51 protein-coding genes and 2 pseudogenes (1 of these 53 cut by a window edge) are annotated in these 56,779 nt (G+C 69.7%); 18 read left to right on the plus strand and 35 right to left on the minus strand.

Going from position 1 to position 56,779, the window contains the following annotated elements:
- Positions 1 to 371: 371 nt before the first annotated feature.
- From F3T56_RS13715 to F3T56_RS13725, 3 genes are all read left to right on the plus strand, one after another.
- Positions 372 to 1,214 (plus strand): DUF3152 domain-containing protein, encoded by an 843-nt coding sequence (locus F3T56_RS13715; RefSeq protein ID WP_149825455.1) that lies wholly within the window; start codon positions 372 to 374, stop codon positions 1,212 to 1,214.
- 70 nt (positions 1,215 to 1,284) lie between these two features.
- Positions 1,285 to 2,190, plus strand: a complete 906-nt coding sequence (locus F3T56_RS13720; protein ID WP_149825456.1) for an ATP-grasp domain-containing protein — start codon at positions 1,285 to 1,287, stop codon at positions 2,188 to 2,190.
- Between the two features lie 124 nt (positions 2,191 to 2,314).
- On the plus strand, positions 2,315 to 4,795 hold the full coding sequence (locus F3T56_RS13725) for a LuxR C-terminal-related transcriptional regulator (RefSeq protein WP_149825457.1): 2,481 nt from the start codon (positions 2,315 to 2,317) through the stop codon (positions 4,793 to 4,795).
- Here the strand turns inward: F3T56_RS13725 and F3T56_RS13730 are convergent.
- The 12 genes from F3T56_RS13730 to pgfA form a co-directional block, all read right to left on the minus strand.
- Positions 4,756 to 5,274, minus strand: a complete 519-nt coding sequence (locus F3T56_RS13730) for an ATP-binding protein (protein WP_149825458.1) — start codon at positions 5,272 to 5,274, stop codon at positions 4,756 to 4,758. The genes F3T56_RS13725 and F3T56_RS13730 overlap by 40 nt on opposite strands.
- Positions 5,271 to 6,137 (minus strand): MEDS domain-containing protein, encoded by an 867-nt coding sequence (locus F3T56_RS13735; RefSeq protein WP_246203608.1) that lies wholly within the window; start codon positions 6,135 to 6,137, stop codon positions 5,271 to 5,273. The genes F3T56_RS13730 and F3T56_RS13735 overlap by 4 nt, the downstream gene beginning before the upstream one ends.
- 357 nt (positions 6,138 to 6,494) lie before the next feature.
- On the minus strand, positions 6,495 to 7,115 hold the full coding sequence (locus F3T56_RS13740) for a hypothetical protein (RefSeq protein WP_425473570.1): 621 nt from the start codon (positions 7,113 to 7,115) through the stop codon (positions 6,495 to 6,497).
- Positions 7,081 to 7,902 carry an FkbM family methyltransferase gene (locus F3T56_RS13745; protein ID WP_149825461.1) on the minus strand — a complete coding sequence of 274 codons (822 nt, stop codon included), beginning with the start codon at positions 7,900 to 7,902 and terminating at the stop codon, positions 7,081 to 7,083. Before F3T56_RS13745 ends, F3T56_RS13740 begins: the two co-directional genes overlap by 35 nt.
- On the minus strand, positions 7,899 to 8,147 hold the full coding sequence (locus tag F3T56_RS13750) for a Trm112 family protein (protein ID WP_149825462.1): 249 nt from the start codon (positions 8,145 to 8,147) through the stop codon (positions 7,899 to 7,901). The genes F3T56_RS13745 and F3T56_RS13750 overlap by 4 nt, the downstream gene beginning before the upstream one ends.
- On the minus strand, positions 8,144 to 9,064 hold the full coding sequence (locus F3T56_RS13755; RefSeq protein WP_149825588.1) for a hypothetical protein: 921 nt from the start codon (positions 9,062 to 9,064) through the stop codon (positions 8,144 to 8,146). The genes F3T56_RS13750 and F3T56_RS13755 overlap by 4 nt, the downstream gene beginning before the upstream one ends.
- A 14-nt stretch (positions 9,065 to 9,078) precedes the next feature.
- Positions 9,079 to 9,828: a class I SAM-dependent methyltransferase gene (locus F3T56_RS13760; protein ID WP_149825463.1), complete on the minus strand. Its 750-nt coding sequence runs from the start codon at positions 9,826 to 9,828 to the stop codon at positions 9,079 to 9,081.
- On the minus strand, positions 9,828 to 11,375 hold the full coding sequence (locus F3T56_RS13765; protein WP_149825464.1) for a condensation protein: 1,548 nt from the start codon (positions 11,373 to 11,375) through the stop codon (positions 9,828 to 9,830). The genes F3T56_RS13760 and F3T56_RS13765 overlap by 1 nt, the downstream gene beginning before the upstream one ends.
- The gene (locus F3T56_RS13770; protein WP_149825590.1) at positions 11,372 to 15,757 is read right to left on the minus strand and encodes an alpha-(1->3)-arabinofuranosyltransferase domain-containing protein; all 4,386 of its coding nucleotides are present in this window, start codon (positions 15,755 to 15,757) and stop codon (positions 11,372 to 11,374) included. The genes F3T56_RS13765 and F3T56_RS13770 overlap by 4 nt, the downstream gene beginning before the upstream one ends.
- Positions 15,754 to 16,494 (minus strand): class I SAM-dependent methyltransferase, encoded by a 741-nt coding sequence (locus F3T56_RS13775; RefSeq protein WP_172638940.1) that lies wholly within the window; start codon positions 16,492 to 16,494, stop codon positions 15,754 to 15,756. The genes F3T56_RS13770 and F3T56_RS13775 overlap by 4 nt, the downstream gene beginning before the upstream one ends.
- A 104-nt stretch (positions 16,495 to 16,598) precedes the next feature.
- Positions 16,599 to 17,750, minus strand: coding sequence for a glycosyltransferase family 4 protein (locus F3T56_RS13785; RefSeq protein WP_149825465.1), 1,152 nt, complete (start codon positions 17,748 to 17,750; stop codon positions 16,599 to 16,601).
- Between the two features lie 230 nt (positions 17,751 to 17,980).
- Positions 17,981 to 18,958, minus strand: a complete 978-nt coding sequence (pgfA, locus tag F3T56_RS13790; protein WP_149825466.1) for a cell envelope lipid trafficking protein PgfA — start codon at positions 18,956 to 18,958, stop codon at positions 17,981 to 17,983.
- Between the two features lie 410 nt (positions 18,959 to 19,368).
- Here pgfA and F3T56_RS46140 point away from each other — a divergent pair, with 410 nt between their 5' ends.
- Both F3T56_RS46140 and F3T56_RS13800 read left to right on the plus strand, forming a co-directional pair.
- The gene (locus tag F3T56_RS46140; protein ID WP_172638931.1) at positions 19,369 to 19,521 is read left to right on the plus strand and encodes a hypothetical protein; all 153 of its coding nucleotides are present in this window, start codon (positions 19,369 to 19,371) and stop codon (positions 19,519 to 19,521) included.
- Between the two features lie 3 nt (positions 19,522 to 19,524).
- Entirely contained in the window at positions 19,525 to 20,766 is a 1,242-nt protein-coding gene (locus tag F3T56_RS13800) for a PucR-like N-terminal domain-containing protein (RefSeq protein ID WP_149825467.1), read from the plus strand.
- Between the two features lie 86 nt (positions 20,767 to 20,852).
- Here F3T56_RS13800 and F3T56_RS13805 read toward each other — a convergent pair whose 3' ends face one another.
- A complete protein-coding gene (locus tag F3T56_RS13805; protein WP_149825468.1) occupies positions 20,853 to 21,332 on the minus strand; it encodes an ATP-binding protein in 480 nt (159 codons plus the stop codon).
- A gap of 161 nt (positions 21,333 to 21,493) precedes the next feature.
- Here F3T56_RS13805 and F3T56_RS13810 point away from each other — a divergent pair, with 161 nt between their 5' ends.
- Both F3T56_RS13810 and F3T56_RS13815 read left to right on the plus strand, forming a co-directional pair.
- Entirely contained in the window at positions 21,494 to 22,390 is an 897-nt protein-coding gene (locus tag F3T56_RS13810) for a helix-turn-helix domain-containing protein (protein ID WP_342786924.1), read from the plus strand.
- Between the two features lie 11 nt (positions 22,391 to 22,401).
- Positions 22,402 to 22,602, plus strand: a complete 201-nt coding sequence (locus F3T56_RS13815) for a DUF397 domain-containing protein (protein WP_172638932.1) — start codon at positions 22,402 to 22,404, stop codon at positions 22,600 to 22,602.
- Positions 22,603 to 22,660: 58 nt separating this feature from the next.
- On the opposite strand, the gene F3T56_RS13820 is transcribed toward F3T56_RS13815, so the two are convergent.
- Positions 22,661 to 23,116: a hypothetical protein gene (locus F3T56_RS13820; RefSeq protein ID WP_149825470.1), complete on the minus strand. Its 456-nt coding sequence runs from the start codon at positions 23,114 to 23,116 to the stop codon at positions 22,661 to 22,663.
- A 193-nt stretch (positions 23,117 to 23,309) separates the two neighbouring features.
- Between F3T56_RS13820 and F3T56_RS13825 the strand changes: the two genes are divergently transcribed.
- The gene (locus F3T56_RS13825) at positions 23,310 to 23,936 is read left to right on the plus strand and encodes a peptidase inhibitor family I36 protein (RefSeq protein ID WP_172638933.1); all 627 of its coding nucleotides are present in this window, start codon (positions 23,310 to 23,312) and stop codon (positions 23,934 to 23,936) included.
- Positions 23,937 to 23,994: 58 nt separating this feature from the next.
- Here F3T56_RS13825 and F3T56_RS13830 read toward each other — a convergent pair whose 3' ends face one another.
- Genes F3T56_RS13830 through F3T56_RS13840 form a run of 3 tightly spaced genes read right to left on the minus strand, consistent with a single transcriptional unit; the run spans position 23,995 to position 25,954 of the window.
- Positions 23,995 to 24,315, minus strand: a complete 321-nt coding sequence (locus F3T56_RS13830; RefSeq protein ID WP_149825472.1) for a GntR family transcriptional regulator — start codon at positions 24,313 to 24,315, stop codon at positions 23,995 to 23,997.
- A complete protein-coding gene (locus tag F3T56_RS13835; protein ID WP_172638934.1) occupies positions 24,312 to 25,409 on the minus strand; it encodes a CU044_5270 family protein in 1,098 nt (365 codons plus the stop codon). The genes F3T56_RS13830 and F3T56_RS13835 overlap by 4 nt, the downstream gene beginning before the upstream one ends.
- A complete protein-coding gene (locus tag F3T56_RS13840) occupies positions 25,406 to 25,954 on the minus strand; it encodes an RNA polymerase sigma factor (protein ID WP_149825474.1) in 549 nt (182 codons plus the stop codon). Before F3T56_RS13840 ends, F3T56_RS13835 begins: the two co-directional genes overlap by 4 nt.
- A 139-nt stretch (positions 25,955 to 26,093) precedes the next feature.
- Here F3T56_RS13840 and F3T56_RS13845 point away from each other — a divergent pair.
- The 4 genes and pseudogenes from F3T56_RS13845 to F3T56_RS13860 form a co-directional block, all read left to right on the plus strand.
- Positions 26,094 to 26,450 (plus strand): annotated as a pseudogene (locus F3T56_RS13845) (NsdA family TPR-like regulatory protein); the annotation flags it as partial.
- A 10-nt stretch (positions 26,451 to 26,460) separates the two neighbouring features.
- A complete protein-coding gene (locus F3T56_RS13850; protein ID WP_149825475.1) occupies positions 26,461 to 27,033 on the plus strand; it encodes a GNAT family N-acetyltransferase in 573 nt (190 codons plus the stop codon).
- Positions 27,034 to 27,352: 319 nt separating this feature from the next.
- On the plus strand, positions 27,353 to 28,126 hold the full coding sequence (locus tag F3T56_RS13855) for an IclR family transcriptional regulator (RefSeq protein WP_149825476.1): 774 nt from the start codon (positions 27,353 to 27,355) through the stop codon (positions 28,124 to 28,126).
- Entirely contained in the window at positions 28,123 to 28,971 is an 849-nt protein-coding gene (locus F3T56_RS13860) for an SMP-30/gluconolactonase/LRE family protein (RefSeq protein WP_149825477.1), read from the plus strand. The genes F3T56_RS13855 and F3T56_RS13860 overlap by 4 nt, the downstream gene beginning before the upstream one ends.
- Positions 28,972 to 28,999: 28 nt before the next feature.
- Here the strand turns inward: F3T56_RS13860 and F3T56_RS13865 are convergent, their stop codons facing one another.
- The 5 genes from F3T56_RS13865 to F3T56_RS13885 form a co-directional block, all read right to left on the minus strand.
- Complete coding sequence (locus tag F3T56_RS13865; RefSeq protein ID WP_149825478.1) at positions 29,000 to 30,418, minus strand: NAD(P)/FAD-dependent oxidoreductase; 1,419 nt, start codon at positions 30,416 to 30,418, stop codon at positions 29,000 to 29,002.
- On the minus strand, positions 30,415 to 31,641 hold the full coding sequence (locus tag F3T56_RS13870) for an MAB_1171c family putative transporter (protein ID WP_149825479.1): 1,227 nt from the start codon (positions 31,639 to 31,641) through the stop codon (positions 30,415 to 30,417). Before F3T56_RS13870 ends, F3T56_RS13865 begins: the two co-directional genes overlap by 4 nt.
- An 8-nt stretch (positions 31,642 to 31,649) precedes the next feature.
- Entirely contained in the window at positions 31,650 to 32,171 is a 522-nt protein-coding gene (locus F3T56_RS13875) for a toxin-antitoxin system, toxin component (protein ID WP_149825480.1), read from the minus strand.
- Positions 32,172 to 32,260: 89 nt separating this feature from the next.
- Positions 32,261 to 32,887 carry a transcriptional regulator gene (locus F3T56_RS13880; protein ID WP_149825481.1) on the minus strand — a complete coding sequence of 209 codons (627 nt, stop codon included), beginning with the start codon at positions 32,885 to 32,887 and terminating at the stop codon, positions 32,261 to 32,263.
- Positions 32,796 to 34,808 carry a transposase gene (locus F3T56_RS13885; RefSeq protein ID WP_149825482.1) on the minus strand — a complete coding sequence of 671 codons (2,013 nt, stop codon included), beginning with the start codon at positions 34,806 to 34,808 and terminating at the stop codon, positions 32,796 to 32,798. The genes F3T56_RS13880 and F3T56_RS13885 overlap by 92 nt, the downstream gene beginning before the upstream one ends.
- 155 nt (positions 34,809 to 34,963) lie before the next feature.
- Here F3T56_RS13885 and arfA point away from each other — a divergent pair, with 155 nt between their 5' ends.
- Both arfA and F3T56_RS13895 read left to right on the plus strand, forming a co-directional pair.
- Entirely contained in the window at positions 34,964 to 36,481 is a 1,518-nt protein-coding gene (arfA, locus tag F3T56_RS13890; RefSeq protein ID WP_149825483.1) for an arabinosylfuranosidase ArfA, read from the plus strand.
- A 69-nt stretch (positions 36,482 to 36,550) separates the two neighbouring features.
- Entirely contained in the window at positions 36,551 to 37,009 is a 459-nt protein-coding gene (locus F3T56_RS13895) for an RrF2 family transcriptional regulator (RefSeq protein WP_149825484.1), read from the plus strand.
- On the opposite strand, the pseudogene F3T56_RS47745 reads toward F3T56_RS13895, so the two are convergent.
- Positions 37,008 to 37,112 (minus strand): annotated as a pseudogene (locus F3T56_RS47745) (RNA-guided endonuclease InsQ/TnpB family protein); the annotation flags it as partial. The gene F3T56_RS13895 and the pseudogene F3T56_RS47745 sit on opposite strands and share 2 nt — an antisense overlap.
- 426 nt (positions 37,113 to 37,538) lie before the next feature.
- Here F3T56_RS47745 and F3T56_RS13905 point away from each other — a divergent pair.
- Positions 37,539 to 38,447, plus strand: coding sequence for a sulfite exporter TauE/SafE family protein (locus tag F3T56_RS13905; RefSeq protein ID WP_149825485.1), 909 nt, complete (start codon positions 37,539 to 37,541; stop codon positions 38,445 to 38,447).
- Positions 38,448 to 38,521: 74 nt separating this feature from the next.
- On the opposite strand, the gene F3T56_RS13910 is transcribed toward F3T56_RS13905, so the two are convergent.
- The gene (locus F3T56_RS13910; protein WP_149825486.1) at positions 38,522 to 39,382 is read right to left on the minus strand and encodes an intradiol ring-cleavage dioxygenase; all 861 of its coding nucleotides are present in this window, start codon (positions 39,380 to 39,382) and stop codon (positions 38,522 to 38,524) included.
- Between the two features lie 211 nt (positions 39,383 to 39,593).
- On the opposite strand from F3T56_RS13910, the gene F3T56_RS13915 reads away from it, so the two are divergent.
- Entirely contained in the window at positions 39,594 to 40,628 is a 1,035-nt protein-coding gene (locus tag F3T56_RS13915) for a glycoside hydrolase family 5 protein (RefSeq protein ID WP_149825487.1), read from the plus strand.
- Positions 40,629 to 40,715: 87 nt separating this feature from the next.
- Here F3T56_RS13915 and F3T56_RS13920 read toward each other — a convergent pair whose 3' ends face one another.
- The 3 genes from F3T56_RS13920 to F3T56_RS13930 all read right to left on the minus strand — a co-directional run bounded on the left by F3T56_RS13920 (position 40,716) and on the right by F3T56_RS13930 (position 43,688).
- Positions 40,716 to 41,201 carry an ATP-binding protein gene (locus tag F3T56_RS13920; protein WP_149825488.1) on the minus strand — a complete coding sequence of 162 codons (486 nt, stop codon included), beginning with the start codon at positions 41,199 to 41,201 and terminating at the stop codon, positions 40,716 to 40,718.
- Between the two features lie 273 nt (positions 41,202 to 41,474).
- Positions 41,475 to 42,260, minus strand: coding sequence for an intradiol ring-cleavage dioxygenase (locus F3T56_RS13925; RefSeq protein WP_149825489.1), 786 nt, complete (start codon positions 42,258 to 42,260; stop codon positions 41,475 to 41,477).
- A 156-nt stretch (positions 42,261 to 42,416) separates the two neighbouring features.
- On the minus strand, positions 42,417 to 43,688 hold the full coding sequence (locus tag F3T56_RS13930) for an ABC transporter substrate-binding protein (RefSeq protein ID WP_246203610.1): 1,272 nt from the start codon (positions 43,686 to 43,688) through the stop codon (positions 42,417 to 42,419).
- Positions 43,689 to 44,101: 413 nt separating this feature from the next.
- Between F3T56_RS13930 and F3T56_RS13935 the strand changes: the two genes are divergently transcribed.
- Positions 44,102 to 44,980: a calcium-binding protein gene (locus F3T56_RS13935; protein ID WP_149825490.1), complete on the plus strand. Its 879-nt coding sequence runs from the start codon at positions 44,102 to 44,104 to the stop codon at positions 44,978 to 44,980.
- A gap of 69 nt (positions 44,981 to 45,049) precedes the next feature.
- Here F3T56_RS13935 and F3T56_RS13940 read toward each other — a convergent pair whose 3' ends face one another.
- The 8 genes from F3T56_RS13940 to F3T56_RS13975 form a co-directional block, all read right to left on the minus strand.
- On the minus strand, positions 45,050 to 46,603 hold the full coding sequence (locus tag F3T56_RS13940) for a pyridoxal phosphate-dependent aminotransferase (protein ID WP_149825491.1): 1,554 nt from the start codon (positions 46,601 to 46,603) through the stop codon (positions 45,050 to 45,052).
- 204 nt (positions 46,604 to 46,807) lie between these two features.
- Positions 46,808 to 47,854: an aldose epimerase family protein gene (locus F3T56_RS13945; RefSeq protein ID WP_149825492.1), complete on the minus strand. Its 1,047-nt coding sequence runs from the start codon at positions 47,852 to 47,854 to the stop codon at positions 46,808 to 46,810.
- Positions 47,855 to 47,942: 88 nt separating this feature from the next.
- Positions 47,943 to 49,187, minus strand: a complete 1,245-nt coding sequence (mmsB, locus tag F3T56_RS13950; RefSeq protein WP_149825493.1) for a multiple monosaccharide ABC transporter permease — start codon at positions 49,185 to 49,187, stop codon at positions 47,943 to 47,945.
- Positions 49,184 to 50,734 (minus strand): multiple monosaccharide ABC transporter ATP-binding protein, encoded by a 1,551-nt coding sequence (gene mmsA, locus F3T56_RS13955; protein ID WP_149825494.1) that lies wholly within the window; start codon positions 50,732 to 50,734, stop codon positions 49,184 to 49,186. The genes mmsB and mmsA overlap by 4 nt, the downstream gene beginning before the upstream one ends.
- A gap of 43 nt (positions 50,735 to 50,777) precedes the next feature.
- A complete protein-coding gene (gene chvE / locus F3T56_RS13960) occupies positions 50,778 to 51,890 on the minus strand; it encodes a multiple monosaccharide ABC transporter substrate-binding protein (protein WP_172638936.1) in 1,113 nt (370 codons plus the stop codon).
- 173 nt (positions 51,891 to 52,063) lie between these two features.
- On the minus strand, positions 52,064 to 53,032 hold the full coding sequence (locus F3T56_RS13965; RefSeq protein ID WP_149825496.1) for a glycosyltransferase family protein: 969 nt from the start codon (positions 53,030 to 53,032) through the stop codon (positions 52,064 to 52,066).
- A gap of 121 nt (positions 53,033 to 53,153) precedes the next feature.
- Positions 53,154 to 54,158 (minus strand): zinc-dependent alcohol dehydrogenase, encoded by a 1,005-nt coding sequence (locus tag F3T56_RS13970; RefSeq protein ID WP_149825497.1) that lies wholly within the window; start codon positions 54,156 to 54,158, stop codon positions 53,154 to 53,156.
- A 35-nt stretch (positions 54,159 to 54,193) separates the two neighbouring features.
- Positions 54,194 to 55,357, minus strand: a complete 1,164-nt coding sequence (locus tag F3T56_RS13975) for a mandelate racemase/muconate lactonizing enzyme family protein (RefSeq protein ID WP_149825498.1) — start codon at positions 55,355 to 55,357, stop codon at positions 54,194 to 54,196.
- A gap of 531 nt (positions 55,358 to 55,888) precedes the next feature.
- On the opposite strand from F3T56_RS13975, the gene F3T56_RS13980 reads away from it, so the two are divergent.
- Positions 55,889 to 56,779: the 5' portion of a LacI family DNA-binding transcriptional regulator gene (locus F3T56_RS13980; protein WP_149825499.1), read on the plus strand. It continues 156 nt past the right edge of the window; the window shows 891 of its 1,047 coding nt (coding positions 1–891); it begins with the start codon at positions 55,889 to 55,891; the stop codon falls past the right edge of the window.

The raw sequence follows: 56,779 nt of genomic DNA on the forward strand, positions 1-56,779 counted from the left end.
GAATGCGCCCAAAGCGAGGCATGGGCAAAACTTGCATACCGAAAAAAAGCTATGTGAACGCCCACTGACAGGTCAACTGGCGTGTGATTGTGGCGAGTTGTCGGGTGAGTTGTCCCACGCGTGGTCCGGAACGCCACCGGGACGGATCAAACATCCGTTATCGTTCCGTGATCACTCGGGCGACATCCGATCACACGCTGATCACACTCTGAAGGAATATGACCGCGCACAAAGCAACACCCGGGCGTCGAGGCAAGGGCCCTGCGTGCCGGGCGAAGACCTCCGGACGTCGGGGCGGCGCCCCTGGGCGGCGGGCGAAGAAGAGCGTCGCACGTCGTTGGAAGGGCCCGTTATGGGGAGGGCTGGCGGTGATGGCCGTCGTCGGTGCCGCCGGGCTCGCGGCCGTGGTCTGGGCGCCCGGCGACAGGGAGGAGCTGTCCGCCGACGCCGTGCCCAGCTCATCGCCGAGTGAGTCGGCGAGCGAGTCCGCGAGCGGGTCCGCGGGCGAGTCGGGGAGCCCTTCGCCGAGTACGAGTACGTCGCCCAGTAAGCCACCGAGTACGTCGCCGGACGCCACCCTCAGCGAGTCGCCGACCGAGACACCCGGCAAGTCCCCGAGCACGTCACCCGGTTCGTCCCGGATCGCCATCCCCGAGACCGGGCCGGGGACCTTCACCACGGCATCCGGCACCAGTGCCAAGGCGGGGCAGGGGCGGACCTGGCGCTACCGGGTCGAGGTCGAGAAGGGCCTGGAGCTGTCCGCCGCCGATGTCGCCGAGGAGGTCGAAGGGATCCTGCGTGACCCGCGCGGCTGGACGACGGACGGCAAGTCGGCGTTCCAGCGGGTCTCCGGCGGCGCCACCGACTTCGTCGTCAAGGTCGCGACCCCCGGCACCGTCGACGACATCTGCGGCGAGCTCGGTCTGAACACCCGCGGCGAGTACAACTGCCAGGCCGGCGAGAACGTCATGGTCAACCTCAAGCGCTGGGAACTGGCGACCCCCGTCTACGCCGACGACGTCAAGGCCTACCGCGCCCTGATCATCAACCACGAGGTCGGCCACTTCCTCGGCCACGGCCACGCCGGCTGCCCGGGTGAGGGCGAACCGGCCCCGGCGATGATGCAGCAGATCAAGGGCATGGACGGCTGCGTCCCCAACGTCTGGCCGTACGACGAGCGGGGGCGGTTCCTCACGGGGCCCGCCGTACCCTGAGCCGGAGCGCCCACGCATCAGCACAAGGGCGACAGCCGTACAAGAACGGTCATACGAGAATGGAGTGCCCGTGGCCCGCACAGCCGCCCCCCGCATAGCCCTCGCCACCTACGACCCCGAGCCGGGGGCCACCGTCGACCGGGATCTGCCGGGGCTGGTGGGCGCGCTGCGGGAGGCGGGGGCGGACGCGGTGGCCGTGAGCTGGGACGACCCGGCGGTCGACTGGTCCGGTCATGACCTCGTCGTCATCCGGTCCACCTGGGACTACAGCTGGCGCGCGGCCGAGTTCGCGGCCTGGGTGGAGAAGTGCGGCAACGCCACCCGGCTCGCCAATCCGGCCGAGGTCGTGCGGTGGAACACCGACAAGCGGTACCTGGGGGATCTCACGAAGGCCGGGGTGCCCGTCGTGCCCACGGCCTATCTCGCGCCGGGCGACCCCGTCGACCTTCCTACCGCGCACGAGTACGTCGTGAAACCCACCTCCGGCGCGGGCGCCCGGTTCGCCGCGCGGTACACCCCCGAGCGGCGGGACACCGCCGTACGGCATGTCGAGCGGATGCACGCCGAGGGGCTCACCGCGATGGTGCAGCCCTTCGTGACGAGCATCGACACCGCCGGTGAGCGGGCGCTGCAGTTCTTCGGCGGCCGTCTGCTGCACGCCAGTCGGAAGGGGGCGGTGCTGGCGCCCGGCACGGCGTACGACGCCGACAAGGTCGCCCACCCGGACCTGGTGCCCTGGACCCCGACCGAGGCCGAACTCGCCGTCGCCGAGCGGGCGTTGGCCGCCGTACCCGTGGCCGTACCGGGCGCGTCCGAGCTGCTGTACGCGCGGGTCGACCTCGTCACCGGTGAGGACGGGCAGCCGTGCGTGATGGAGTTGGAGCTCATCGAGCCCAACCTCTTCCTGCGGCTGCACACCGGCTCGCTGCCCCGCGTGGTCGAGGCGATCCTGGCGGCGGCCGGCGCCTCGCGCTGATCCCCGTACCCACCTGGGTACCTCACTCGAAGAGGCGGCAAATTCAGGAAGCCGCCGTTCCGCCCGTGCCCGCCGCCCACCCTTCGTGGTTACAACAGCTCGTACGGGAACCACAACTGAGGGCGTGACCGGGATCGTGTGCGGATCGGAGTCGCGGCGCACTTCCGGCTTCCCGGCGGAGCTGACGAGCTTCGTGGGGCGGCGGGACGAGGCGGCGGATGTCAGGCGGTTGCTGTCGGCGGGGAGACTGCTGACGCTGACCGGACCCGGCGGGGTGGGCAAGACCCGGCTCGCCGGGCATGTGGTGGGGCAGGTCGCGCGGGCCTTCCCGGACGGGGTGTGGCTCGTACCGCTGGCGGCCCTGCGGGACGAGGTGTTCGTCCCGCACGCCGTGAACGACGCGCTAGGCGTGCGCAACGAGACCGTACGGCCGCCGCTGGACATCCTCGTCGAGTACCTGCGGGAGCGGCGGTTGCTCATCGTCCTCGACAACTGCGAGCATCTGCTGCGCAGTTGCGCGGTGCTCGCGGGAACCGTGCTCGCGGCGACCGAGGGGGTACGGATCCTCGCCACCAGCCGGCATCGGCTCGGGCTGGTCGGCGAGCAGCTCTTCGAGGTGCCGCCGCTGCCCGCGCCCGCGGCAGAGGAGCTGGGCCCGTCGGCAGGCGCCTCGGTGGTCGACAGCTTCCCCGCGCTGCGGCTGTTCGCCGACCGGGCGGCGGCCGTGGTCCCCGGCTTCACGGTCGGCGAGGGCAACCAGGAAGCGGTGGCCCGGCTCTGCCGCCGCCTGGACGGCCTGCCGCTCGCCATCGAACTGGCGGCGGTCCGGGTCCGCGCCCTCGGCGTGGACCAGCTCGTCGAACGCCTCGACGACCGCTATCAACTCCTCACCTGCGGCAGCCCCGCCTCCGCACCCCGCCACCGCACCCTCCGCTCCGCCGTCGACTGGAGCCACGAACTGTGCACCCCCCAGGAGCAGTTGGTGTGGGCAAGGCTGTCGGTCTTCGTCGGCGGCTTCGACCTGGCCGCGGCGGAGGCGGTCTGCGGCGGGGACGGAAGGGGAGAGGGCATGGACCCGGTCGACGTGCTGGACGCCGTCGCCGGGCTGGTGGACAAGTCGGTGCTTGTGCGGGAGGAATACGGGGGGCGGGTGCGGTATCGGCTGCTGGTTTCTCTGCGTGACTACGGGCTGGAGAAGCTTCAGGAGTTGGGCGGGGCGACGGAGACGCGGCGGCGGCATCGGGATCACTTTGCGCGGCTGGGGGCCGAGTACGAGCAGGCCTGGTTCGGGCCCGACCAGATGGAGATCACCGAGCGGCTGCGGATCGACCAGGACAACTACCGGGCCGCGCTGGACTTCTGCCTCACCACCCCCGGCGAGGCCCAGCACGGGCTACGGCTGGCCGCCGGTCTGTGGTTCCACTGGGTGGCGTGCGGCATCTGGGGGGAGGGGCGGCACTGGATGGACGGTGCGTTGCTGGCCGGGGCCCGGCCGGACGTGGCGCTGACCCGGGCCCTGTGGGCGGGCGCCCTGATGTCGCTGGTCCACAGCCGCTCGGCCGCCGTCCTGGCCGGCCTCGACCCGGCGTACGCCGCGGCGGCGGCCGACAAGGAACTCCCGGTGCCTGCCCCGCCCCCCGTCCCGGCCGGCGCCCTCGGCCCTGCCCGCGCCCGTACCTGCACCGCCAACTTCGTCGTCCTCACCCGCGTCGAGCTGGCCTGCACCCTCGTCAGCCGGGGCCGCGCGGCGGAGGCGATCCCGCTGTGCGCCGAGGCCGTCGCCCTGTGCGAGGCGCACGGCGAACAGTGGGCCCGGGCCTGGGCGTTGCGCACGCTCGCGCTGGCGCACTGGTCGATGGGGGAGTACGAGCGGGCCGCCGCGCACGCGCGGACCTGTCTGCGGCTGCCGTACACCGTGCGGCAGCACCAGAGTCTCGCCCGCACTCTCGATCTGCTCGCCGCCGCCGAGGCCCTGGCGGGCGAGGCCGAGCGGGCCGCCGTACTGCGCGGCGCGGTCGACCGCATCTGGCACGACATCGGCGGCAACCCCACGGAGTCCCCGCACCCGGGCCGCCGCCCCCGGACCGCCGAACACCACGCCCGCCGCGCCCTCGGCGACCACGTCTACGAACGGGCACACCGGCACGGTGCCGGCCTGTCCGTGGCGGAGGCCGTCGCCTACGCCCTCGGCGAGCGGCCCCACGAGGACACCGCCCCGGCCGTAGGCGGGAACGCCGACCGGACGGCGGTCGTGGGCGAAGGCCCCGGCTCGACCGGCGGCGCCGACGCATCGGCCGCGGCAGCGTCGCACACGGGCTCCGCGCCGCCGGTCGTGCGTGACAACGGCTCGATCCCGGGCAGAAGCCCCGGCTCCGTCCCCGACTCCGCCCCCGGCCCCGGCGGCCCAGAGCCCGTCCCGCTCACCCGGCGCGAACTCCAGGTCGCCGCCCTCGTCGCCCAGGGCCGCACCAACAAGCAGATCGCCGACCACCTCGTCATCGCCCGTCGTACCGCCGAGGGTCATGTCGAGCGCATCCTCGGCAAGCTGGGCTTCCACAACCGCAGTCAGGTGGCGGCCTGGTTCAGCGCGCGGTCGCGGCCGTAGCCGTAGCCGTAGCCGTAGCCGTGGGGACCATCGGGAGCGGGGACGCGGACGGAGAGGGTCGTCGTGGTGCCCTGAGGGGTGGCGTGGAGTTCGAGGCGCCCGGCCAGCGACCGGACGAGGGACCGGGCGAGACGCGGCCCGTGCGCGTCGGGCCGCGCCGCGAGAAGCCCGGGTCCGCTGTCCGTGACCTCACAGCGCAACTCGCCTGCCAGAACACGCAGTTCGATGCACCCGGTTGTCCGCCTCGTTTCCGTCGTCCTCGTCGTCTCCGTACTGCCGTCGTGGGTCACGGAGTGGGCGGCCAGTTCCCAAGCGGCCTGTACGAAGGTGCCGCCTGCGGGGCCGTCCAGTCCGGCCCGTAGGGCACCGTCCGCGATCAGGCTGCGCAGGAGGGGCAGTTCGGCCGCGTCGTACTCCATCCGCAGCAGCCGCTCCCCACACCTACCCCTGGCGATGACCGAACGCCCCACGTCGCTCACCGCGCCCCTTCCCCGCCGTCGTTCCCGCTCTCCCGCTCCTCCTCCACGCTGACCACCAGCTGCGGCACCTCGCCGGCGCCCAGCTGATCAAGGACCAGCCCGAGCAACTCCCCGCAGCGCACGGTGAGTTCGCTGCCGGTCGGCAGTGACGAGGCGAGGCTGATCAGCTGCCAGGCGCAGTGCGCCTCCATGAAGCACAGGTCCCGCAGGTCGAGGACGACGCGACGGGGCCCGGAGTCCTCACGCCGCTCCAGCGCCTCACGTAGGGCCTCGACGAACTCCGTCCGCGTACTCGGCTCCGCTGAGCCGGCGATCCGGCCGCCGTCCGGGCTCTCGGTGACGTCCAGCGCGTCCAGTCGCTCCATGACCCGCAGCGGGTGGACCTTGCCGACATCGGCGGCCATGCCGTCGCCGAACCGCTGCCGGTCGTACCAGCAGATCGCGGTGAACAGCGGGTCCGTGAACAGGGGGGCCACCGACGCCTCGTAGTCCAGCAGCCGGTCCTGGTCGAGGTTCACCCGTGACGCCCAGCTCATGTCGGCGGTGACCCGCAGCCCCGACCAGCCCTCGCTGAAGGCGCGGTCGACCTCCGCCGTGTACGCGTCGATCGTGCGCTGCTCCAGGAACCGCCCGTCCGGGACGTACATCTCCGTGTTGCGCTTGAGTGACAGCTGCCCACTGGCCCGTGCCGTCACGACCTGACCGCCGCCCCGGTCCAGCAGGGAGACGACCTCGTCGTCGCTGAGGTCGTCCGGGTCCATGACCAGCAGGATCTTCTCCCCGCGCGCCAGACTCGTCCGGGTGTACGCCGTGAACACCTTCCACGGCGACTCGCCGTCATCCCCGTCGCCACCAGCCCCCATACAGGCATGATCACCCAGCTGAAGCCGCTCAACAGGCACGGTTCGCTCCGCGGGGTGCCGGCTTGTCATCGGGACGCCTCCCTTTGAGGACTGCGAGGACGAGGACTGCGAGGACTGCGAGGACTCGGGACTCTGCACGGACCGTAGGCCCAGGGACGGTGCCATCGGGCGGATGTTCGCGAATGGCCTACTTGGGTCCGGCTTTGGGGCAAAGATGGACACAGCCGACCGGTCACGTCCATAACCCCGGCCCGCACCAAATAGGGGCGCGGGGCTGTGACATTTGCGGCTCCGCCGCGTGGGCGCGACAAGCCACAAACAACCCGCAGTCGCCGTCATACGCAGGTGATCGAGCTCTCAGGCACCAATGCCGACCCGCTGCAACAGGCCCCATGTGAACTCGGCGACACACTCACGCCGCACCCCCCGCGCATCAGGCGCGACAAACGCCAACCCCCACCGCGTAGGCGCCGTCCCCTCCAACGGCCGAGCGGGCGCGAACGCCCGCGCCACCTCGTCCACCGTGCAGGACCAGGGAACGAGGTCCTCCAGGGAACGCAGCTCAGGCCCGGCCGCCCCCGGCGCCCGCACCAGCCACTCGTTCCACACCACCCCGTTCGGCGAGACCATCACCTCGAACCGAAGATCCGCCCACAACGGCACCGGCCACAACCACGCCTCACACTCCAGGTCACCGATCTTCCGGGGCACGACCGACTCCGGAGCCCCCAGGACCGACCGGTACCGAGACGCGGCGCCCCGCCCCCGCGGGGCTCGCACCATCGCCTGCCACCGCCGGTTCGCCTCCCGCATCTCGGCGATCGACACGCCCAGCTCATGCCGGGCGTCCTCGACGAGCTCCGGATTGTGGTCGGCCATGCGCCGCAGCAGTACCAACTGGAAGTCGAGCGGAGTGAACGGACGTGACGAGGGCCCGGAGGGGCTACCGGATCGCTTCTCGGGAGACATGTGCCCCATCGTGGCGTACCGCGCCGGAGGCGGAGGGCCGCCGCCCGTCCGGAAGGAACAGCACCGAGTTGACATACCGCGGCCCCCCGAACGGCAGCACCCTTCGTAGCAGCCCCCGGGAGGCGACGTACGAGGTCCGGGCCTGGTGGGCCTCCAGAGCGGCCGGATCGAGGGGGAGCCAGGGCCGCCCGGGGAGGACCCAGCCGGCGTAGCCGAAGCCGGCGAGGAGGTCGACGACCGGGGCGATCGGCTGGATACGGGACTCCAGTTCGACGAAGAGCGCAGGCCGATCCCGGACGAGGAGGCCGGACGCGCCCCGCAGGACGGCCAGTTCGTTGCCGTCGACGTCGATCTTGATGAAGCCGACATCGGTAAGGCCGAGCCCGTCCAACGTGACGCACCGGACGTCCAGCGCACGGGCGTGGATGTCCCGCCGGACCAGCGACGACACACCCCGCTCGCCGTCGTCGTGCGGCGGCAGCCAGAGCCGGGCCGTGCCGGGCCGGTCCGACGCGGCGGCCTGGACGACGCGGACGTTGGCGGGGGCCGCCGAGGTGAGCAGCCGGGCCAGCCGGGGCACCGGCTCCACGGTCACCACACGTCCGGCTCGCCTCGACAGTCGCCGCGTCCAGGGGCCGTACCAGCCGCCGACGTCCACGGCCGTACCGCAGTCCGGCGGGCACAGTTCGTCGAGCCGGGCCAGTTCGGGTTCGAAGCGCGGGTAGACGAGCCGGGCGGCCGCGGCGACCAGCCGGTCCGGCAGGAGCGGCGCGAGACGGGCGGCCAGGGTGGTCATGAGCTCATCCTCTTCAGAAGGTTCTCGTGTTCGTCCTCCGTCACCTGCTCGCCCGAGGACGGCAACAGCTGCGGAATGCCGTCGACGATCGGGTAACGCCGGCGCAGGCGGGGGTTGTAGAGCGACTCCGAGGACTCCGACGCCTGCGACGAGTCGCCCGGGCCCTCCTCATGGACCACCAGGTGCAGCGGGCCCTTGTCCAGCGGGCACGCCAGGATCTGGAGCAACGGGTTGTCGGGGTTCATGGCGGAGTCAACTCCTTGGCCGAAACAGGGGATTGGGGCGCCGTCGGCGGCGCCGGTGGGTCGTGCTTGGGCATGCTCAGCAGTACGGCGACCGCCAGCACCGTCCCGGACAGCCGCAGCGCCAGCCGCAGCGGATCGTCCGGCAGCGACTCGCCGAACGAGAGCGTGCCGAGCACGGCCGTGAACAGGCACGTCACCGTCGTACACACCGGCACGATCAGCGAGGCCCGGCACCGTTGCAGCGCCGCCTGCGACATGACCAGCCCGAACGCGCCGGTGAAGAGCAGGAGATACGGGTACGGGGAGCGCAGCACACCGACGACCGCGTCCCCGAGCCCACCCGCCGTCAGATAACTCGACACGCCCTTGATCGCGAGCGAGCTGACCCCGTACAGCAGGCCCACCGCCACGCCGTACTCCACGCCCGTGGTCGGCAGCCGGTGCCGGTGCCGGGCCCGTCGCTCGGCGGAGCGGTACAGCCACACGCCCATCGCCAGCGACGGCAGACAGATCGTCAGGACGAGCGCGTACGGCGCCGCCCGGCTGACCGTGTCGGAGCGCTCGTCCAGCGACAGCACCACCATCAGCAGCGCGGCGAGGATGGCGGCGAGGGCGTACCGCTCGCGGCCCGTCGTCTCCTCGCCGAGCAGCCGCGCGGAGAGGAGGACGAGGAGCACGAGACCCGATACGAAGATGCCCTGCGCGGCGGCGATGGGCAGCGTCCGGTACACGGCGAGCTGCGCCGCGAACCCGGCGGCCAGCGACAGCGAGCCGCCGATCCACAGCGGGCTGCCGAGCACCAGCCGCAGCAGCCGCAGGGGTTCCCGGACGGTCACCTGGGGCAGCGAGCCGAGCGCCCGCTTCTCCAGGACGAATCCGGTGCTGTACAGGGCGTTCGCCAGCAGTGCCGCCGCCACTCCCCACCACATGGTCACGCCCGCTTTCTCGCGTGCAGCAGCAGGATCGACGCGGCCGACGGGGCCGCGCAGGCCAGCCGGTCCAACGGCCGCAGCGGACGCGGTACGCCGTGGAAGGGCGCCCCGCGCAGCCGTACGATCTCGAAGCCCGACGCGGCCACGAACTCCCGTAGCGCGCGGGCCGTGTAGAGCCGGAGATGGCCCACGACCTCCGTCCCGGGGCGGCCGTGGATGCCGCGCAGGCTCACCTCCGAGAACACCGGCTGGACGCCCGCCAGCAGCAGGGCACGGTTGTACCAGGCGGCCAGGTTCGGGGTGGAGAGCATCAGATGGCCGCCCGGCCGCAGGACGCGGCGGATCTCGTCCAGCGCCGAGTCCGGGTCCACGAGATGCTCGACCACCTCGCTGAACAGCACCGCGTCCGCCGAGTCCGGTCCGAACGGCAGCCCGCCGTCGGTCAGTTCACCGCGGATCGCGTACGGGATGCGGGTACGGGCGCGTCTGAGGGCGTCCTGGGACCAGTCGACGCCGATGATCCGGTGGCCGGGGAGCAGGGGCGCGGCGGTGGCGGCCGCGGTGCCGTCGCCGCAGCCGATGTCGAGGACGGTACGGGGGCCGGTGGCGGCGGCCTGGCCCAGGGCCTCGGCCAGCATGCGGGCCTGGGCGAGGCTGCGGGGGGTGCCGGAGGCGACGGGGACGGAGGGGTCCTCGTAGAAGTCCCGAAGTCCCGCTGGAAGAGGGCTGGTTGTCGTGGTCGTCGGCATTACCGGGTGTCCTCTTCCGTCGCGTGCAGGTAGTGCTCGAAGAGGTCGCGGAGGTGGGCGCCGTCGCCGTGGCTGAGCAGGGCGCGGGACCAGCGCAGGGCCAGGTGGAGGCGGCCCGCCGTGGAGGCCGTCGTCACTGTGAGACCGCGGGGCATGCGGGCCGGGGCCGAGAACCACACCGCGTGGGCGCGGCCGGCCTCCTCGCCGAAGTCCAGCGCGTACGGGACGCGGCCGATGTTGCTGAGCAGGGTCGTCGACGTCCACGGGGCCGCCGCCCTGCGCAGGCCCCGGGTGACGGCGGCGCGCCACGCCACGGGGACGATCGGCGCCGTCAACAGGGAGGCGCCGTGGCCCAGTTGAGGGCGGGAGAGGGACTTCAGGGCGCGGGTGCGTTCGGCTGTGCGGCGGAGGAGGGTGGGGAGTGGAGTGTGGGACGGGTCCAACTCGCTTGGGGCGAAGGGGACTTCCACCAGGCGGGTGCCGTTGCCGATGGGCATCTCCGTGTCCCGGGGGCGGTCGTCCACCGGCATCGTGATGCGGAGGGGGCGGGGGCGGGCGCCGTGTTCGCGGTTCCAGTGGGCCAGCATCAGGGCCGTGGTGACCATGAGCTGGTCGTTCACCGTGTACGGGGCGGACTTGGGGCGGCGGGGGACGGGGAGCTCGGTGACGAGCATGCCGTTGCCGGGGGAGGGTTCGGGGGTGCCGGGGGCGACGCGGGCGGGTGGGGTCCAGTTGGAGGGGGTCTCTGTTTCGGGAGGGCTTGGTTCCTGGGTGGTCGTCCTGACCGGGGGTGCGGTGGGGGAGTTGTCCTTGCCGCCGTACAGCTGCGCCGCGGTGGCGAGAATGCGCAGGCAGGCGGGGCCGTCCAGTGCGGTGTGGTTGATGGTGAGGAAGAGGACTGTGCCCTTTGTTTCTGGGCGCCCGAGGGTGTCGCTGGGCGGGGGCGGGTCCGCTGCTCGGCGGTTACGAGGTGCCGCTGCGCCCACCCTCCCCCACTCTCGGCTTCTCCCCCACTCTCGGCTGCGCTCGAGCGGGGGGACCCCCATGAGCGGGGGGACCCCCATCGCCCCAGCGGCACGATTGCCCGCAGCTATGCCAACGCCGACCGCGTCGCTCGCCTCGCTCCCCACCGCCGGCCCCGCCCCCGCCACCACCTCAAGGCGGATCGGCGGGGACAGGGACAGCGGCGGCGCCTCCACCAGCGCCCGAGTCCGCGCGTCCCGCAGCGCATGCGGCCCCGGTGGCGGGAACGTCACCACCTCCACCTCGGGGGCAGCGGTCAGTTCCCACTCGTAGCGGCGGCTGTACCAGTGGAAGGGGGCCTCGCGCATGAGGATGCGGGGGTGGTGGTGGAGGGCCGACGTGAAGGCGGTGCGGAGGCGGTCGGGGTCGAGCCGGCCGGGGAGGTGGACCTCGATGTGGACGGTCTCCGGCTCCTCCTCCTGGAGGCAGTGCCGGGACACCTCGTCGACCACCGGGAACGGGATGCGCACGGGGTCACCCCCATGGGCCGCGCCGTCCCGCGCGGGATGCGACACCGCCGTCATACCGGCTCACCCCTCCCCGCGACGCCGTCGTCGTCGCCCTCCGGCGGCGTCACCTTGAACTTCGGCTTCGTGAACCCGATCCGCTGGGTCGGAGGATCGGATTCCCCTTGCAGGGAGCCGGGCCCCCGCGCGGAGATCGTCGGGCTCGCGACGCGCCCGGTGGTCCGCCGCCGCTGCGGCAACGGCTCCGTCGGCGCCTCCGCCCCCGGCGGTACCTCGAACTCCCACGTGGACCCTGATCGGGTACGTACGGCTTCGCGCCCCACCCCCACACTCACCAGCGCCGCGAACAGCCCGACGAGCGCGAGGAGTTGAGCCACCGGCCCGAACGCCCCCGTGTCCGCCGCCACCGGCTCGCCCGCGCCCATGGCGGCGGCGACACCGGCCCCGGCGAGGGCGAGGAAGGCGATCGGTACGAGCAGGGTGTGCCGTTTCCAGGCGAGGAGGGCCAGGAACGGGACCAGCAGGGCGAAGAGGCCCGCGATCACGATCCCGACGAGGGTGAGCGCGACCGTGCCCAGCCACAGACCGGGGCCCGGCGGCACGGTCCGCGGCGCGTCCGGGTTGGGCTCCTGGCGCCGCCACAGCACCAGACCGACCAGGACCGCGAGGCCGACCCCCGCCCCGATCAGCCCGGCCTCGTAGGTGACGGACGGCTCGTACGACAGCTTGACCGCGCCGCCCGCGCCGCCGGGAATCCGCCAGCCCTGCTGCCAGCCGTCGAGCCGTACGGGGGTGAGTTCGCGGCTGCCCAGCGTGGCCTTCCAGCCGTCGTTGAAGTTCTCGTACGTGGTGAGGTACGAGGCGGCGCCGTCGCCGACGGTCACCTCGCGGCGGTCGCCGAGCCAGTCCCGTATCCGCAGCTCGCGACCGGTGGCCGTGGGTTCGGGGACCGTGCCGCGGGTGAGGGTCACGGCGGTGACGGCGAGGGCGCCGGAGTCCTCGGACTCGAAGCTGTGCCGCTCGGCAGCACCGAGATCCACCTGCCCCGGCGACCGGTCGTTCTGGCAGAGCGTCAGATCGATCGGCCGCCGCTCGACCAGGTCCCGTACCGTCCCCTGCGCACTCGTCTCGTACCGCTTCCCGTCCACCTCGACCACCGGGCCCTCGCCGCACGGGAGGTCGAACTCCCGGGTCGGCGCCGGCTGCGGGGTGCGGTACTGGTCGAGCGCCGGGATGTACGCCTCGGTGAGGCCGACCGGCAGTTGCAGGTCGTCGTCGGCGACCGGGTTGTGGACGGTCAGCGGGGCCGTCTCGGTGATGGTGATGTCGAGACGGTCGGTGTTGATCGGCTCGAAGCGGACCCAGCCGTTCTCGTCGACACCGGCGATGACGGCACCGTCCGGCGAGCTGATCTCGACCTGGGTCGCCCGGGTGGACAGTCCGCCCGCCGGGGCGAGGACGAGCGAGCTGATCGGCCACCTGTCGTTCCAGCTGAGGTGGATCGTCGGCTTGTCGCCCGCGATCCAGGCCGTGGTCAGGTCCCCGTCGGTGAGGTTGCGCGGGGACAGCCCGGCGCCCAGCGCGGCCGTGGAGTCGGCGGTCGCCGTCATCCGGGTCTGCTGGTCCGGCGCGACCTCGTACAGCAGCTTGTCGAGCTCGTCGCCCGGTACGGGTACGGCGGTGGCCTTCACCTCGTACGTCCCGGCGGTGGAGGTGGCGAAGGTGCGGTGCAGCCCGGGTTCCGTGCCCGTGGGGGAGAGCCCGGTGGGGTCGGCGGCCCGGTGCAGGGAGATCGTCTCGGCGGAGGCGGCCGGCGTGTCGGGGTCCTCGGCGTCGACCGGCAGCCGCAGCATCCGGGTCACCTGGACGCCGGGGATGTCGATCTCGGAGAAGCCCGCCCCGACGAGCCCGGCATGCCGCTGGTCCGAGTCGAGGATCGTGATCCTCAGCCAACTTGTGTCGCCCGCAGGGGCGTTGACCGTCTGAGTCGAGCCGTCCGCCCGCAGATTCGTGGAACGCGACCCCCGCTCGGTCTCGACCTTGATCCGTGTGGGCGCCGACCGCACACCATCGGCCGGCAACGGCGTCACCTCGAACGTCGCCGGAACGTCCTGACTCCCCTCGAAGCCGATCCGCAGCCACTGACCGTCCGCCGACCCGGCCGTACCCTCCGCCCACGCCGTGCTCCGGTCCCCGTCGAAGGCGTTGACCGGGTCGTACTGGGGAAGATGGAACAGCCAGTTGCCGCTGGTGGAGGCGGTCACCGAATCCGCGCCCCGCAGCTCGGCCACCGTCTGATGGCTGAGCCCCGTCACCGGCAGGATCTGTTTCGGCTTCTCACCCGGGTCCTGCGCACTCCCGCTCGGATTCCGCTCGTCCGCCGTGTACGTGTACGACGTGTTGGCGTTGACCAGCCCGAACCGGGTGTCCGCGAGGCGCAGCCCGTCACCGACCACCTGCACCGCCGGGGTGCCGAGCCCGGGATGGTTGTCGCCGGTCAGCACGGTGGCCCGGTCGCGCAGCGACGGATCGGCGGCGAGCGGCAGCAGCGACTCGGGACCGCCGGAGACGACGGCGGTGTCGGCGATCGCCTTCAGCCCGGCCTGGCCGGGACGCGGCACGTCCTGGGCCGGCCGGTAGATCTCCACTGCCCGCTGCCGCGCATACAGCCCCTCGACCTGGAGCGGAGTGTCCTCGGCGATCCGGCCGCCGGTCATCAGCGGCCCGAGCCCCTTGACCCGCTCGTACCCGGATTGCTCCAGGGTCCGCTTCACGGTCGTGGTCGGGACCTGGCCGACCTGGTCGGGGTCCAGATCATTGCGTACGACGACGTAGTACAGGCCCGCCCGGCCCAAGTAGTCGGCGAGCCCCGGGACTTCGCCGCCCGTCAGCAACGCCTGCTCGACGGCGTCCATGGCGCGCCGGTTGCCCGGGGTGCCGAAGGGCACGTAGTCACGCTGGGCCCAGCGCGACTCGGCGAGCACGTCGAGCGGCTGGTCGATGGAGGAGCCCCAGGTGTAGATGCCGTGCGCGGTGGCGGGCACGACCAAGGCCCGCGAATCCGGGGATTCTTTCGCCAGGTAATCGGCGGTCGCCTGCCAGTACTTGGGCAGCTCCTGGAACGAACCCGGCTGCAGCACCGACCCGTTGAGGTACGGCCACAGCAGCCCCGGCAGGACGAGTACGGCCGCGACCAGCGGAGCGAACCGCCGCCCCCGCACCCGTCGGGCGCCACGCGGCTGCGCGGCCACCCCCACGAGATGGGCCAGCCCGAGGACGAGTGCGAGGGCCAGCCCCGTCTGGAACTTGTAGATGTTCCGGAAGGGCGCGAGCCCCCCGTTCAGCCAGTCCTGGACCACCCCGTGGAAGGGCGCCCCGAACGAACCCCCGTACCCGGCAAGGGTGATGAGCGCGGCCACCAGCACGGTCAGCGCCAGCCATCGCCGCTCCGGCATGTCCCGCCGGGCCAGGCCGGCGAGCCCCAGCCCCGCCGCGAGCGCCGAGCACACGATCACGATCCCGGAGGCGGCGACGGACCACCCGGCCGGCAGCCAGGCCTCGCCGAAGTGCAGATACCCCACCCAGTTGCCCGCGCCGCGCAACGCCTCGGTGGCCGACATCGTGGCCGTGGTCGTCTGCGAACTCTCCACGTAGGGAAGGAAGTTCTCGCCGTGAATGCCGAGCAGCAACAGCGGGACGACCCACCAGGCGGTCGCCAGGATCACCCCCGGCACCCACCAGGCGATCAGCCTCCGCTGCCGGGCCCCGCGCGGCCGGCTGAGCAGATACAGCCCGACGGGCAACAGCGACGCCAGGGTCGAGGCCGCGTTGACCCCGCCCATGAACGGAATGACGACCGCCGACCGCAGCGCCGCCACCCGCGCGCTGTACCGCTCATTCGTCAGCGGCAACAGCACCCACGGCAGAAAGGCCCCCGGCAGCGCGGCCGCCGAGGTCGACCCGACGACGGTGGTGAAGACGGGCCACAACGCGTACGCGGCAGCGGCGAGCAGCCTCGACGACCGGCTCCCCACCCCCAACCGCTCCGCCAGCCGCAACGCACCCCAGAAAGCCACGGACACGATGAGCGACAGCCACAACCGCTCCGCGAGCCACACCGGCAGCCCGACCAGATCGGTCAGCCCGTAGTACGGCAGCATCGGCCACAAATAGCCGACGTACTGATCCTGGATCCCGCCGAACCCACCCCGGTCATGCCACAACTGACCGAGATCGGCCACGAATTGCCACGGATCGGTCGTCACTCCCAACTTGGTGTCGAAGGTCTGCTGCCCAGGTCGCACCGCGACCAACAACACGAACACCACAGCCCAGAACCCCAGCAGCCAGTGCCGCGACCGAGGCCCCTCGGGAGGTCCCTCGGTCGTGCCCGTCGGCCGTACCGGCGCGGGGGGTGGAGCCTGGACCGTGCTCGTCATGGTGGACACCGCCGGAGAATGAGAAGGAGGTTCCAGGTGGCGAACTCACGCAGCCCCGGCGCCTTCACGACGGTCTCCGCGAGAAACGGCCAGTAGCGGGAACGCGCCGACACGACCGTCACGTCGTCCCGTCCGCGCACCTGCCGCAGAGTGCGTCCGATGTGCACGGCGAAGAGGTTCTCGCCGAGCGTGTGCTTGGCGTCCTTCCCGGTACGCCGCCGATAACGGGCCCGAGCCCGCTCCGCCCCCAGGTAATGCCAGGGCGCCCACTCATGCCCGCCCCAGGGGGACAGCCAGTTCGTGAACGACACGTAGATCAGCCCGCCGGGCCGGGTGACGCGGATGAGTTCACTGAGGAAGGTGGGGGGATCGGCGACGTGCTCCAGCACATTGGAGGAGAAGGTGACGTCCGCGACCCCGTCACCGAGGGGCAACAGATATCCGTCGGCGACTACGGCCCCGTCGGGCGGCTTGCCTCCGAGTTCGCGTAGGTCCGGCTCGAAGAGATAGGCGCGGGCTCCTCGCCGCCGGAACTCCTCGGTGAAGTACCCACTACCGCCGCCGACATCGACGACGGTCAGCCCGTCGACGAGCCCGCCGCTGTATGCCTCGACCTGATCAACGGCATCGCGAGCGAGAAGGGAGTAGCAGTACTCGGGATCGTCCTGCTCACGCAAGAAGGCATGGAAGAGGCTTATGGACCGCCGCAGAGAGGGGTCCTTGAAACCGCCGCTCACATAGGGGCGCGGGGCTGTGACATTTGCGGCTCCGCCGCGCGGGCGCGACCAGCCCCCACGAACCCGCAGCCGCCAACGGTCGGACGCGGCACCCCATTTGGCGCTCACGACCCCCAACCCCGCACCGCTTCCGAGGCCACCGCCCTGAACTGCCGAACCGTATGCCCCCACCGATAATCCGCAGCCCGCTCCCGAGCCGCCTTACCCATGAGCACCCGCCGGTCCGTCGACAACGCCAGCGAACACCACGCCGCAGCGAACGACGACTCCCCCCGAACCAGCACCCCGGTCTCCCCGTCCACAACGGAATCCCGCAACCCAGGCACATCAAAGGCAACGGACGGCGTCTCCCGAACCGCGGCCTCGGTCACAACAAGCCCCCACCCCTCGACAGCCGACGGATGAAGCAGCAACCAAGCCGCACACAACAACCGATGCTTCTCGACCTCGGAAACATGCCCGGCGAACTCGACCCCCGGCCCGGCCAACGCCTCCAACCGCCCACGCTCAGGCCCGTCACCGACGATCACCAACCGCCCGCCAGTAACCGGCCGCACCCGCTCCCACAACCGCAGCAACAGATCGATCCGCTTGTACTCGACCAGCCGCCCCACCGCCACGAACAACGGCTCCGGCGACCGCTCACCCCGCGGCCCGGGTTCCTCGACCCCGTTGTGGACGACCCGTATCCGCTCCCGCTCCACGCCGATCGAGCGGAGCGCGGTCGCGGTGGAGGAGGAGACCGCGACCACGAGGTTGCGACGCTGCGCAGCCGTCAGCGACCAGTGCTCAAGTCTTCGCCCGAGCCGCGCGGCCGGCGCCATCGCTCCACCGAACCGCAACTGCCAAAGATCGGTATGCACATGGTTGACCAGGCACAACGTAGGCCCGTGATGCCACAACGGCGCCAGATACGGCATGCCGTTGCACACCTCGACCAGCAGATCGCAGTCACCGACCTGCCGGGCGAACGCGGTCCTGGCCCGCAGATGATGGCTCAGGTCACCACCCGCCGACACGACCCGGTAGTCACGGTAGGCCGCGGGCCCGCCGCACAGCAGCGTGACCTGGTGACCGAGCCGGGTCAGACCCGTGGCGAGCCGGTCGACGAGGAGCTCGGAGCCCCCCGCCGCCGGGTTACCGAGGTCACGGCGGGCGAGGAAGACGATTCGGCGCGGCGGTGGGGCGCCTGCCGGAAGGTGCCGGACGCCACGCGGAAACGCGTCGACCAGCGAGAACGGCACGTGCTGGGGCATGGGTGCTCCAACTCGTCTCGGGGTGCGGAACTCAGCGGGGACAAAACAGTCGCTGTGAGGGATGTTCCGATCGCGTGTGGGGGGAGGCGGGACGTAGGGCCGATGTGTGGGACGTAGGACCGAGGTGTGGGTGGGCTGTGCTCAGGTGGGGTGGACAGTTTTCGCCGCGTGGTTCGAAGCTGCTACTCACCGACGTGACAATTTCCGGGGTTTGTTGAGCTGACGCCCTGTCACATCGTGATCGGTTCCTGGGATGACTCGGACGTATCGGGTCGCCGCCTCCCGCGCGCGACCAAAACGACACCCGCCGCGGCGAGGACGAAACCGGCCACAGCGGTACCGACCGGAACCGTCTGCCCCACCAGCCGCAGCAGTCCGCTGTCCTTCTCCGCCTGCTCGACCGCGAACTTCTGCGTCGCCGGCGTGAACGCCAGCTTCTCCGCGTCGAGCAGTACCGCCGCGTCCTCGTCCGCCCCCGGCGCCCGCAGGGTGCGGCGCGGCCCGGTCTGCGCGTAGAGCACGCGTCCCGTGCTCTGGTCGACGACGAGTTCGACGCCGTGGTTGGCGTACCACTCCTCGGCGAGCACCTGCGGCCGGTTCGGCTCGTCGACGAGGGCGCCGGGGACGAGCCGGGTGCCGGTCTTGGTGGCCGGGACCTTCGCCGTGAAGCGCATCCCCTCGTAGCCGCGGATCTTCTTGCGGTCCTTGTAGTGGAGCGTCACCGTGGCGCCGAGCGTGTTGTCCCACCAGCGGTAGGAGCGCTCCCGCACGTCGAAGGGGAACTTCAGGTAGGCCTCGCCCTCGATGTACGGCTTCTCGTCGCAGCAGTGCACCGGCCGGTTGGTCTTCCGGTCGCTGACCCAGCGGTGCGGGGTGAAGTCCAGCGCGTCGTGCGGATCGGCCGCCGGGAGCGACTTGTCGGTGTCGACCGTGGTCGTCACGTCCCAGACGGCGGCCCCGCTGCGCTCGCTGTCGGCGACGTCACCGCGTACCCGCTGGGTCACGGTGATCTTCTGGTCCGGCACGGTCTTCACCTGCTCCACGTCGAAGACGTCGCCCGTGCCGGTGTAGACGGCGGTGGTGTCGATGTCGATCGGGTTCACCGCCGCCCGCGGCGTCACATACCACGCGAGCAGCGGCGCGAGCACCAGCAGAAAGGTCCCGAGACCCAGCAGAATTAAAGAGAAAGGTGAGGCTGTACGGCGCATCCGGGCACTCCAGGGGCGTTGGGAGGTGCGACTCGGGTAGGCGTGCGGAGGGTCGATCCCTCCACAGAGCTGTGGAGATCGTGCGCGTGCGAAACGGGGGCACCAGGGCCTGTCGTCAAATTCCCGTCTGCCTCGCGACGCCATGCACGCACTCTCGCCGCACCGGGCATAGACCCAAGTACGTCCAGTACGAGGGTCTATGCCCGGCACGCCGAGAGCACGCACCTGACGCCGCGAGGCCGCCCTTCGGGCGACGACGGGAATTTGACGACAGGCCCTCGACACCCCGCTGGGCCGGGAACCGTAGGCGGACTCTTGACGCAGTGTCAATGCATTGCTGATACTGGGCCGGAGCGAGGTGCGGGGTGCCCTGGGTGGGGACGACCTTTCGACGAAAGGCTGACCTCGCGATGTCCAGACTGCTCGCCGCCACCCTCACGATGGTGGCCGCCGCCGCGCTCGCCGTGGGAGCCGCGCTCGGCATCGTCGCGCTGCTCGAGGCGACCCCGGAACAGCCCAACACCCCGCTCATCACGTACGAGAACACCGGCCAGGAGCGCTGAGAGGTGACCGGGCGCCCGGGAACCGTCACCGTACGCTCCGCCTGGCACGACGTGCCGCGTCCGCAGGTACGGCAGTTCGCCGCGATCGCCATGGCCGAGGCCCCAGCGCTGGCCGACGAGATCCTGCGCGAGATCCGCCGCGAGTACCCGCACCTGCCCGTCGTCCTCGACGACTCCGGCGAGCCGATGGCCCTCATCGGCATCCGCCGCGCGATCGAGGTCTTCGTCCAGCACCTGGAGACCGCCCAGGGCCGGCCGCGCGTTCCCCCGGGCGTCTTCCAGGAGTTCGGCCGCGGCGAGGGCCTGCACGGCCGCAGCCTGGACTCCCTCCAGGCGATCTACCGCCTCGGCGTACGGCTCGCCTGGCGCCGTTTCGCGGAGATCGGCCAGCGCGTGGAGATCCCGCCGCCAGCGATGTACGAGCTCGTCGACGCCGGATACGAGTACCTGGACGGCCTGGTCGACCAGTCCGTTCGCGGCTACGCGGAGGCGGCGGCCCGGCAGGCCGGCGAACGTCTGCGACTGCAACGCCGCCTCATGGAACTCCTCCTCGCCGAGCACCACCGGGGCGACCCCGCCGACGCGCTCACCGAACGCGCCGCCCGCATCGGCTGGCCGCTTCCGGAGAAGGTCGCGGTAGGGGTCCTGTTACGCCCCGCCCGCGAGGCCATGGCCCCGGCCGTCAGCCAGGGCGTTCTGCTCGACATGGAGTACGAGCAGCCGCGCATGGTCGTCCCCGAACCGGACGCCGCCGGCCGCCCCGAACTCCTCCACCGCGCCCTCACCGGCTGGTCCGGCGCGATCGGCCCGCCCGTGCCGCTGGCCGAGGCGGCGAAGTCACTGCGCTGGGCGGAGGCCGCCGTACGCCTGATGGAACGCCGCTTACTCCCCGGCGGCGAGGTCCTGCACTGCACCGAGCACACCGAGGCGCTGGTGCTGTTGCAGCCGGAGGAGCTGATCGACGACCTGGCCTTACGCTGCCTGGCGCCGTTGGCCCACTGCGGCCCCACCCACGGCCGCCGCCTCGCCGAGACCCTCCTCGCCTGGCTGGAGACCCGCGGCGGCGCCCCCGAGGTAGCCACCCGACTCGGTGTACACCCGCAAACGGTCCGCTACCGCCTCCGCCAGATCCGCGAACTCTGGGGCGACGAGATAGACGACCCGGACCGCCGCTTCGAATTGGAACTGGTGCTGAGGGCGCAGCGACTGCGGGGCGAACTGGGAGATCCACGCGGCAGACGCTGACGGACGATGTCCATCCAACGGTCCATGGCCGTACGACGAGCGGCGCCGTTCGCCCTTCGACCTGAGGGCGGTCGTCAGGACGGTCGTCACCGAGGAAGGGACAGAGGTACGGGACTGGCAGGTGGACCGGGCTTCCGTGCGGCCTTCCCTGCGGCCTTCCGCACCTTCGGTGGGCGGCGGGGTTGTTCGTCCCCCAGCTCGAACCACACGCCCTTCCCCGACGCGCCCAGCGACTCCGTCCCCCAGCGGCCGTCCGTGACCGTGTCGACGATCCACATCCCCCGGCCCGATTCGGGGTCGTAGCCCTCAAGCCGGCGCGGGGGCTTCTGGGACTCGTCGTAGACCGTGACCCGTACGGCGTTGCGGAGGCTGTCGGCGTCCAGCAGTAACAGGGTGCCCCGGCCCTCGGTGTGCGCAAAGGAGTTGGTTACCAGTTCGGAGGTGCAGAGCACCGCGTCGTCGATGAGGGCGTCCAGTCTGAGGGTGCGGAGGACTGTGGTCACGAATTCGCGGGCGACGCGGGGGGTGGTGGGGAGGTTCGGGCAGTTGAGCTGGTACTTGGGCATGGCTCATCAACTCCAACTTGCTTGGGGCATGGGTGAGTTGAGGCACGGCGGGGGTCGGCGACACCCAGCGTGCCGGGCACATCACAGAAGGTAGGGCGCAACGTCTACGTGTCGCAACCTCTACGTGAGAACGCCGCCCTGTCGAGTGACCCGTGCCATGCTTGGCCCGGATACTCGTGCAGCAGAAAGGCCAGGGGCAGATACCGATGCCGCAGAGGAGCAACCCCACCCGTCGACAGGAACGCCTCGGTGCCGAGATCCGCAAGATGCGCGAACGCGCCGGGCTCACCGCCCGAGCCGCCGCCCCGCTCATCGGCTCGAACCACATGCAGCAGAGCCATGTTGAGACCGGCCGCAGCGGAATCAGCCCTGACCGCATCCGGCGCCTCGCGGCTCACTGCGCGTGTGACGACCAGGCGTATGTGGATGCGCTGGTTGCCATGGCCACGGAACGGGGCAAGGGCTGGTGGGAGGAGTACCGGGGGATCATCCCTCCTTCAGGGCTCGACCTGGCGGAGGCGGAGTATCACGCGGTGCGCATCCAGACCTTTGAAATGGCGCACATCCCAGGCCTGTTGCAGACCGAGGATCACATGCGGGCAGCGTTCAGATACGGATTGCTGACCTGGCCCCTCCAGGAGCAGGATGCCTTTGTGACGTTCCGGTCACATCGGCAACAAATTCTCTCGGAAGAGCGCGCCACGCCGTACGAAGCGGTGATCCACGAGGCGGCGCTCCGGCTCCGCGTGGGCGGCCGCAAAGCGGCGCAGGCCCAGTTGGAGCGTATCCTCGCCATCTCGGAACTGAACCACGTGACCGTGCGCGTAGTCCCCTTTGACAGCGAGGACTTCGCCGGTGCCGGGTACTCGATGCTGTACATCCACGGGCCCGTGCCTCAACTCGACACCGTGCAGATCGACACAGGCCACGGAGGTGACTTCTTCGACGCCGAGTCGCGGCTGAAGGAGTACCGCCAACGCTACGAACGCGTCTCGACAACAGCCCTGCCCCCGGATGCCTCCCGGGATCTCATCACCCGCATCGCCCACGAACTGTGAAAGGGGCCAACGTGTTCAAGTCTCTCGCCTGGCAGAAGTCGTCCTTCTCGGGGGGCGGCAGCGGCGGCGACAACTGCATCGAGATAGCCCCCTCCCTCACCTCCATACACCTCCGCGAAAGCGACCACCCCACCATCCATCTCACCACCACCCCGGCCCCCCTCCAAGCCCTTCTCGCCACCCTCAAAGCAGGCCCCCTGGGCCGTCGTTGACCTGAAGCGGCCCCTCTCCATCACGTTTGCTGCGGCGGGCGTCCGAGCCAGAAGGCAGCTACGGAGGCTGGTTGATTCCTGCCGTGGGGCAGGAGTTCGGTCGGGGCGATGTACCCGTCCCCCGGTTCGAGGCGGATGCGCAGGCAGCGCAGCGGGTGCCCTTCCGCGACGTACCGGCGTATGTCCTCGGTGTGGGGTAGTGCCGCTCCAGGTCCAAGCGGAGCGTGCGGCAGATCTGCTGGATGTCTTGTGCGCCGATCAGTAGATACCGAGGGCCGGGGCCGAGGTTGAGACGGAGCCGCTGACGGCCCTGGTGGCGGGTGGGGTACGGAAGCCGGTCGAAGCTGTCGACGTGCGGGCCGATGCGGCGGCCGGTGGAGGAGTCCTCGGTGGCGGTTGCCCAGTCGTCGAGGCTGGTCGCGCAGCCCAAGAGCTTGGTCGGCCAGCGGCCGGCGAGAGGATCGAGGCGGGCGGCGGCTTCGAAGCGGCCCCCAGGTCGTCCAGGGCTCGCCATTCACGCTCTCGGACCTCGAACTTACCCCGATGCCGAAATTCCGTATGCGACGGTGACGTGCAGGTTTGTTGCACGTTTATCGAAACACTGTTCACTCTGGTCTCGTCCCTGACGGAACAATCGAACGGAGAACCAGGTGATGGCACGTCGTTTAAGACGGACCCTTCCGGTTTCCCTCGGAGCCTTAGCGCTCTTGGGAACACTCACCGTCAGTCACGCCACAGCACAGGAACAACCGGCGAGTCTCCCGCGCGCCTCGGCGGCGGACAGCCGCGCCGACGTGCAAGCTCTCAGCGCCGAGCAGCGTGAGGCTCTCCAGAGCGAAATGGACGCGACCCTTGCTGTCACGGCAGGCGGTGTCCAGATCAGCGCTAACGAGATCTCTTGGCAGGACGAGAACGGTCAAGTAGTCCTCGTCCTCCCACTGCCAGGCCAGGAGATCGCTCCGCCGTCCAGTCCAGCCGCGGTACCAGAGCCGGACGACACCTCCGCCGAGGCGGTCGACTGGGAGAACTGTCCCGCAGGCAAAAACGACAACCGCTGGTACTGCTTCTACCAAAACAGCAACTTCGGCGGACGGCGCTTGCAGTGGAATCACGCCCACTGCAGCGCCCCAATGATTCTCGACAACTACGACTTCAGCCGCAAAATCAGTTCCTGGGTGAACACCACCAGGGACATCGACTTCTGGGGCATGAAAGTCACCGTCTATGACCTCCTCGGGAACAAGCTCTGGGTGGAGGAACCCTGGACGAAGGTCTCCAGCCTGAGCTCGGCGAGAAACGACAAGGCAGAGTTTTTCAAGGCATGTCGCCTCTAGTTAGTCACTTCCTGGCTGGTCGGGTGGCGTGTCCGACTCACGGACGCGCCACCTGGCGTCACCGAGATTCCTGCCCCATGTCGCGTATGTAGTCGTCGTCGATGAAGTACGTCTCTTCGTACTCATCGTGGAGGTTTGTAATTCCTTCACGTCGCAAGCACGACAGAGCGTCCCGTATGCCGTCCTGGCTCAGTGCGTACATTCGCCGCAGTTGTGGCGCCTCCGGGAGCAGGGCGCCCGCCGTGAACAGTCTGCCCTGGACTCCTTGCCTCACGTCCTCGACCAGATGCTCAGGTTTCGGCTCGCCACGCGAGGCGTCGTGGCCAGGTAGCTGGATCGTCTCGACCCATGGGGGCCTCGGTCGCTTCCGCTCGGTCATGACTTTGGCCTTCCCTCGATGTTCCCGACCGTGCCTCGTGCCAGCACCTCGCTCACGGATGTCGTCGCCGGCACCTTGATCCTCAATGCGCGCGCGTTCCCGAGGAGCGCTTCCTCGCTGCCCACCAGATTGCCGGTGCGGGGGTCGAAGAGGATCGACTGACGCGAAGTGCTCCCCTTCCAGGTCTCCTCCTGAGTCACCGCGATGACCTTCTGTCCCTGCCACGTCGTCGTCGTGGAGACGCTTACGTCCTGGGCTTCAGCCAGAACCTCCAGGGCTGCGGCGCGGAGAGCCGGATCCACCGGCCCCGACCTGCCGACGTAGCGCAGCATGTCCGCGACGCCCTGGACAAGCAACCCGGATTCCCAGTTCACCTCACCGAGTTGTCGTGCCAATTCCTTGGGCTTCGTGGAGAACGGTGCGACGTCCCTCCAAGCCTCGCTCTCCGGGGCTGGGAATTTCCCTGGGCCGTATTCTGTGTCCTCGATCTTCTTTCCGGCGATGAGCTGAGCGTCCCTGGCGTCCTTCTCCTGTTCGTGGTTGGGGAAGATTGGCTCCCCGTGCACGATGCGCCTGCGGCCCGACCCGTCACCCTTGACCCACGACTCCGTTTCCTCAGGCACCGCCGCATTCGCCACTCCGCCAGGCACGTCACCAGCAGTGTTCAGCGCCCATCCCCACGCCTTGGTGTACTCGTATGGCCCGTGGATGCGCTCGCCTGGCAGCTTTGCCACCCTTGTCGCCAAGTCCCGCAGGAAGTCCTGCGGTGCTACCTCCACCGGAGTGAGGGACAGCACCGGAGGGGTCACGGCATAGGCAACCGCCCCTCCTCCGGACCCCGGCCATGGCACGCCTCCGCTGACCACCAAAGCACTGGCGGCTGCCGAGGCAACCAGACCTGTGAGCACGATCCTGCGCCTCGGCCAACTGCGGGGCGCCTCCCTCACCTCTGCGTCCGCCGACACGCGGAGCTTTGCCAGTTCATGCTCAGCGCGATCGGAGAGCTGGGCAGAATCCCCGGGAGACACTGGCGTCCCAGCCGGGTCCATGGCATTGGGCAGCAACCTCCGCACACGCTCTACATCCCGCTTCATCCCGCTCTCCCCTCTAGCGCCAACGACGACAGTTCGTCTGGGCTCAAGCCCTCTTCGGTCATGGCTCGTTCCAGACGCCGTCTGGCCCGATGTAACTGGACGGCGAATGCGCCCCGGCTGCGTCCCATGACCCTGGCCGCGTCGCTCGTCTGCAGTCCGTCCCAGGACACGAGCATCAGCGCGTCGCGATCATCCGGGGACAGTTGGGCCAAGGCATCCACCGCTCCCATGCGTCCCAGGACTTCGTCCTCGGCGGCTCGCACGTCTTCACCCGCCGACCAGTCGAGGAGACGAGCACTGAGTCGCGCCGCCCGACCGGACGACCGCAACGTGTTTGCCGCAACGTGCCGGGCGATCCCGTACAGCCATGGAAGAGGCTCGCCCTTCATGTCCTGCCGCCTGCGCCATGCGGTGGCGAACACTTCCGCCGCCGCATCCTCCGCGTCATCCCACGCCACACGACGTCGCAGAAAACGCAGCACAGGCACGTAGGTGGACCGGTAGATCGCCTCGAAACTGCCCCAGTCATCCGCGGCCTGCCCCATGCTGCGCCCTCCCCGTCCTCTGGTGCTCTCACCCCGTATGTGTCCGGACCGGGCCGTCGATTACACCCCAAGGACTTCAGGTCCGTAGAACTGTCGCCCTGTCCCCTCCCCGGATGGCGTCCCATGTCGCGCAACAACGTTCTACACGCCCGCCGAATTGGCCGGTCTGGAGGTACTCGCGCGGGCCGACCTCGACCAGCACGAACGGGCGGCTGCCGGGGCCGAGCAGGCCGTGTTGCTGCACGGCGACGCTTTCGCGCGTAATCGTGCCCTGTACACAGCGGACGTGGCCATACAGCATGCGGTGAGGGGACGGCCGGAGCCGGAGGCCGCAGCTGAGGCCGCAGGCCGCGTTCTGGCCTACCTGCCTGCCGTGCGCTCTGACCGGCTGCTGAAGCAGCTGCACAACGTCGAGAGCGCGCTCCAGCGGCACGCCGCCGTGCCGGCGGTCGCTGACTGGCTGGAGGAGTACCGCACCACCACCGGTGTCAGCTGAGGAGGAGACGGTGACCACCCCGAGCACCCGTACCAATGTGTTGATCCGCACCTACGGGCCCGGCCAGGTGCCGCCGATACTCGACGTGCTCGCCGACATCTGGGCCGACGCCCACCCCGAGCTCGTCGACAATCCGGGCGCGGAGGCGCTGGGCCTGTCCGTGCCCGCCCTGCGCCACCAGGTCGAGGGCCACCTGAAACATCCCGGCTTCGCTCTGGTCGTCGCCTACGCGGGCGGCACTCCGGTGGGCTTCGGGTACGCCTTCCCGTGCTCTGCCAGCTACTGGTTCGGTCCTGGCCTGGTCGAGCAGGTTCCCGAAGGAGCCCGCACGGAGCGTCTGATGGGGTTGTGTGAATTGGCCGTACGTCCTCCGTGGCAGTCCCGAGGGATCGGCACGCGGCTGCATGCCGCACTACTCCAGGCCATCAACCCGAAGTGGTCGTCTCTGCTCGCCCTGCCCTCCAACCGGCGCGGCCAGGACCTGTATGCGCGGCTCGGGTACGTGTACGCGGGTCCGTATCGCAACACTCCCGACGGACCCGAGTTCGATCTGCTGCTACTCCGGGCCGGGGAAACGGCCTGACGCGGTTCTTCCGCTGGGCGAGGCGCGCCGCCCGGGCGTGCCCACTGTGTGGTGCGGCACTTCGACGAGCGCCTGTACCGCGTTTACCTGTAATAGGAGGGGACCACGGCATGGAAAACTCCCCCAGCACCTACACCAAGCTCAAAGTCACCCTCTGGCGCAACGCCCAAGCCACAGACCCCGGCACCTGACCCCACCACCTCACCGTTACTCGCCCATTGCCCGGTGACAGGCAATATGACTAGCCTGTGTTCGTCATGCCGATCGACTGTTGAAATCTCGAACATAGTCACCACAGACACAAGGGAGGGAGCCGACCGTGGGACGCCTAGTACCTGCCGTGACCCGGGCGCTCGACATATTGGAGCTCTTCCTCGACGGGGACGGCACACTGTCCGCCCCCGACATCGTGCGCAAGCTCCAGCTGCCCCGCACCACGGTGCACGAGCTGGTCACCACGCTCGCCGCCCGGGGATACATCGTCCCCGTGCAGGGGCAGCCCGGACGCTACCGCCTGGGCGTCCGCCCGTACCAGCTCGGCAGCCGGTACGCCGAGCAGCTCGACCTCGCCGCCGAGGGCCAGCAGGTCGCCCGGTCCGTCGCCGAGACCTGCGACGAGACGGTGCACGTGGCGATCCTGGAGTACACGGACGTCATCTACATCGCCAAGGTCGACTCCACGCACGCGGTCCGCATGGTCTCCGCCGCCGGCCGCCGCCTCCCGGCGCACTGCACCTCCGTCGGCAAGATGCTCCTCGCCTCCCTTCCCGAGGCCGAGCTGAACGCCCGCGTCCCGAACGACGCCGACCTGCTCGCCATGACGCCCAACAGCATCACCGACCCGGCCGCCCTGCGCGAGGCCCTGGCGCGGATCCGTGAGCGAGGTCTCGCCGTGGAGAGCCGCGAGTCCAACCCGGACGTCTCCTGCGTCGCCGCCCCGGTCCGGGACCGTACCGGCAAGGTCGTCGCCGCGCTGTCGATCTCCGTTCCCATGATCCGCTGGAGCGACGAGCGCCGTATCGAGCTGGAGCAGCTCGCCGCCAAGGGCGCCGCGGAACTCTCCGAGCGCCTCGGACACCGGAGCGTGGCATGAGCACATACGAAGTGGCGGTACGGGCCGAGGCCCCCCTCGGCGAGGGCCCCACCTGGGACGCCGACGCCCAGCGGCTGATCTGGATCGACATCCTCGGCTCCCGGGTCTACACGTACGACCCGGCCTCCGGCCGTCGCACGGTCCTCGTCACCGAGCAGCACGTCGGCGCCGCCAAGCCCCGCGCCGGTGGCGGCCTCGTCCTCAACCTCCGGGACGGCGTCGGGCTGCGCGACACCGACGGCGGCTTCCGCTGGCTGCACCATGAGCCGGTCCCCGGCCGCCGCGCCAACGACGCCGCCGTCGCCCCCGACGGCTCCCTCTTCGCCGGCACCATGCGCTACGACGAGGCCCCGGGTGGCGGCACGCTGGCCCACTTCACCGCCGACGGGCTCGCCGCGACGGTCCTCGACGATGTCGCCGTCAGCAACGGCACCGGCTGGAGCCCCGACGGACGGCTGATGTACTACATCGACTCGCCGACCCGCCGGATCGACGTCTTCGACTACGAGACCGGTCAACTGCCCGTGAACCGGCGCCCGTTCGTGACGATCGAGGACGGCGAGGGCTTCCCCGACGGCCTCACCGTCGACGCCGAGGGCTGTGTCTGGGTCGCCCTGTGGGAGGGCGGCGCCGTCCGCCGCTACACCCCCTCCGGCGAACTGGACCGGGTGATCGACCTCCCGACCCCCCGCCCCACGGCCTGCGCCTTCGGCGGCGCCGACCTGACCGACCTGTACATCACCACGGCCCGCATCGGCACCGAGACCCCGCACCCGCTGTCGGGCTCGCTGCTGGTGGTCCCGGGGGCGGGGAAGGGACTGGCCCAGCCCGCGTTCGCCGGCTGAGCCTCCGGGGTCAATCCGGCCGTCTTCGTCACAGCCCCGCCGCCTTGCGCTCCTCCGCTGTCAGCGGCACCCCCTCGAGCGGTGGCTTGAGGGGGCCGAGGGCGGCGGCCAGGACCACGCCGGGGCTGAGGAGCACCTCCGGGCCGCGCTCCAGCGAGGTCACATCGGTCAGCCGGCGGGCGATACGGCCGTTGCCGGTGGCGGTGAGAAGCACACGGTTGACGTACGCGGCCACCGCCCTGTCCCGCAGGGTGGGGCCGCTCTCCGTGGCACCCTCGTAGAACACGTCCTGGCCGGTGGCGAGATCCCAGGCCGTACCCACCGGACGGGCCAGCGCCTTCTGGACCCGCCGGGCCAGACCCGGCGCGCCCCACCCCTGCCGGCGGATCACCTCCCGCAGCACCACGGCACTCTGGGCCGCGATGGCCATGCCGTGCCCGTAGACCGGGTTGTACACGGCGAGCGCGTCCCCGACGACGGTGAAGTTCTCCGGCCAGCGCGGCATCCGCTCGTAGAAGTGACGGCGGTTGGCGGTGGAGCGGGTGAACGCGACATCGCCCAACGGCTCGGCGTGGGTGAGCAGTTCGGCGACGGCCGGGTGCCGCAGCTCCTCGCGCGCGAACCGTACGAAGTCGTCGTTGTGCGGGGAGGGTTCGCCGCCCCGGGTTCCGGACAGGGTGACGATCCACTTCCCGTCCTCGATCGGCAGGAGGAACGCCGACCGGCCGGGGCCCTTCTGCCGGGTGTCGGGCTGCACACTGACGACGGGGTAGCCCCGCCGGGCCCCTTCCGGGGCGCGGTAGACGCGGGTCGCGTACGCGAGACCGGAGTCGACCACGCGCCGCCGCGGTTCGGGCAGCCCGAGCGCCGCCAGCCACTGGGGCGCACGGGAGGAGCGGCCGGTGGCGTCGACGACGAGACCGGCGTCGAGGACGCGCTCGGTGCCGTCGTCGTGGCGGACGCGCACCCCGGTGACGGCGGCCCCGGTGCCGACGAGCCCGAGCACCTCGGTGCGCTCGGCCGGCTCGACCCGGTCGTCGTCCAGGACGTCCGCGCGGACGGTCGCGTCCAGCAGGTCCCTGCTGCACAGCAGGTTTCGGTGGGACACGGGCCAGCGCCGGCACCAGCCCTGCGACGACAGGATCACCATGTCGGTGGTGACCGCCTGCCGGTGCGCCCCCGCCGCCAGCAGCCGCTCGGTGGCGCCCGGCACGAGGTCCTCCAGCGCCCGCACCCCGCCGGACCACAGCATGTGGGCGTGGCGGGCCTGCGGCAGGTTCCGGCGCGGCCCCGGCCCGTCGGGCAGCGCGTCCCGCTCGACGACGGTGACCTTGTCCACGAACCCGGCCAGCGTGCGGGCGGCCAGCATCCCGGCGAGCGAGCCGCCGAGCACGACGGCGGAGCGAAGCGGCCCGTCGGGCCGGCCGGGGGAGGGGCGTTCACTCATTGTCGGGGCACGCTGCTCTCTGCTGCGGAGACGGCCGCGAGAGCACGCACCGCCTCGATCTCGGCGGTCTGGCGAAGCACTTGGGACAAGGACTCGATGTCCTGGAGCAGGTCGGAAGGGTTGACGACAGGGCTGCCGGCCCCCTGGGACGAGACCTCGCGCGCGGCGATGGCATCCCGGATGGTCACGGCGGCGGCGAGGGCCTTCGCCCGGCCGGGCTCGTGGCCGAGGCCAAGGGCAGCGTCGTACGCGCGTCGGCGGAGGTCCTCGTCGAGGTGGCGGGCCAGTTGGAGCAGGGCGTCGCGGATGAAGGTCTCGCGGCGGGTGAGGCGCAGCTCCGGTGTGGCGCGCAGGGCGAAGGGGACACGGGAGCCGTTGAAGGTCCTGGTCAGCAGATACAGCGGCCGCAGCCGCAGGTGACTGCTCCGCACCCGCCAGCGGTCGTGCAGATACTGGCCGCCGTGCGGAAGGATGAACCCGACCGCGATGAAGATGGCCGCCACGGCGACGACCGGCGGCGCCAGATGGGTGCTCAGCCAGTCCAGGTCGTGCCCCGTCCAGCGGGCGACCACCGCCGTGAGCTTCGAGGCGTCGAACACCAGGTTGAGCGCGTAACCGGCGCCCAGCGCCTTCAGACCGCCGCGCAGCCACAGGTCCAGGCCGTCCGTACGGACCCAGTTGCGGATCAGCCGGAACGTGATCACGCAGGCCACCGTGTGCGCGACGAGATAGAGCAGGATCTCCTCGCGCATGAAGGGCGTGGTGGCGTAGTACGTGTCGAGGTCGCGCAGCCGCTCCCGGGGGACGTCCGCCAGCGCGAACAGCACCCACAGGCCGACGATCACCGACGCGTACCCGGCGACGACCCAGCGCCGGGCGCGCCGGGTCGTCGCCGACCGGTCGGCCGGGCCGTTGCGCCAGGCGACGATCAGCAGCAGACAGGACGCGCAGAACGCGGTGATGAGGGAGTACACCCAGGGCGCGGCGATGTTCGGCACGCCGACGACACGGTTGGTCCACGCGATGATCGACGGCACCGCGAACACGAACACACAGCAGGCGAGCAGCAGCAGCCCGCCGACCGCGCGCAACAGCGAGTCCTTCCACAGCTTCACGATGCTGGGCAGCTTGATCACCAGGGCGGCGGTCAGTACCGCGGTGGGGATCCAGAACGAGATGTAAAGCTCACCGAAGAAGTCGGCGGGGCTCATGGCCGTCCTCATGCCCGCCCTCATCCACGGCGGGGCTTGCGATAGCCCAAGGAAGCCTGGATGGCCTGTCCCACGGGGTCGGCAGGATGGTCTCCCCCCTGCCCGGTGTCCACCCAGGACCGAAAGGCGGTGGCGAGCCGATGCCCGAAGTCCTCGGCCTCCCGCTCGTCCGACGCGCGCGAGCCGTTGCGGGCGGCGATGGGGGTGCCGCCCTGCACCAGGGCGGCCGACAGCTCAGGGGAGAGTTGATGAAGATGACAGTGCCCGGCGTGCATGTGCCACAACTCATGCCCCAGGATGACCAGTTGCTGCACGGCCTCCGCGCGCTCCTCGACGATCACCAGGTCGAAGTCCGGGAACTCCATCCACAGCCCCGTCACCTCGAACTCGTCCGGAAACCGCTCGAACCGCAACTCCACCGGCCGCCCCCCACGCCGAGCACTCATCTCGGCACACAGCGCGACCCCCAACTCCCGTACTCCGACGGGCCCATCGAGCCGGCCCCGCACCGCTCTGCTGAGCCCGACGGTCAACTTCCGCATCTCACCACCGGACCGGGAGGGCCGTAAGGCAGCCCGAAACTGGGCGGCGGCCTTCCACAGACCCCCATCTCCCGTACGTTCGCGTCGGCTCATCGCCCGGGTTCCTCCTCGTCGACACCGAGCAGCCCTTCGAGCATGACCGCGAGGGCGTCCTGCTTGCGCCGGGTCAGGCTCAGCGGCCGCCCGCGCAGCGCGAGGGTGACCACGCCGTGCCGGGTGGCGAACTCGACGAGCGGTCCCTCTTCCTCGCTCTCGCCCTCAAGTGTCCTCAACACACGGTGGAGTTCCCGATTCAGCACGGTGGCGGCCGGGTCGGTGAAGAACCGGGTGCCCTCCTCGATACCGAAGAACTCGGCGAGTTCGGTGAGGTCGGGCACGTTCGGCATCTTCTTGCCGAGCAGCAACTGCCGAGCCCACTCCGGACTGATCGACAGCCGCTCCGCGACCTCCTTGCAGACCTCCCCGGTCCGCTTCCCGCTGCGCCCCGCATACGCCTCGTGCAGCGCACGCACCCGCCCCCGCACCCGATCGTCGATCCGGTCGACCGGCGGCGCCACGCCTCCCTCGAGCAGCGCCCGCACCTCATCCTCTCCGAGCGCGGTCCGCTCCGACAGCACACGTACGTCAAGGACGTGCCCCCGCTCGACACCGCCCCGAGCGATCCGGGCGTCGAGCAGCGCGAGGGTCTCGGACAGAACATCGGGCAGCGCGAACACGGCCCGACCCTACGGGCCCGGCGGCCCCGACACCACGAAAACCCAACGATCGTTGAAGCAATCCCAACGATAGTTGCCTGCGCTTGCTCCCCGGCCCCCCCGACAGCGCGCCCCAAAGGGTCGCGGGACTGTGCCGACACGCGGCTCCGCCGCGCGGGCGAGAGCAACCAGGCCCCACCCGCACAAGGGGCTGCCGCAACAAGCCGATGCTCAACGACCTGTGCGACTCGGGGGCACTGGGTGCCGTAGCGCGGACCGTGCGCTCACTTGCCTCCGTAGAGCAGCGCAGCCACCGGGCCCAGCACCGTCCACTCGCCCTCGTCCGCCGTTCGATCCAGATATCGTGCCCGAGGCTGAGCGTGTGGTCGCCGTTCAGCTCGTACCAGCCCGACAGGCTCAGCACGATCTGACCGTCGAGTTCTTCCCCGAGGGCGGTACCGAACTCCTCGGGCGAGGGCCACGTGGACAGCCGGTCGTCCACGCCCGCGAACGCGCGCACCACGCCCTGGGCCGCCTCGTACTCCTCCATCGCACCCAGCCTGTCCGGCAGTTTCGTGATCCACGGGCACCTGGAGGCCGTCGTCGGTACGCACTCGTCCGCGCGGACGGTCCGAGGGGCCACCTCGCGGGCGCGGTACACCCCGTCCGGCACCTTGCCCTCGTCGGTCTCCGACCGCCCGCCCGCACTGCACCCCTCTGGCTCACCCGGCGAGGTGAACACCGGGCCGCGGAACCCTGCCCGGAGCAGTGCGCGCGTCCCCGGCTCGACCTCCCAGCTCTGGGCGATGAGATACGCGGCGTCGGCATCCGCCTCGTCGAGGACGGTCCGCAGCTCGGCGGCGCTGAGAAGTTCCGGGTGGTCGATCACCGTGGTGACCGTCTGACGGGCGTTCTCCACGGCGCCGAACGGCTCCTCGTCCCCGAACGCCTCCTTCAGCACCTCCGCCTCCACGTTCCCTTGCCCGTACGTGCCGAAGACCAGCACATGCCGTACGTCGTGCTTCTCGGCGAGGTAGAACGCCACCTGCCCCGCCGTGGTGATCGGATCGGGATGCACGGTGACCGTGAACCGGGGCCGGCCGAAACCCAGGGCTTCGTCGGGGCCCGGGCACGTGCCGATCACCGGAATCCGGCTCAGGCCGTCTCCGCCGCTTTCGAGCGGGGCGCCGCTGATGACGGCGATCAGCCGCGGATGTGTCCGCCGCAGATCGTCCACGGTCAGCCCGTCCCGGTACGGCTCCGCCACGAACTCCAAGGGCAGCGGCCTCTTCGAACAACACCGCGACGCTCCGCGTCGCCACGACGAGATGCGCTTCACCCCCGGCCTGAAGGACTCTGCTGACAATGCCGCGAATTGGGTTGTCAGGCGGCGAGTATGAGGGCTTCGAAGCGGGAGCAGCGGGTGCCGCCGAGCGGGGTGCCGGTCAGCCATCGGTCGACGCATGATGTTGAGTGCGGTGGCGGCGAAGACGTGGCCGAGACGGGTCGTGGGCAGGTTGCGGTAGCGGGTGCGGCGCAGGCCGGTGACGCGGACGGCCTGGGAGATGGTGCCCTCGACGCCGGCCCGGATCGCATAGCGGGCCTTCCACGCGTCGGTGTCCTGGGCCTGGCGGGCGGCTTCGAGGGCCTCGTGGCGCTCGCGCGGGAGAAAGGTGATGCCCCTGCCCCGGCGGCCGGACAGGGGCTTGGTGCACTGCGCCTGTTTCGGGCAGGGGCGGCAGTGCTCGGCGGAGAAGAACACCTTGCGCACCGGGGTGCCGTTGCGGTGGTGTTTCTGCTCCCACCACTCGAAACTGCGGTGTCCGCCCGGGCAGACGGCGCTCTCGGTACCCCAGTCGATGGTGAAGTCGGTGCGGGAGAAGCCCTGGTCCTGCCGGGACTGGCGACTGCTGTCGTGCGGAGCTGGTCCTAGCAGTTCCATTATCCAGCGACGACGTCTTGGGCGCACGCCCCCATTGACTCACCTCGCCTCCGACCATAACGTCCCGTTCGCCTCAACGATCAGCATCCGGAATACCGAACAGTGAACACCCTGCACCGCACACCACACCCCGACCCGAAGGACCCGGCCCCCCCATGACCCGCACCGCCCGCTTCACCCTCGACCCCGCTTTCAAGGTCGGCGAGGTCAACCCTCGACTCTTCGGCTCCTTCGTCGAACACCTCGGCCGCTGCGTCTACACCGGCATCTACGAGCCGGACCACCCGACGGCCGACGAGGCGGGCCTGCGTACCGACGTCCTGGACCTGGTCCGCGAACTCGGCGTCACCACGATCCGCTACCCCGGGGGCAACTTCGTCTCCGGCTACAAGTGGGAGGACTCCGTCGGCCCCGTCGAGGATCGCCCCCGCCGCCTCGACCTCGCCTGGCGCTCCACCGAGACCAACCGCTTCGGTCTCTCCGAGTACATCGCCTTCCTGAAGAAGATCGGCCCCCAGGCCGAGCCCATGATGGCCCTCAATCTCGGCACCCGCGGCGTCGCCGAGGCTCTCGAACTCCAGGAGTACGCCAACCACCCCGCCGGCACGGCCCTGTCCGACCTCCGGGCCGCCCACGGCGACAAGGACCCCTTCGGCATCAAGCTCTGGTGCCTCGGCAACGAGATGGACGGCCCCTGGCAGACCGGCCACAAGACGGCGACGGAGTACGGCCGCATCGCCGCCGAGACCGCCCGCGCCATGCGCCAGATCGACCCGGGCGTCGAACTCGTCGCCTGCGGCTCCTCCAGCCAGTCCATGCCGACCTTCGCCGCCTGGGAGGCGACGGTCCTGGAGGAGACGTACGACCTCGTCGACCACGTCTCCCTGCACGCCTACTACTGGCCCATCGACGGCGACTACGACTCCTTCCTCGCCTCCGCCGTCGACATGGAGTCCTTCATCGAGAACGTGATCGCCACCGCCGACCACGTGGGCGCGAAGCTGAAGTCGAAGAAGAAGATCAACCTCTCCTTCGACGAGTGGAACGTCTGGTACCTCAAGGAGTGGGAGGACGACGCGAAGGAGAACCCGCTCGACTGGCCGGAGGCCCCGCGCCTGCTGGAGGACAACTACAGCGTCATGGACGCGGTCGTCTTCGGCTCCCTGCTCATCGCCCTGCTGCGGCACGCCGACCGCGTCACCGTCGCCTGCCTCGCCCAACTCGTCAACGTCATCGCCCCCATCATGACCGAGCCGGACGGCCCCGCCTGGCGCCAGACGACGTTCTTCCCCTTCGCCCAGGCCTCCCGGTACGGCCGCGGCCAGGTCCTCGACGTACGCGTCGACTCGCCGACGTACGAGACGAAGAAGTACGGCGAGGCGGATCTGCTGCACGCGACGGCGGTACGGGCGGACGACGGGTCGGTGACCGTGTTCGCGGTCAACCGGAGTCGTGACGTGGCGCTGCCGCTGGAAGTCGCCCTGAACGGGCTGGAGTTGAGCCGGATTGTCGAGCACAGCGTGCTGGCGGACGCCGACCCGGACGCGCGGAACACGTTGGCGGAGCCGGAGAGGGTGAAGCCGCGGGTGGTGGACGACGGCACGAGCCTTCAGGACGGCAAGCTGACCGCCGTCCTCGAACCGCTGTCCTGGAATGTGATCCGGCTCGGCTGAGAGCTCGGGTCGTTCTGCCCCTTCGGGGCGCGGCCCCCGAAGGGCCTGCCGTGGTCGACAATGTTGCCCATGAGGATCTCTGCACGGGCGGATTACGCGGTACGGGCGGTACTGGAACTGGCGGTGCGGCAGGAGAGCGGGCCGGTGAAGGCGGAGGTCATCGCGACCGTGCAGGAGATCCCGCACAAGTTCCTGGAGGGGATCCTCGGCGACCTGAGGCGCGGCGGACTGGTCACCAGCCGGCGGGGCGGCAGCGGCGGGTACCAACTCGCCCGCGCCGCCGCCGAGATCACCGTCGCCGATGTGATCCGTACCGTCGACGGCCCCATCGTGTCCGTACGCGGCGAACGCCCCACCGGCCTCACCTACACCGGCTCCGCCGAACCCCTGCTGCCCCTGTGGATCGCCCTGCGCGCCAACGTCCGCCGCATCCTGGAGGGCGTCACGATCGCCGACCTGGCGGCGGACGCCCTGCCCGACCCGGTGAAGAAGCTGGCGGCGGAACCGGCGGCCTGGGAGAACCCTTGAAGTCGAGGTCCTTGCGTGCCTCGCGAATCGCGGCGTCCGCGTTCGCGAGAGTCCGCTTGTCCTTCGGCATCATCTGCCACCAGGCATGCAGCAGATTCCACATAGTGCGGGCCGCGTGCGCCTGAGCATCGGCCTTCAACACCTCGACAGGCGGGCAGCCGTCACCGACCACCCGACGTGGTCACCCCTGTCCGTCCAAGGTCCAGCTCTCCAAGCTGACCAGCCCCCCATGGCACCGCTGATCGTGGTTAAGCAGTACGTCGAGGGGCAGCAGCGGCCCGTGGGCCGAGGGCAACAGTGCGGACCCATGCGAACATGCGCGTTCAGAGCAGTGTTGGGATGCGCTTCACCGCCCCGTAAACGGGGGGAGCACTGCGCAAGATCAGATGTAGAGCTCGTAGAGCCCATGGGCCTCCACCAGATCGTTACCTCGTCCTAAGTCTTTCCTCAGCTTGGCCCCGTACAGTGGCCCGGTCAATCCCTACCTATCCGGTAGGAAAACCAGGAAAGAAAGACGGGCATAAGAGACATGCGGACGCTGGTACTGCTCGCGCTGGCGGGCCTGGGCGCCCAACTGGTGGACGGCAGCCTGGGCATGGCCTACGGCGTGACCTCGACCACGCTGCTGCTCGCCATGGGCACCAACCCGGCCGCCGCCTCGGCCACGGTCCACCTCGCCGAGATCGGTACGACGCTCATGTCGGGCGCCTCGCACTGGCGTTTCGGCAACGTGGACTGGAAGGTCGTGGCCAGGATCGGCGTACCGGGAGCGGCGGGCGCGTTCCTCGGTGCCACGGTCCTGTCGAACCTCTCCACCGAGGTCGCCGGCCCGGTGATGTCGCTGATCCTGCTCGGCCTCGGCCTCTACGTCCTGTCCCGCTTCACCCTCCGCGGCCTGCCCAAGGAGCGCCTCGGCCAGCCGCTGGGGAAGCGGTTCCTGTCCCCGCTGGGCCTGGTCGCCGGCTTCCTGGACGCGACGGGCGGAGGCGGCTGGGGCCCGGTGGGCACCCCGGCCCTCCTCGCCAGCGGCCGCATGGAGCCCCGCAAGGTCATCGGCTCCATCGACACGAGCGAGTTCCTCGTCGCCGTGGCCGCCAGCCTCGGTTTCCTCTTCTCCCTCGGCTCCCAGGGCCTCGACTGGCTCTGGGTCGGCGCCTTCCTCCTCGGCGGCCTGGTCGCCGCCCCCATCGCCGCCTGGCTCGTCCGCCTCGTGCCCCCGCGGGTCCTCGGCTCGGCGGTGGGCGGCGTCATCATCGTCACCAACGTCCGTACGCTCCTGAAGAGCGACTGGATCGCTGCGTCCGGGGCGGTGAGTGCGGTGGTGTACGTCGCGGTCTACGCCCTCTGGGCTGCCGCCCTGACGTACTCGATCCGAGCCCATCTGAAGGACCGGACGGCGGAGCCGGCGCGCGAGGAGCGGCAGCCGCTGACGGCCTGAGACTGCGTTGGGCGGCCCCGGCCGGGGGATCCGGCACGGTCTCGGATCCCCCGGGCCGCAGCTCACCCTGTGCGTCAGGCGCTATCGACCCCGACCGTGATGGTCGCCTTGTACCCGTCGGACACACTGCTGCCGAGCGCGGTGAGCGTCAGCAACCCACTGGACGCGCCCTCGTCGTCGTAGATGCTGTCGTTGGACAGGGTCGTCTCGGGCGTGGTGTTGTCCGAGTACGGGGAGGTCGCCTGGATCTCCTCGTTGATGGCCTCGTCGAAGAACAGCTGCCCGGTGTGGATGATCTCGCCGCCGGTGTACGAGTCGTCGGTGAGCGTGACGTCCGTGTGCACTCGCATATGGACGTGCACGGCGCGGGAAACGTAGTGCCCCGGCCAGATGGACGTGATGCTGCACTGCCCGTTCTCGTCGGTCATCTGACCGCCGCGCAGGAACGTCCCGTTGTCCTCGTATGTGTGCCCGTTGCCACCGACGAACCCGGAGTACTCGCCGAGGTGGTCGCAGTGCCAGATCTCCAGCAGGGCGCTTGCGAGCGGCGCGCAGTCGTTCGCGACGTCGACGACAGTGAACGTGTACTGAACCTTGAAGCCCTCCTTGTCCTCCCTGATGTCCTCCCGGACGAGCGCGCCCTCCAGCGAGTACGGCCCCTCGGTGACCTCGGCGTTCAGTACACAGACGCTGCTGGAGGAAGAGGACGCCGACTCGGAGGCCGAGGCGGACGCCGCGGTCGTACCCTCCGCCGTGGAGTTCTCGGTCGTGTTCGCCGCCGCGAGCCCGGCCGCCGCGAGCCCACCGGCCGCGGCGACCGACGCCCCACCGATCAGCACTCGCCGCCGTTGAACACTCTTGTCCCGCCGATGCTTCCCACCGACCTCCTGGCCCGGTTCCTGATGTGCGTTGTGTGGTGTCGTGTTCTCCGTCATGCAGAAGAAGTTAGAAACGCACCTGAGGAAATCCTTAATGTGCTGCTGTGAATGTGCTGGGGATGTATGTCTCAACTCCCGTCAATTACTGCCCAGTTGGGGCAGCGTGCGTGTGCCGGATGAGACTTTGTGTGCAGATGTGTTGACCTCTGTTCAGATCATCTTCTAGTTTGCGGAAGCCATCGAGCCGCCGATCTGAGATGGGGATGTCGTGCCACGGAAGAACCACCGTCGGACAGCCGGCCTCAGTGCACTGCTGGCCTGCGCCACGGCTTTCGGGGGAGCACTCGCTTCCCCCGCGTCCGCCTCCCCCGCGTCCACCAAGGCGGCGCCGCCGCCCGTCAGCGACTTCCGCGGGGTCAACTGGGCGGACCCGCGCGACAACTACGCCGACGACGCGGTCGTGCCCTCGGGCCTGTCCGCCTCCGACAGCTACACCACGACCCGCGCCAAGTCCGCAGCGATCATCGGCGGCTTCGCCAAGCTGGGCGCCAACACGGTCCGCCTCCCGGTCAACCCCACCTCCGTCAACGGCCCGTTCTGGAAGTCGTACCGGGGCGCGATCGACGCCGCCACCGCCAAGGGCTTCAAGGTCATCCTGGGCTACTGGGAGGCCGACAACGCCAAGGACGGCAGGATCGACAACCAGGCTTCCTACGACCAGATGTGGGCGCGGCTCACCTCCGCCTACGGGCGCAACGCCAAGGTCTACTTCGAGCCGATGAACGAGCCCTTCGGCTACACCTCCCAGGAGTGGCGCGACATCGCCGCCAACTGGCTGACGACCCACCGCTTCATCCCCCGCGACCGCATCCTCGTCGGCGGCATCAAGTACAGCGAGGACGTCAAGCCCGTCTGCGCCGACAGCCGCCTGAACGGCACCCGGATCGCCCTGCACAACTACGGCTTCTGGCACACCGACTGGACCAGCTACGACCAGTGGAAGCAGGACTTCAAGGAGCGCATAGGCGACTGCGCCTCCCGCACCATCCTCGACGAGTTCGGCGCCACCATGACCTCCGGCCTGAACTACAACGGCCCCATCAACGGCTCCAGCGAGATCGCCTACATCCAGGCCGCCACCGACACCATCCGCGAACTGGGCCTGGGCTCGGTCTACTGGCCCGGCCTGCGCAACGGCGACACCTACTCCCTCACCACCCTCCAGGGCACAGGCACCAACCTCACCCTGAAACTGAACAACCAGACCGGCCTGGACCGCCTGCACTGGGCCTGGAGAAAGTAACCACCACGCTTGCCCCAGGAGCGCCCTCGCGACACAGCTCCGAGGGCGCTCCGGCGCGCGGCGAGCGACTGGTCTGACGGCCCGGCTTCACCCCAGCCGCATCGCCAGAGTCACCGTCGAACCTGCCCCCGTCCCCGTCCCCGTCCTCGTCCCCGTCCCCGGCCTGTCCGCCGTGACCGTCAGGCGGTCGGTGACCAGGTGGGCCAGCCAGAGTCCTCGGCCGGGGCAGTTGGATGTGAGGCCGGGAAGTAGGTCGGGGAGGGTGGGGGTGAAGCCTGGGCCGTGGTCGGTGATGCGGCATTCGAGCTCGGTGGGGAGGCGGCGGAGTTCCAGGTGGCCTTGGCCGCCGGCGTGTTCGACCGCGTTCGTGGCGATCTCGCTCACCGCGAGGGTGAACTCGCCGAGCCGTACGCCGGTCAGGCCCGCCGCGGCTGCCGCGTCTTCGACCCGGGCGCGTACCTGGGGGAGGTTGTCGGCGGTGAAGTGGCGTTTCAGCAAGAGCGTTTCGGGGGCGAGGGCTGGGCCCTCGGTGCAGGGGCCATCGGCTCCGCCGTCTGCTTCCCCGCGTGGCATCCCTGCCGCCTCCTCTCGCTGGGCGTCAAAGGCGAACTGGCGCACGTTGCCCACGCTAGCCGTACTCGCCCGATGCGTACCCAGGGGGTCGAGAGGGCATGGGATATGGCCGTAATCGCAGGAAACCGATCGGGGTGTGATTGTTTTTGGCCGGGCTCGGTTGATCGGTTTGCGTCGCATGGCCGCTAACTCCGGGGGAATGGCAACGGCCCCCTCCCGCACGGTCTGGGAGGGAGCCGGGGTGGCCGGGGGCGGACCCTGGTTTGGGTTAGGTCAGCTCGACTCCACCCCCACCGTCAGCGTGCCCGCGTAGCCCGCGGACGGTGTGCTGCCCAGGGCCGTCAGGGTGAGGAGGCCGGAAGCGGCGCCGCCTTCGTCGTAGATGGAGTCCTGGGCGAGGGTCGTGCGGGGGGCCGTGTTGGTCGAGTACGGGGAGAGCGCGGCGACCCTCGTGGTGATGGTCTCGTCGAAGAAGAGCTGGCCGGTGTGGAGTTCCTGGCCGCCGGTGAACGAGCCGTCCGAGGTCAGGGTGACGTTCGTGTGCACCTTCAGGTGGATGTGAATACAGCGGCCCCGGTACCAGCCGGGGTAGACCGAGGTGATCCTCGCGACGCCGCTGGAGTTCGTGAGGACGCCGCCACGCAGGAACGTGCCGTTGTCCGGCTCGTCGTGGCCGTTGTTGCCGACGAAACCGGAGTACTCGCCGAGCGCGTCCGCGTGCCAGAGCTCGACCAGGGCGTTGCTGAGCGGGGCGCAGGTGTCGTCGTCGACAACGGTGAGGGTGAGCTGGAGCGGGATGCCGGTCTTGTCCTCGGCGATGTTGGTGCGGACGAGTTGCCCGTCGAGGTAGTAGGGGCCTTCGGTCATCTCCTTCGTGAGGGTGCAGACGGCCGCGGCGGCCACAGGAGCGATGCTCCCGGTGTCGACCGTCTCGGGTGTGGGGGCTTCAGGCGTGGCGGCGGCGCCCACCGCCAGGGTGGCGGCGGTGGCGCCCGTGGCGATCAGTACGGTGCGACGCCCGATCGAACTTGCCTCTGGGGGCACTGAAGTGTCTGTCATGGACACGGCACCGTAGGGATGGAAGCTGTCGGTCGGCTGTCAGTTCGGCAAAGTGAACTGTCGTCAAGTCGCTTGTGAGACAGGCAAGTTGAGGGAATGTTGAATTACCTGGTCATGGGCTCGCTCGCCCGCCCCTCGTCATGAGGCGTCCCCTTGTCATGAGGTGCCGTCCTTCGTGACCGCCGCTATCGACTCCAGCACCGCCTTGGGGTTGCCGTTCGGCGTCATCGCTCCGCCGACGCGTCGGCGGAGCGCGGTGGCGACCTGGGACCAGTTCGTCTCGGCTACGGGGTAGAGCTGGAGGTTCTGGAGGGTGTCGAGGCCGTTCCACAGGGACCGGTGGTCTTTGTCGGCGCGCATCGCGTCGGCGGCGGGGGTGGTGACGGGGAGGAGTTCGTACTGGGCGGCCTGTTCGATGACGTACTTGTCGCCGTAGAGGAAGTCGAGGAACTGGCCTATCGCGGCGCGGTGGTCGTCGTTCTTGAAGGCGATGACCCAGTCGGCGGTGCCCATGGTGGGCGTGGTCTCGCCGTCGCGGCTCGGCAGGGGGACGGAGCCGTAGGGGACGGAGTCGGAGGAGTCGTCGATCTGGCGGATCAGGGAGAGCGGGCCGTTGACCATGGCCGCGTCGCCGGTGAGGAAGGCCTGGACGGCGGCATCGCGGTTCAGCTCGCCGGGTGCGACCGGGCCGGTGAGGCCCTCGTCGACCAGGTTCTCCTTCAGCCAGGTCAGCGTCTCCACATTGGCGGCGGAGGCGATGTCGTAGTTGTTGGTGCTGTCGGTGTAGCCACCGTCGCCGGACAGCAGCCACATCAGTGTCTCGGCCTCGGCCTCCTCCGGGCCGAGCGGCACGGCGATCGGGTACGTCACGCCCCGCGTCTTCAACTGCCGTGCGGCGACGAGCAGTTCGTCCCAGGTCTTCGGGGGCTCCAGGCCCGCCTCGGCGAACAGGTCCTTGTTGTAGTACAGCAGCCGGGTGCTCGCGGTGAACGGCAGCCCGTACTGCCGCCGGTCCATCTCGCCGGCGTCCACGAGGCTCGGTACGAAGGAGGCCTGGACCGGGACCGACAGCAGTTCGTCCGCGCTGTAGAGGAGGCCCTCGGCGGCGTACTCCGAGTAGCCGTCCGTCTGCACGATGTCGGGCGCCCTGCCCTGTTCGACCAGTTCGGCGACCTTCTCGTCGATCTCGCCGGGGTCGTAGACCTGGACGTCCACGTCGATGTCCGGGTGCTCTGCGGTGAAGGCCAGGGTGAGTCGGCCCCAGTAGCCCTCGGAGTTCTTGTGGACGTTGTCGCCGTAGTTGGTCGCGACGACGGTCAGGGAGACCGAGCCCGCCTCCGCGCCCGCGTTCCCACCGCAGCCGGACAGCCCGGCCGCGAGTGCCAGCGCGGCCGTGGCCGCCACCATCATCCGGGCGTTCTGACGCACGGTTCACCACTTCCAGCCGGACCTGAGACACACGTGAGTACATGGCACATGGGCATACGGGCACGGGCCTCGCACGCATGCACGCACGCGTTCGCGAAGGCTTGATCGTATGGCGCGCGCTCGCGCGGTACGGGGCCGTGGCGTTGCGTTCTGATTCCAAGGCTGTGTCCGAGGCTGTGACGGGGGTGACCCGCAAGTGGCCTGTGGACAAAGGGAAGTACGGATTCGACGCCCGCGTCGTTCAGGTCGCGGTGAATCCGAGGTGAACTCCTGGGACTCCAGGCGGGGGCTGCGGGGTGAAGCCCTTACGAGGTGCTGTCCGTCGCGGCGTTTCGTACAACTTCCGCCCGTGCATTCGTGTCGTAACCCGCACAGACCTCCACTCGAACAGTCTCGCGAAGGGTCGCTTCACCATGGCTGGACGCAGAACGTTCACCACCGCCGTCGCTCTCACCATCGCGCTTGGCGGTGCCCTGCTGGCCGTGCCTACCGCGCAGGCCGCGCCGGCGGGCAAGGCCGCGCTCGTGTACGAGAAGGGCGAGCTGTGGTTCAAGGGTGCGCCGGGGCAGGCGAACCGGCTGACGGTCACCGGGAAGGTCGTGCCGGGGGAGTCGGACTGGGAGGCGTACTACGCCCTCACGTTCGACGACCGGTACGACATCACCCTTGCCGCGGGCGATGCGTGCTCGTACCCCAGGGAGTACGACCACACCATCGCCGAGTGCAACGTCCTCATCCCCATGGGCTCCGACGACTCGGACATCTACGACGTCAACCTCGGTGACGGCAACGACACCGCGACCATCGCGAGCTCCCTCTCCGCGTACGCCTCGATCTACGGAGGCTCCGGCAACGACGTCCTGCTGGGCAGCAACTCCGTCGTGCTCTACGGCGAGAACGGCAACGACCGCACGGACGGCGGTGGCGGTGTCTGGTGGGTCGGTGCCTTCGGCGGCCGGGGCCACGACACCATGACCAACTGTGTCTCCCAGTGCCGCGGCGGCGCCGGCAACGACAGCCTCACCGGCGGCCCCAGCAGCGAGGACGACGACTCCAACGCCCTCTTCGGCGACTCTGGCAACGACGTCCTGCGCGGCAAGGCAGGCGCCGACCTCCTCCGCGGTGGCAAGGGCAACGACAGGATCTACGGCGACCAGGGCGACGACCGGCTGTACGGCGAGGACGGCAACGACCGGCTCTACGGCAACAGCGGCAACGACACCCTGTACGGGGGCAGGGGCAAGGACTTCCTCTCCGGCGGCCCCGGTCGCAACAAGCTCTACCAGGACTGAATGGAAGACGCCCCCAACGGGCGCCCGTACAGGGCCCGTCGGGGGCGTCTCACACGGCTCCGGCCGATGTCACCCCACCTGGTTGTACATCGCCCCCGCCGACGGCCACCCCTGCGGCTCAGGGACCGGCTCCGGCTCCGTGCGGCCGCGTACCTGGGCCGCGGTGAGCCCCTGGGCGGCGCCCGTGGCGCGGCGGCCCGCGGCGGCTGCGGCGAGGCCGGGCATGCCGGTCTGGGCGACGGGCTGGAGGCCGGGGGCCGGCATGGAGGCGGCGGCGGGCGCGGGCGCCGGCATCTGGGCCGGTACCGGGGCCGGCTGCATCGGAGCCGGGGTGGGTGCCGGGGCCGCGAAGGTCATCGCGGCGGGGGCCGGTGCGGGCATGTTCATCGACTGCGCGGCGAGGCCCGCCATGCCGGCGCCGTTGGTCTCGCCCATCAGCCTGTCCACGGCCGCCGTACCCGAGCTGTAGCTGGTCCCGGTGCCCAGCTCAGGTACGGCGGCTCCCCTCCTGGACCCGTAGAGAACCGACTCCAGGCCTGACACCAGGCGACGCACGTCCACCTGGGGCCGGACCACGAGCCGCAGGAAGCGACTGGACGAGCCGACCTTGTTGCCGCACTCGCGGACCAGGATCCGGTGCTCGGTGAGCAGCCGGTCGCGGACCACGGTGCCCTCGGCGCCGACGGGAAGGCGCACGAAGAGGAAGTTCCCCTGCGACGGGTAGACCGTCAGACCGGGGAGGGCGGAGAGCTGGCGGGCCATGTCCAGGCGGTCCCGGCGCACCTGGTGCAGGCTCTCCATGTACTCGGCGCCGTGGTTCTTCAGCATGAACACCACATGCTCGGCGAAGGAGTTGAGATTCCACTTCGGCAGCATCGAGCGGACCTTCCCGGCCAGTGCCGGGTTGGCGACCATGTAGCCGAAGCGGATGCCGTGCAGACCGAAGTTCTTGCCGAGGCTGCGCAGTACGACGACGTTGGGGCGCATGACCGCGTCCTGGACGGTGCTCGGCTCCTGCTCGGCGTCGGCGAACTCCAGGAACGACTCGTCGATGACGACCAGGTCCAGGTCGGCCATCGCGTCCATGAACTGCACCAGGGCGTGCCGGTGGATGAAGCCGCCGTCGGGGTTGTTCGGGTTGCAGATGACGGCGACCCGGGTGCCGCGGGCGCGGATGAACTCGGCGTACTGGGCGAGGTCCAGTGCGAAGCCGCTGGACTCCTGGAGCGGGTACATGTCGACCCGCTTGCCGGTCTCCATCGGCTGGTCGGTCCAGCGGCCGAAGGTGGGGACGGGGACGGCGAGGGACTCCCGGACCAGCAAGTGGTCGATCCAGGTGATGAGTTCGGTGGACCCGTTGCCCATCGCCACGCACTGCGGCGGCAGTTGGAGCAGGTTGCACAGCTCGGCGGTGATGGTGTCGGCGCTGCTGGGGTAGTACGTGATGATGTCCCGCAGCTTGCCCGCCATGTCGTCGAACATGGCGGGCGTGGGGAAGTACGGGTTGCACGGGATGCAGAAGTCCACCGGACCCACCCCGTCGCCGCCCTCGCGAGTCAGCGACGCCATCGAGGGGCTGTGCGCCGCTGTACTGCGGAACAACGAGGTGACGTTGTCGGCCATGGAACCTCCGCTAGGGGGCGGACCCGCTGGGGACGACCGGGTCCGACGACTAAGGGCGGCCCGCGCGGGGGAGCACGGGCCGCCCTTATGTACGGAGGCTGGGGTGGCGCTGTTCAACGACTGAGAATTTGGTGGGAACTTGTGAGGGACCTGTGAACGCGGTCAATTTCCCACGGCTGTCCTACGCGCTGAGCGGCCGCGTCCTTACGCGCCGAACGAGTGCACCGTCGTCGAACGGTACACCTGACCAGGCCGGAGCGCCGTCGACGGAAACCCCGGCTTGTTCGGCGAGTCCGGGAAGTGCTGGGTCTCCAGGCACACCGCGTCGCCCCGGCGGTAGGCCCTGCCACTTGTCCCGACGAGCGTGCCGTCCAGGAAGTTCCCGGAGTAGAACTGCAGCCCCGGCTCGGTCGTCGCCACCGTCAGCACACGCCCGCTCGACAGCTCCCGAAGCACAGCCACCCGCTCCGGCTCCGCCGTCCCGCCCTTGTCCAGCACCCAGTTGTGGTCGAACCCCTTGGCGTACAGCAGCTGTTGATCGGCCACCCGGACATCCGCCCCGATCGCCTTGGCCCGCCGGAAGTCGAAGGGCGTGCCCTCGACCTGGGCCAACTCGCCGGTGGGGATGAGCCCGGAGTCGACGCGGGTGTAGCGGCCGGCGGCGATCTCCAGCTCGTGGTCGTGGACGGACCCGCTGCCCTCACCCGCGAGGTTCCAGTAGACGTGGTTGGTGAGGTTCACGACCGTGACCTTGTCGGTGGTCGCCTCGTAGTCGATACGCCACTCGCCCCGCGAGGTGAGCGTGTAGGTGACCTTGACGTCGAGCGTGCCGGGGTAGCCCATCTCCCCGTCGCCGCTCGTGTACGACAGACACAGGCCGACGTCCGAGCCCTTCTCGAACGGCTCGACCTCCCAGACGACCTTGTCGAAGCCCTGGGCACCGCCGTGCAGGCTGTTGTCGCCGTCGTTGACGGACAACTGATACGTCTCGCCGTCCAGTACGAACCGGCCCTCGCCGATCCGGTTCCCGTACCGCCCGATCAGCGCCCCGAAGTACGGGCTGGAGGCGACGTACTCCTCGATGGTGTCGAAGCCCAGCGAGACATTGGCGTACGTGCCCTTCGCGTCCGGGATCTCCAACGACTGCACGATCCCGCCGTACGACAGGACCTTGATCCTCGTCCCGCCGTTCTCCAGCGACCAGCGGTACACCTCGGTGCCGTCGGCGAGCTTGCCGAAGAGTTCCTTCACAGACTGCTCCTCTCACATGAACAACGCGCATGAACAACTCGCATGGAAAAGGGGCCCCGCCGCTCGGCGAGGCCCCTTCCAGGTACGGTCAGCTGCCGACCTTGCGCTTGTTCCACACGTCGAACCCGACCGCCAGCAGCAGCACCAGGCCCTTGATGACCTGCTGCCAGTCGGTGCCGATGCCGACCAGGTTCATGCCGTTGTTGAGGACACCGAGGACGAGACCACCGATGATCGCGCCGAGGACGGTGCCGACACCGCCGCTCATCGACGCGCCGCCGATGAACGCGGCCGCGATGGCCTCCAGCTCGAAGTTGAGGCCGGCCTTGGGCGAGGCCGCGTTGAAGCGGGCGGCGAAGACCAGACCCGCCAGGGCCGCGAGCATGCCCATGTTGAGGAAGATCAGGAAGGTGACCTTCTTGTCCTTCACACCGGACAGCTTGGCCGCGGGCAGGTTGCCGCCGATGGCGTAGATGTGGCGGCCGATGATCGCGTTGCGCATCACGTAGCCGAAGCCGACGACCAGCGCGCCGAGGATCAGCAGGACGATCGGGGTGCCCTTGTAGCTGGCGAGCAGCATGGTGACGGTGAGCAGGGCGGCGGAGATCGCGACGAGCTTGAGGATGAACAGGTTCATCGGGGGCACGTCGAGCGCGAACTCCTGCTGCCGGCGCCGGTCGCGGAACTCCTGGATCACCACGAACGCGATGAGGGCGAAGCCCAGCAGCAGTGTCAGGTTGTGGTAGTTGGTCTCCGGGCCGACCTCGGGGAGGAAGCCGTTGGCGACCTTCTGCAGGCCCTCCGGGAACGGGCCGAGGGTCTGGCCCTCCAGGAAGATCTCGGTGAGACCGCGGAAGACCAGCATGCCCGCCAGGGTCACGATGAACGACGGTATGCCGAGATACGCGATGAAGAACCCTTGTGCGGCACCCGCGGCGGCGCCCACGGCCAGACACAGCAGCACGGCGAGCGGCCACGGTATGTCGTTGTTGACCATGAAGACGGCGGCTATCGAGCCGACGAACGCCGTCAGTGAGCCGACCGACAGGTCGATGTGGCCCGCGATGATGACCAGCATCATGCCGATCGCGAGGATCAGGATGTAGCTGTTCTGCAGCACCAGGTTGGAGACGTTGCGCGGCAGCAGCAGGTCGCCGTTGGTCCATACGGCGAACAGCGCCACGATCAGGCCGAGGGCGATCAGCATGCCGTACTGCCGCATGTTGCGGCGCATGCCGTCCAGCACCAGCTGGAGCAGGCCGCCGCCCGCCGCCGTTCCGCTCTTGCCGGGCGGCGCGGGGGCCGGGCTCTTGGCGGTCACATCCGTGCTCATCGGGTTACCTCTTTGTCCTTCGTCATCTGACGCATCAGCGATTCCTGCGTGGCCTCGGCACGCGGGAACTCACCCGTCAGCCGCCCTGCGGCCATCGTGTAGATGCGGTCGCACATCCCGAGCAGTTCCGGCAGCTCGGAGGAGATGAAGACGACCGCTTTGCCCTCGGCCGCCAGCTTGTCGATGACCGTGTAGATCTCGTACTTGGCACCGACGTCGATACCGCGCGTCGGCTCGTCCAGGATCAGCACATCGGGACCCGCGAAGATCCACTTGCTGAGGACGACCTTCTGCTGGTTGCCGCCGGACAGCTTGCCCACCGGCTCGAAGACGGTCGGCGCCTTGATGTTCATGGACTTGCGGAAGCCCTCGGCGACCTTCCGCTCCTCGTGCTCGTCGACGACACCGCCCTTGGCGACCTTGCCCAGCGCACTGAGCGAGATGTTCCGGTTGATGGTGTCGATGAGATTGAGGCCGTAGTGCTTGCGGTCCTCGGTGACGTAGGCGATGCCGTTCTTGACCGCCTCGGGGACGGTCCGGGTACGGATCTCCTCGCCGTCCTTGAGGACCGTGCCGCCCGCGTACCGGCCGTAGGTCCGGCCGAAGACGCTCATCGCGAGTTCGGTGCGGCCGGCGCCCATGAGGCCGGCGATACCGACGATCTCGCCGCGCCGTACCTGGATCGAGACGTTGTCGACGACCTTGCGCTGCTGGTCGATCGGGTGGTGCACGGTCCAGTCGCGGATCTCCAGGGCCGGCGCCGCGCCCTTCTCGGGCTCGTGCGGGGTGCGCTCCGGGAAACGGTGTTCCAGGTCGCGGCCGACCATGCCGCTGATGATCCGGTCCTCGGTGGTCTCCGGGGCCTTCACATCGAGGGTCTCGATGGTCTGGCCGTCCCGGATGATCGTCACCGAGTCGGCGACCTTGCGGATCTCGTTCAGCTTGTGGGAGATGATGATCGAGGTGATGCCCTGCTTCTTCAACTCCAGGATCAGATCCAGGAGTTTGCCGCTGTCCTCGTCGTTCAGGGCGGCGGTCGGCTCATCCAGGATCAGCAGCTTCACCTTCTTCGACAGCGCCTTGGCGATCTCGACGAGCTGCTGCTTGCCCACGCCGATGTCGGCGACGCGGGTGTCCGGGTGGTCGGAGAGGCCGACCCGGCGCAGCAGCTCGGTGGCGTGCCGCAGGGTCTCGCGCCAGTCGATGAACCCGCCCTTGGCGTGTTCGTTGCCGAGGAAGATGTTCTCCGCGAGGGAGAGGAACGGCGACAGCGCCAGCTCCTGGTGGATGATGACGATGCCGTGCTGCTCGCTCGCGCGGATGTCCTTGAACTCGCAGACTTCGCCCTCGAAGAGGATGTCCCCCTCGTAGGTGCCGTGCGGGTGGACGCCGGAGAGGACCTTCATCAAGGTCGACTTACCGGCGCCGTTCTCCCCGCAGATGGCATGGACCTCGCCCTGCTGGACGGTCAGTGTGACGTCCGACAGCGCTTTGACGCCGGGAAAGGTCTTGACGATCGAGCGCATTTCCAGGACGGGTCCCGCCATGGTCGTGCCTTCCAATCAGTGGTGGGTCGGGGATTCCGCCTGGTTACTTCAGGTCGCTCTCGTTGATGTAGCCGGAGTCGACGACCGTCTCCTTGTAGTTGGCCTTGTCGACGCTGACCGGCTCCAGCAGGTACGCCGGAACGACCTTGGACCCGTTGTCGTAGGTCTCGGTGTCGTTGGTCTCGGGCTTCTTGCCGTTCAGCAGCGCGTCGACCATGTTCGAGGCGACCTTGGCGAGCTCACGGGTGTCCTTGTAGACGGTCATCGACTGCTCGTCGGCGATGATCGACTTCACCGAGGCGACCTCGGCGTCCTGGCCGGTGACGATCGGCAGCGGCTTGCTCTTGGAGCCGTAGTCGTCCGACTTCAGCGCCGAGAGGATGCCGATGGAGATGCCGTCGTACGGGGAGAGGACCGCGTCGACCCGCTCGCTCTTGTACGCCGAGGTCAGGATGTCGTCCATGCGCTTCTGGGCGGTGCCGCCGTCCCAGCGCAGGGTGGTGACCTGGGTCAGCTCGGTCTGCTTGGACCCCACGACGAGCTGCTTCTTGTCGATGTACGGCTGCAGGACGTTCATCGCGCCCTGGAAGAAGTAGCGCGTGTTGTTGTCGTCGTTGGAGCCGGCGAAGAGCTCGATGTTGAACGGGCCCTTCTTGGAGCCGTCCTTCAGGCCGAGCTTCTCGACGATGTAGTTGCCCTGGAGCTCGCCGACCTTCTCGTTGTCGAAGGACGCGTAGTAGTCGACGTTCTCCGTGCCGAGGATCAGGCGGTCGTAGGAGATGACCGGGATGTTCGCGTCCTTGGCCTGCTGGAGGACGTTGTTCATCGACTTGTTGTCGATGGCCGCCACGATCAGCGCCTTGACGCCCTGCGTGATCAGGTTCTCGATCTGCGAGACCTGCTGGTCCGGGTCGTCCTCGCCGTAGACCAGCTGGGTCTTGTAGCCCTTGGACTCCAGGTCCGCGACGACGTTCTTGCCGTCGGCGATCCAGCGCTCGGAGGACTTCGTCGGCATCGCGATACCGATCGTGCCGCCCTTCGCGCTGCCCGTCTCCTCGGCGCTGCCACCCTCGGAGCTCTGGCCACAGGCGGAGAGCGTCAGGGCGAGGACGGCGGAGGTGGCTATACCGGAGAGTGCGGCTCTGCGAATTCGCATGATCATCTTCCTTGATGTGTGAGGCAGGATCGGTCGTGCGGTACGGGCGCCCTGTAGGCAGTGCGAGGGAGAGACCGAGACAAGAGATGTGGGGGATTCTGTGTGACTGCGTCTTCTTTTGTGAAGGCAGTTGTCCAGTTCGTTATGCGGGCGTAAACCTGGTGTCCGGTTCGTTATGCGGGAGTCTCGAACCGCTTCAGGTCGCCCGGCAGACGCGAGCCGAGCGGAGCCATGTCCCCGTCGGCTCCATGCCGTGCGAGCAGGTCCAGGGCGAGCCGTCCGCGCCGCACCCGCTCCTTGGCGGTGGACAGGGTCAGGTCGCGCATGTGGTTGCCGTACGGGTAGATCCCGGGCGCCTTCGACAGGCCGAACTTCAGGTAGAGCGGGGCGCCGCGCCGGATCAGCTCCGCGACCTCGTACATCCGGATGTAACCGCCCAGATCGTCGGGGGCCTCGATGTACATGTCCATGGGGGCGGCGGAGACCCGGCGGATCTCGGTGAGGTGGTCCAGCGTCAGGTCGCTCGGCACGTTGATCGAGTCGCCGCCGAGGTTCTCGTACACGGCGTACGCCGTCGGGTTGACCGGACCGATCAGCGCCGACACCTTGAGCGTCGTGTCGGCCGGCAGGATCCCGGCGACCCGTGCCCGGTGCAGCGTCCACAGCACGCCCTCGTCGGCGACGAGGAGGCACTTCACGCCCAGCTCGGTGGCGCGTACGGCGTCCTCGACGCACCCCGCGACCGCGTCATGGCCCCGCGCGCGCAGCCCGGCGCCCTTGGAGTCGGTACGGGTGGAGCCGCCGATGTCCCAGGTGCCGCGCGGGCCGGTGAACAGGCAGAGCTCGATGTCGCGCTCGGCGGTCGCCTCCACCATCTCGGTGATCTCGGCGTCGGTGAGCATCCAGATACCGCTGCCCTGGCTGATCCGGTGGATCGGCACATCTAGCCGCGAGGCCTCCTTGAGGACCACGCCGAGCGCCTCGGGGCCCTCTACGGAGGGCACCTCGGTGCGCCAGCGGCCACCGCCGGGGAAGGTGTGCGGAGAGGCGTCGGAGGGATCGAGGGCGGGCGCGCCCAGGCCGAGTGCGGCGAGCGCCTGCTCGCCGGGTCGGCGCGGCGTCGAAGCGGTGGTGTCGGTCACAAGCTGTCCTTCATGTTCGATATTTCGGGCGAGGGGCGCGGCTCTGGTCGTGCGGGGCTTTGGGTGTACGCCGGTACGAAGTCGTCAGGTACCCCGTACCGGCGTACGGCTCAGGGGTGGGTCATGGCCGGAGCAGGACCTTTCCGACCTTCGGGTCGCCGGACCCCACCAACTCGATGGCCTGCGGGAACTCCGCCAGCGGCAGCTCGTGCGTGACGAGCGGCAGCGGGTCGAGGAGTCCCGCACCGAAGACCCGCACGGTGTGCGCCCAGGCCTCCGGCGCAGCGCCGAAGACGGTCTGCACCTCCAGCTGCCGTACGACGAGATCGGTCGGGTCGAGCCCGTCCGCGCCCGGCGCCGGGATGCCCGTCAGGATCAGCCGTCCACCGCGGCGCAGGAGGGCGGCGGCGGTGCGCGCCGCGTCCGCGGACCCGGCGGTCTCGATGACGACGTCGAAGTCGTCGGGAAGCTCCTCGTCCTTGGTGCGGAAGTCCGTGGCGCCGAACCGCTTCGACAGCTCGGCCCGGTCCGGACGCGTCCCCACGACGAGCAGCTCGGCCGGCGAGCCCGCCTTCAGGAACTGAACGGCGAACATCCCGAGCGTCCCCGTGCCCACCACGGCCACGCGTTCGCCCGGCACCGCGTTCGCCTTGAGCGCCGCGGCCGCGATGCACGCGGCCGGCTCCAGCAGCGCCGCCGCCGTCAGATCCGCGTCGTCCGGAAGAACGTGCAGCAGGCGGGCGGGAAGCGTGAGCGTGGTGGCCATGGCGCCCGGCTGGGTGAAGCCGGTCTCCTCGTAGCCCGCCGTGCACAGCGTGGTCTCGCCCGCGTGGCAGCGGTCGCAGACCTGGCAGTTCCGGAAGCCCTCGCCCACGACCTTGCGGCCGACCAGACTCGCAGGGACGCCGTCACCGACCGCCTCCACGGTCCCGGACCACTCGTGGCCGGGCGTGAGCGGGTAGCGGACGTACCCTTCCGGCCGGTTGCCCTGGTAGACCTCGCGGTCGCTGCCGCAGATCCCCGAGGCGTGCACCCGGACCAGGGCCTCGCCCGCTTCCGGCTGCCGGGGCTCGTGCGGGACGAGCCGGTGCTCGCCCGGAGCCTCGATCACGACGGCGGTGCTCACTGGGTCCTCCCGAAGCCGGGCCGGTGGGTGGGCGCTCACTCGGTGCCCTTGGGCTTGCGCTGCTCCCAGCCGTCGGCCCACAGGTCGAAGCGGGCCTGCTGCTGCGGGAACTCCGCGGCGGCGTCGACGTCCAGCTCGACCCCGAGACCGGGCTCGTGGGAGAGGTGGAAGCAGCCGTCCTCGGGGTTCACCTGGGGGGCGCCCTTGATGACCTTCTTGATCTCCGCGTCCGCGAAGTCGTTGAAGTGCTCAAGGATCTTGAAGTTGGGTGCGGTGAAGCCGACCTGGAGGGAGGCGGCGGTCAGGACCGGCCCGCCCACGTTGTGCGGCGCGACCAGCATGTAGTGCGTCTCGGCGGTGGCGGCCAGCTTACGGGTCTCCCAGATACCGCCGATGTGACCGACGTCCGGCTGGATGATGTCCACGGCCTGGCTCTCGAAGAGCTCACGGAACTCGATGCGATCGTGAATGCGCTCACCCGTGGCGACCGGCATGTCGACCTTGGCGGCGACCTTCTCCAGCGCCTTCAGGTTCTCCGGCGGCACCGGCTCCTCCAGCCACGCGGGCTTGAAGGGCGCCAGCTCCTTGGCCAGGCGGACGGCGGTGGCGGGGGAGAACCGGCCGTGCATCTCCAGCATCAGCTCGGCGTCCGGGCCGATGGCGTCGCGCACGGCCTCGATCAGGGAGACCGCGTAGAGGCTCTGCTCGTGGTCCAGCTCGAAGTGGCCGGTCCCGAACGGGTCGATCTTGAGCGCCCGGTAACCGCGCTCCATGACCCCCTGGGCCGCCTTGTGGTACGCCTCGGGCGTCCGCTCGGTGGTGTACCAGCCGTTGGCGTACGCCTTGACCTTGTCGGTGACCTTGCCGCCGAGCAGCTGCCAGACCGGCACGCCGAGCGCCTTGCCCTTGATGTCCCAGCAGGCCATCTCGATCACGGCGATGCCGGACATCACGATCTCACCGGCCCGGCCGTAGTCGCCGTACTTCATCCGCTTGACGAGATCCTCGACAGCGAAGGGGTCCGACCCGAGAATGTGGTTGTTCTTCGCCTCGTGCAGATAGCCGAGCAGCGCGTCGGTGTGGCCCAGCATGCGGGTCTCGCCGACGCCGGTGAGTCCCTCGTCGGTGTGCACCTGGACGTAGGTCAGGTTCCGCCACGGCGTTCCGACCACGTGCGTGCTGATTCCCGTGATGCGCACGGTACTCCCTGTCCTTTGTAGTCTGTTCGAAATATCGACACTCGTTCGAAATGCTGGTCGCGACAGTAGGGACGACCCTGTGCGAGTGTCAATGGGTCTACAAACAACGGTTTGGACGCGACGGCGGAGGCGGCCCGCGAGGCGGCTGCGGCGGGGGTGTGCCGCGAGGGCCGCCGGCCTCTTCGGGGGCGTGTGCATGCCTCCCATGGTGCCACTCGGAGGGTGTCTGACCAGGCAAGACGACTGCTGCAGTCCAACCCCCTCCGCCCGCTGCGTTATTCAACCGTGACGACTTCCCTGGCGCAGACCCCTTGACCGCCATGAATTGTTAGCGCTCACAATGACCTCCGCGTTCATCAGTCGTCGCACAACGGCACCAGGAGGTACGAGCGTCGTGTCGGCAGAGCCCCAACTCGCCTTATCGCCCGCATTCCTGGGGCTGTCCGGAACCCCGGCGTGACGCCGGCGGCGCGGAGTCGTCCGCCCACGTCACAGGTCCTGTCAGCCGACGACCGCCAAGGAGGTGCGGCCGTGACCCAATCGCAGCTTCGGCCGCCCACCATGGCCGATGTGGCACGCCAGGCCGGCGTGTCCCATCAGACCGTGTCCCGTGTGCTGGGGGACCACCCCAACGTGCGGGACGAGACACGGGCCAAGGTGCTGCGCGCGATCGAGGAGATGGGCTACCGCCGTAACTTCTCCGCACGGGCCCTGGCGACCCGGCGCACCCGGACCCTGGGTGTGGTCGCCTCCAACACCACGCTCTACGGCCCGGCCAGTACGTTGTTCGCGCTGGAGGAGGCGGCGCGCGCCGAGGGCTATCTCGTCTCGACGGTCAGTCTGCGCAGGCTGACGGTGGAGACGCTGTCCGAGGCGCTCGACCGGCTCAGTGAGGGCGGGGTGGAGGGGGTCATCGCCATCGCCCCGCAGCGGTCGGCGGTCGAGGCCCTCGCCGAACTCCGCCATCCGTTCCCGGTGGTGGCCGTGGGTACCGGCTCCGGCGCGCAGATCCCCAGCGTCAACGTGGATCAGAACCTGGGCGCACGGCTGGCCACCGGCCATCTGCTCGCCACCGGCCACCGCAGGGTCTGGCATCTCGCCGGACCCGAGGACTGGCAGGAGGCGGCGGACCGGGCCGACGGCTGGCGGGCGACCCTCGAAGAGGCGGACATCGAACCACCGATGCTGCTGCGGGGGGACTGGAGTCCGCTGTCGGGCTACCGGGCCGGCCAGGAACTGGCGGGCTGGGTGGGACGCGGCCTGACCGCCGTGTTCGTGGCCAACGACCAGATGGCACTGGGGGTGTTGCGGGCGCTGCGTGAGGCGGGCGTACGTACTCCCCAGGACGTGGCGGTGGCCGGCTTCGACGACATCCCGGAGTCGGAGTTCTTCGCCCCGCCGCTCACCACCGTCCGGCAGGAC

The sequence above is a fragment of the Streptomyces tailanensis genome (assembly GCF_008386495.1).
Classification (GTDB): Bacteria; Actinomycetota; Actinomycetes; order Streptomycetales; family Streptomycetaceae; genus Streptomyces; species Streptomyces tailanensis.

Bases quoted from the DNA above. Each gene is read 5' to 3' on its own strand.
- F3T56_RS13735 (WP_246203608.1), bottom strand. From the start codon at position 6,137: ATGGGGGCTGGTGGCGACGGGGATGACGGCGAGTCGCCGTGGAAGGTG.
- F3T56_RS13935 (WP_149825490.1), top strand. From the start codon at position 44,102: ATGGCTGGACGCAGAACGTTCACCACCGCCGTCGCTCTCACCATCGCG.
- F3T56_RS46140 (WP_172638931.1), top strand. From the start codon at position 19,369: ATGTCCAGACTGCTCGCCGCCACCCTCACGATGGTGGCCGCCGCCGCG.
- mmsA (WP_149825494.1), bottom strand. From the start codon at position 50,734: ATGGCGGGACCCGTCCTGGAAATGCGCTCGATCGTCAAGACCTTTCCC.
- F3T56_RS13760 (WP_149825463.1), bottom strand. From the start codon at position 9,828: ATGCCGACGACCACGACAACCAGCCCTCTTCCAGCGGGACTTCGGGAC.
- F3T56_RS13765 (WP_149825464.1), bottom strand. From the start codon at position 11,375: ATGACGGCGGTGTCGCATCCCGCGCGGGACGGCGCGGCCCATGGGGGT.
- F3T56_RS13745 (WP_149825461.1), bottom strand. From the start codon at position 7,902: ATGACCACCCTGGCCGCCCGTCTCGCGCCGCTCCTGCCGGACCGGCTG.
- F3T56_RS13820 (WP_149825470.1), bottom strand. From the start codon at position 23,116: ATGGCGAGCCCTGGACGACCTGGGGGCCGCTTCGAAGCCGCCGCCCGC.
- F3T56_RS13920 (WP_149825488.1), bottom strand. From the start codon at position 41,201: ATGCCACGCGGGGAAGCAGACGGCGGAGCCGATGGCCCCTGCACCGAG.
- mmsB (WP_149825493.1), bottom strand. From the start codon at position 49,187: ATGAGCACGGATGTGACCGCCAAGAGCCCGGCCCCCGCGCCGCCCGGC.
- F3T56_RS13875 (WP_149825480.1), bottom strand. From the start codon at position 32,171: ATGCGGAAGTTGACCGTCGGGCTCAGCAGAGCGGTGCGGGGCCGGCTC.
- F3T56_RS13740 (WP_425473570.1), bottom strand. From the start codon at position 7,115: ATGGGGCACATGTCTCCCGAGAAGCGATCCGGTAGCCCCTCCGGGCCC.
- F3T56_RS13750 (WP_149825462.1), bottom strand. From the start codon at position 8,147: ATGAACCCCGACAACCCGTTGCTCCAGATCCTGGCGTGCCCGCTGGAC.
- F3T56_RS13895 (WP_149825484.1), top strand. From the start codon at position 36,551: ATGAGGATCTCTGCACGGGCGGATTACGCGGTACGGGCGGTACTGGAA.
- F3T56_RS13870 (WP_149825479.1), bottom strand. From the start codon at position 31,641: ATGAGGACGGCCATGAGCCCCGCCGACTTCTTCGGTGAGCTTTACATC.
- F3T56_RS13940 (WP_149825491.1), bottom strand. From the start codon at position 46,603: ATGGCCGACAACGTCACCTCGTTGTTCCGCAGTACAGCGGCGCACAGC.
- F3T56_RS13885 (WP_149825482.1), bottom strand. From the start codon at position 34,808: ATGGAACTGCTAGGACCAGCTCCGCACGACAGCAGTCGCCAGTCCCGG.
- F3T56_RS13925 (WP_149825489.1), bottom strand. From the start codon at position 42,260: ATGACAGACACTTCAGTGCCCCCAGAGGCAAGTTCGATCGGGCGTCGC.
- F3T56_RS13860 (WP_149825477.1), top strand. From the start codon at position 28,123: ATGAGCACATACGAAGTGGCGGTACGGGCCGAGGCCCCCCTCGGCGAG.
- F3T56_RS13905 (WP_149825485.1), top strand. From the start codon at position 37,539: ATGCGGACGCTGGTACTGCTCGCGCTGGCGGGCCTGGGCGCCCAACTG.
- F3T56_RS13840 (WP_149825474.1), bottom strand. From the start codon at position 25,954: ATGGGGCAGGCCGCGGATGACTGGGGCAGTTTCGAGGCGATCTACCGG.
- F3T56_RS13835 (WP_172638934.1), bottom strand. From the start codon at position 25,409: ATGAAGCGGGATGTAGAGCGTGTGCGGAGGTTGCTGCCCAATGCCATG.
- F3T56_RS13770 (WP_149825590.1), bottom strand. From the start codon at position 15,757: ATGACGAGCACGGTCCAGGCTCCACCCCCCGCGCCGGTACGGCCGACG.
- F3T56_RS13715 (WP_149825455.1), top strand. From the start codon at position 372: ATGGCCGTCGTCGGTGCCGCCGGGCTCGCGGCCGTGGTCTGGGCGCCC.
- F3T56_RS13805 (WP_149825468.1), bottom strand. From the start codon at position 21,332: ATGCCCAAGTACCAGCTCAACTGCCCGAACCTCCCCACCACCCCCCGC.
- F3T56_RS13910 (WP_149825486.1), bottom strand. From the start codon at position 39,382: ATGACGGAGAACACGACACCACACAACGCACATCAGGAACCGGGCCAG.
- F3T56_RS13830 (WP_149825472.1), bottom strand. From the start codon at position 24,315: ATGACCGAGCGGAAGCGACCGAGGCCCCCATGGGTCGAGACGATCCAG.
- chvE (WP_172638936.1), bottom strand. From the start codon at position 51,890: ATGCGAATTCGCAGAGCCGCACTCTCCGGTATAGCCACCTCCGCCGTC.
- F3T56_RS13785 (WP_149825465.1), bottom strand. From the start codon at position 17,750: ATGCCCCAGCACGTGCCGTTCTCGCTGGTCGACGCGTTTCCGCGTGGC.
- pgfA (WP_149825466.1), bottom strand. From the start codon at position 18,958: ATGCGCCGTACAGCCTCACCTTTCTCTTTAATTCTGCTGGGTCTCGGG.
- arfA (WP_149825483.1), top strand. From the start codon at position 34,964: ATGACCCGCACCGCCCGCTTCACCCTCGACCCCGCTTTCAAGGTCGGC.
- F3T56_RS13865 (WP_149825478.1), bottom strand. From the start codon at position 30,418: ATGAGTGAACGCCCCTCCCCCGGCCGGCCCGACGGGCCGCTTCGCTCC.